The 55110-nt window shown below is 65.3% G+C and carries 57 protein-coding genes, 1 tRNA gene and 1 pseudogene (2 of these 59 cut by a window edge); 33 read left to right on the top strand and 26 right to left on the bottom strand.

Features of this window, described 5'->3' with window-relative positions:
• From BDW16_RS13835 to BDW16_RS13815, 5 genes are all read left to right on the top strand, one after another.
• Positions 1 to 53 carry the 3' end of an SDR family NAD(P)-dependent oxidoreductase gene (locus tag BDW16_RS13835; RefSeq protein WP_157926345.1) on the top strand. 670 nt of this gene lie to the left of the window's left edge, so the window shows 53 of its 723 coding nt (coding positions 671-723); its start codon lies off the left edge, out of view; the stop codon is at positions 51 to 53.
• 110 nt (positions 54 to 163) lie between these two features.
• Positions 164 to 937: an SDR family NAD(P)-dependent oxidoreductase gene (locus BDW16_RS13830; protein ID WP_198585794.1), complete on the top strand. Its 774-nt coding sequence runs from the start codon at positions 164 to 166 to the stop codon at positions 935 to 937.
• 4 nt (positions 938 to 941) lie between these two features.
• The gene (locus BDW16_RS13825) at positions 942 to 2102 is read left to right on the top strand and encodes an acyl-CoA dehydrogenase family protein (RefSeq protein ID WP_066580656.1); all 1161 of its coding nucleotides are present in this window, start codon (positions 942 to 944) and stop codon (positions 2100 to 2102) included.
• On the top strand, positions 2099 to 3088 hold the full coding sequence (locus tag BDW16_RS13820) for an acyl-CoA dehydrogenase family protein (RefSeq protein ID WP_066580654.1): 990 nt from the start codon (positions 2099 to 2101) through the stop codon (positions 3086 to 3088). Before BDW16_RS13825 ends, BDW16_RS13820 begins: the two co-directional genes overlap by 4 nt.
• A gap of 1 nt (position 3089) precedes the next feature.
• Positions 3090 to 3614 carry a nuclear transport factor 2 family protein gene (locus BDW16_RS13815; protein ID WP_066580652.1) on the top strand — a complete coding sequence of 175 codons (525 nt, stop codon included), beginning with the start codon at positions 3090 to 3092 and terminating at the stop codon, positions 3612 to 3614.
• Between the two features lie 4 nt (positions 3615 to 3618).
• Here the strand turns inward: BDW16_RS13815 and BDW16_RS13810 are convergent, their stop codons facing one another.
• Positions 3619 to 4671, bottom strand: coding sequence for a hypothetical protein (locus BDW16_RS13810; RefSeq protein ID WP_066580650.1), 1053 nt, complete (start codon positions 4669 to 4671; stop codon positions 3619 to 3621).
• 3 nt (positions 4672 to 4674) lie between these two features.
• Positions 4675 to 5283, bottom strand: a complete 609-nt coding sequence (locus BDW16_RS13805; protein WP_066580648.1) for a UGSC family (seleno)protein — start codon at positions 5281 to 5283, stop codon at positions 4675 to 4677.
• Positions 5284 to 5397: 114 nt separating this feature from the next.
• On the opposite strand from BDW16_RS13805, the gene BDW16_RS13800 reads away from it, so the two are divergent.
• The 4 genes from BDW16_RS13800 to BDW16_RS13785 all read left to right on the top strand — a co-directional run bounded on the left by BDW16_RS13800 (position 5398) and on the right by BDW16_RS13785 (position 8960).
• The gene (locus tag BDW16_RS13800; protein WP_066580646.1) at positions 5398 to 6249 is read left to right on the top strand and encodes an amidohydrolase family protein; all 852 of its coding nucleotides are present in this window, start codon (positions 5398 to 5400) and stop codon (positions 6247 to 6249) included.
• Complete coding sequence (locus tag BDW16_RS13795; RefSeq protein ID WP_066580645.1) at positions 6246 to 6794, top strand: glutathione peroxidase; 549 nt, start codon at positions 6246 to 6248, stop codon at positions 6792 to 6794. Before BDW16_RS13800 ends, BDW16_RS13795 begins: the two co-directional genes overlap by 4 nt.
• A gap of 91 nt (positions 6795 to 6885) precedes the next feature.
• Positions 6886 to 8223, top strand: coding sequence for a spinster family MFS transporter (locus BDW16_RS13790; RefSeq protein ID WP_066580643.1), 1338 nt, complete (start codon positions 6886 to 6888; stop codon positions 8221 to 8223).
• Positions 8220 to 8960 carry an SDR family NAD(P)-dependent oxidoreductase gene (locus tag BDW16_RS13785; protein WP_066580745.1) on the top strand — a complete coding sequence of 247 codons (741 nt, stop codon included), beginning with the start codon at positions 8220 to 8222 and terminating at the stop codon, positions 8958 to 8960. Before BDW16_RS13790 ends, BDW16_RS13785 begins: the two co-directional genes overlap by 4 nt.
• On the opposite strand, the gene BDW16_RS13780 is transcribed toward BDW16_RS13785, so the two are convergent.
• A complete protein-coding gene (locus BDW16_RS13780) occupies positions 8961 to 10499 on the bottom strand; it encodes an acyl-CoA synthetase (protein ID WP_174532073.1) in 1539 nt (512 codons plus the stop codon).
• 133 nt (positions 10500 to 10632) lie between these two features.
• Between BDW16_RS13780 and BDW16_RS13775 the strand changes: the two genes are divergently transcribed.
• Together BDW16_RS13775 and BDW16_RS13770 are read left to right on the top strand one after the other, a co-directional pair.
• Positions 10633 to 11448, top strand: coding sequence for a metal-dependent hydrolase (locus BDW16_RS13775; RefSeq protein WP_157926344.1), 816 nt, complete (start codon positions 10633 to 10635; stop codon positions 11446 to 11448).
• A gap of 172 nt (positions 11449 to 11620) precedes the next feature.
• The gene (locus BDW16_RS13770; RefSeq protein ID WP_066580639.1) at positions 11621 to 13936 is read left to right on the top strand and encodes a TonB-dependent receptor; all 2316 of its coding nucleotides are present in this window, start codon (positions 11621 to 11623) and stop codon (positions 13934 to 13936) included.
• Positions 13937 to 14011: 75 nt separating this feature from the next.
• Here BDW16_RS13770 and BDW16_RS13765 read toward each other — a convergent pair whose 3' ends face one another.
• A complete protein-coding gene (locus BDW16_RS13765) occupies positions 14012 to 14662 on the bottom strand; it encodes a class I adenylate-forming enzyme family protein (RefSeq protein ID WP_277868949.1) in 651 nt (216 codons plus the stop codon).
• An 85-nt stretch (positions 14663 to 14747) separates the two neighbouring features.
• On the opposite strand from BDW16_RS13765, the gene istA (BDW16_RS13760) reads away from it, so the two are divergent.
• On the top strand, positions 14748 to 16247 hold the full coding sequence (gene istA, locus BDW16_RS13760) for an IS21 family transposase (protein ID WP_066582067.1): 1500 nt from the start codon (positions 14748 to 14750) through the stop codon (positions 16245 to 16247).
• Positions 16244 to 17074, top strand: a complete 831-nt coding sequence (gene istB, locus BDW16_RS13755; RefSeq protein WP_174532086.1) for an IS21-like element helper ATPase IstB — start codon at positions 16244 to 16246, stop codon at positions 17072 to 17074. The genes istA (BDW16_RS13760) and istB (BDW16_RS13755) overlap by 4 nt, the downstream gene beginning before the upstream one ends.
• A 296-nt stretch (positions 17075 to 17370) precedes the next feature.
• On the opposite strand, the gene BDW16_RS13750 is transcribed toward istB (BDW16_RS13755), so the two are convergent.
• Complete coding sequence (locus tag BDW16_RS13750; RefSeq protein ID WP_125958883.1) at positions 17371 to 19632, bottom strand: Mov34/MPN/PAD-1 family protein; 2262 nt, start codon at positions 19630 to 19632, stop codon at positions 17371 to 17373.
• A gap of 3 nt (positions 19633 to 19635) precedes the next feature.
• Positions 19636 to 20808 carry a ComEC/Rec2 family competence protein gene (locus BDW16_RS13745; protein WP_066582058.1) on the bottom strand — a complete coding sequence of 391 codons (1173 nt, stop codon included), beginning with the start codon at positions 20806 to 20808 and terminating at the stop codon, positions 19636 to 19638.
• Positions 20809 to 21046: 238 nt separating this feature from the next.
• Between BDW16_RS13745 and BDW16_RS13740 the strand changes: the two genes are divergently transcribed.
• The 3 genes from BDW16_RS13740 to BDW16_RS13725 all read left to right on the top strand — a co-directional run bounded on the left by BDW16_RS13740 (position 21047) and on the right by BDW16_RS13725 (position 24128).
• Entirely contained in the window at positions 21047 to 21382 is a 336-nt protein-coding gene (locus tag BDW16_RS13740) for a hypothetical protein (RefSeq protein WP_066582057.1), read from the top strand.
• Positions 21379 to 21867, top strand: coding sequence for a helix-turn-helix domain-containing protein (locus BDW16_RS13735; protein ID WP_066582055.1), 489 nt, complete (start codon positions 21379 to 21381; stop codon positions 21865 to 21867). Before BDW16_RS13740 ends, BDW16_RS13735 begins: the two co-directional genes overlap by 4 nt.
• Positions 21868 to 23114: 1247 nt before the next feature.
• Positions 23115 to 24128 (top strand): hypothetical protein, encoded by a 1014-nt coding sequence (locus BDW16_RS13725; protein WP_125958882.1) that lies wholly within the window; start codon positions 23115 to 23117, stop codon positions 24126 to 24128.
• 386 nt (positions 24129 to 24514) lie between these two features.
• Here BDW16_RS13725 and BDW16_RS13720 read toward each other — a convergent pair whose 3' ends face one another.
• Together BDW16_RS13720 and BDW16_RS13715 are read right to left on the bottom strand one after the other, a co-directional pair.
• Positions 24515 to 25708 carry an IS91 family transposase gene (locus tag BDW16_RS13720; protein WP_066582090.1) on the bottom strand — a complete coding sequence of 398 codons (1194 nt, stop codon included), beginning with the start codon at positions 25706 to 25708 and terminating at the stop codon, positions 24515 to 24517.
• 6 nt (positions 25709 to 25714) lie between these two features.
• Positions 25715 to 25915: pseudogene (locus BDW16_RS13715) on the bottom strand (tyrosine-type recombinase/integrase); the annotation flags it as partial.
• 106 nt (positions 25916 to 26021) lie between these two features.
• Between BDW16_RS13715 and istA (BDW16_RS13710) the strand changes: the two are divergent.
• On the top strand, positions 26022 to 27521 hold the full coding sequence (gene istA, locus BDW16_RS13710; RefSeq protein WP_066582067.1) for an IS21 family transposase: 1500 nt from the start codon (positions 26022 to 26024) through the stop codon (positions 27519 to 27521).
• Entirely contained in the window at positions 27518 to 28348 is an 831-nt protein-coding gene (gene istB / locus BDW16_RS13705; protein ID WP_174532086.1) for an IS21-like element helper ATPase IstB, read from the top strand. Before istA (BDW16_RS13710) ends, istB (BDW16_RS13705) begins: the two co-directional genes overlap by 4 nt.
• An 83-nt stretch (positions 28349 to 28431) precedes the next feature.
• Here the strand turns inward: istB (BDW16_RS13705) and BDW16_RS13700 are convergent, their stop codons facing one another.
• Positions 28432 to 28716, bottom strand: coding sequence for a GntR family transcriptional regulator (locus tag BDW16_RS13700; RefSeq protein WP_100362767.1), 285 nt, complete (start codon positions 28714 to 28716; stop codon positions 28432 to 28434).
• A gap of 313 nt (positions 28717 to 29029) precedes the next feature.
• Here BDW16_RS13700 and BDW16_RS13695 point away from each other — a divergent pair, with 313 nt between their 5' ends.
• Positions 29030 to 29530 (top strand): helix-turn-helix domain-containing protein, encoded by a 501-nt coding sequence (locus BDW16_RS13695; protein WP_066581672.1) that lies wholly within the window; start codon positions 29030 to 29032, stop codon positions 29528 to 29530.
• Positions 29531 to 29730: 200 nt separating this feature from the next.
• On the opposite strand, the gene BDW16_RS13690 is transcribed toward BDW16_RS13695, so the two are convergent.
• From BDW16_RS13690 to ypfJ, 3 genes are all read right to left on the bottom strand, one after another.
• A tRNA-Ala gene (locus BDW16_RS13690) sits at positions 29731 to 29806 on the bottom strand.
• Between the two features lie 313 nt (positions 29807 to 30119).
• A complete protein-coding gene (locus BDW16_RS13685; protein ID WP_066581675.1) occupies positions 30120 to 30593 on the bottom strand; it encodes a GreA/GreB family elongation factor in 474 nt (157 codons plus the stop codon).
• A gap of 16 nt (positions 30594 to 30609) precedes the next feature.
• On the bottom strand, positions 30610 to 31518 hold the full coding sequence (ypfJ, locus tag BDW16_RS13680) for a KPN_02809 family neutral zinc metallopeptidase (protein WP_066581676.1): 909 nt from the start codon (positions 31516 to 31518) through the stop codon (positions 30610 to 30612).
• Between the two features lie 129 nt (positions 31519 to 31647).
• Here ypfJ and BDW16_RS13675 point away from each other — a divergent pair, with 129 nt between their 5' ends.
• Genes BDW16_RS13675 through BDW16_RS13660 form a run of 4 tightly spaced genes read left to right on the top strand, consistent with a single transcriptional unit; the run spans position 31648 to position 35596 of the window.
• Complete coding sequence (locus tag BDW16_RS13675; RefSeq protein WP_066581678.1) at positions 31648 to 32811, top strand: patatin-like phospholipase family protein; 1164 nt, start codon at positions 31648 to 31650, stop codon at positions 32809 to 32811.
• Positions 32812 to 32820: 9 nt separating this feature from the next.
• On the top strand, positions 32821 to 33606 hold the full coding sequence (locus BDW16_RS13670) for a 3-hydroxybutyrate dehydrogenase (RefSeq protein WP_066581681.1): 786 nt from the start codon (positions 32821 to 32823) through the stop codon (positions 33604 to 33606).
• A gap of 1 nt (position 33607) precedes the next feature.
• Positions 33608 to 34222 carry a DUF4893 domain-containing protein gene (locus tag BDW16_RS13665; protein WP_066581684.1) on the top strand — a complete coding sequence of 205 codons (615 nt, stop codon included), beginning with the start codon at positions 33608 to 33610 and terminating at the stop codon, positions 34220 to 34222.
• 60 nt (positions 34223 to 34282) lie between these two features.
• The gene (locus BDW16_RS13660; RefSeq protein ID WP_100362766.1) at positions 34283 to 35596 is read left to right on the top strand and encodes an amidohydrolase; all 1314 of its coding nucleotides are present in this window, start codon (positions 34283 to 34285) and stop codon (positions 35594 to 35596) included.
• Here the strand turns inward: BDW16_RS13660 and BDW16_RS13655 are convergent.
• Together BDW16_RS13655 and BDW16_RS13650 are read right to left on the bottom strand one after the other, a co-directional pair.
• Entirely contained in the window at positions 35593 to 35853 is a 261-nt protein-coding gene (locus BDW16_RS13655; RefSeq protein ID WP_066581688.1) for a hypothetical protein, read from the bottom strand. The two genes, BDW16_RS13660 and BDW16_RS13655, sit on opposite strands and share 4 nt — an antisense overlap.
• 125 nt (positions 35854 to 35978) lie before the next feature.
• Positions 35979 to 36725, bottom strand: a complete 747-nt coding sequence (locus BDW16_RS13650) for a Bax inhibitor-1/YccA family protein (protein WP_066581737.1) — start codon at positions 36723 to 36725, stop codon at positions 35979 to 35981.
• Between the two features lie 117 nt (positions 36726 to 36842).
• On the opposite strand from BDW16_RS13650, the gene thpR reads away from it, so the two are divergent.
• The gene (gene thpR, locus BDW16_RS13645) at positions 36843 to 37385 is read left to right on the top strand and encodes an RNA 2',3'-cyclic phosphodiesterase (protein ID WP_066581690.1); all 543 of its coding nucleotides are present in this window, start codon (positions 36843 to 36845) and stop codon (positions 37383 to 37385) included.
• A 35-nt stretch (positions 37386 to 37420) separates the two neighbouring features.
• On the opposite strand, the gene BDW16_RS13640 is transcribed toward thpR, so the two are convergent.
• Positions 37421 to 38020: a superoxide dismutase family protein gene (locus BDW16_RS13640; protein ID WP_066581692.1), complete on the bottom strand. Its 600-nt coding sequence runs from the start codon at positions 38018 to 38020 to the stop codon at positions 37421 to 37423.
• 71 nt (positions 38021 to 38091) lie between these two features.
• A complete protein-coding gene (locus BDW16_RS13635) occupies positions 38092 to 38988 on the bottom strand; it encodes a tyrosine recombinase XerC (protein WP_066581694.1) in 897 nt (298 codons plus the stop codon).
• A 46-nt stretch (positions 38989 to 39034) separates the two neighbouring features.
• Between BDW16_RS13635 and BDW16_RS13630 the strand changes: the two genes are divergently transcribed.
• From BDW16_RS13630 to gloB, 5 genes are read left to right on the top strand one after another with little or no spacing between them, the layout of a single operon-like run.
• Positions 39035 to 39763 (top strand): alpha/beta fold hydrolase, encoded by a 729-nt coding sequence (locus BDW16_RS13630; protein WP_066581695.1) that lies wholly within the window; start codon positions 39035 to 39037, stop codon positions 39761 to 39763.
• On the top strand, positions 39760 to 40512 hold the full coding sequence (locus tag BDW16_RS13625) for a tetratricopeptide repeat protein (RefSeq protein WP_100362765.1): 753 nt from the start codon (positions 39760 to 39762) through the stop codon (positions 40510 to 40512). The genes BDW16_RS13630 and BDW16_RS13625 overlap by 4 nt, the downstream gene beginning before the upstream one ends.
• 49 nt (positions 40513 to 40561) lie before the next feature.
• Positions 40562 to 41014, top strand: coding sequence for a VOC family protein (locus BDW16_RS13620; protein WP_066581697.1), 453 nt, complete (start codon positions 40562 to 40564; stop codon positions 41012 to 41014).
• 21 nt (positions 41015 to 41035) lie between these two features.
• Complete coding sequence (locus tag BDW16_RS13615; RefSeq protein ID WP_066581743.1) at positions 41036 to 42112, top strand: NAD(P)H-dependent flavin oxidoreductase; 1077 nt, start codon at positions 41036 to 41038, stop codon at positions 42110 to 42112.
• Entirely contained in the window at positions 42109 to 42837 is a 729-nt protein-coding gene (gloB, locus tag BDW16_RS13610; RefSeq protein ID WP_066581703.1) for a hydroxyacylglutathione hydrolase, read from the top strand. The genes BDW16_RS13615 and gloB overlap by 4 nt, the downstream gene beginning before the upstream one ends.
• Here the strand turns inward: gloB and BDW16_RS13605 are convergent.
• From BDW16_RS13605 to rsmI, 4 genes are all read right to left on the bottom strand, one after another.
• Positions 42834 to 43433, bottom strand: coding sequence for a DedA family protein (locus BDW16_RS13605; protein ID WP_066581706.1), 600 nt, complete (start codon positions 43431 to 43433; stop codon positions 42834 to 42836). The genes gloB and BDW16_RS13605 overlap by 4 nt on opposite strands.
• A gap of 35 nt (positions 43434 to 43468) precedes the next feature.
• The gene (gene gshB / locus BDW16_RS13600; protein WP_066581712.1) at positions 43469 to 44425 is read right to left on the bottom strand and encodes a glutathione synthase; all 957 of its coding nucleotides are present in this window, start codon (positions 44423 to 44425) and stop codon (positions 43469 to 43471) included.
• A 105-nt stretch (positions 44426 to 44530) separates the two neighbouring features.
• Positions 44531 to 44884 carry a YraN family protein gene (locus BDW16_RS13595; protein ID WP_066581714.1) on the bottom strand — a complete coding sequence of 118 codons (354 nt, stop codon included), beginning with the start codon at positions 44882 to 44884 and terminating at the stop codon, positions 44531 to 44533.
• The gene (gene rsmI / locus BDW16_RS13590) at positions 44881 to 45714 is read right to left on the bottom strand and encodes a 16S rRNA (cytidine(1402)-2'-O)-methyltransferase (protein WP_066581716.1); all 834 of its coding nucleotides are present in this window, start codon (positions 45712 to 45714) and stop codon (positions 44881 to 44883) included. Before rsmI ends, BDW16_RS13595 begins: the two co-directional genes overlap by 4 nt.
• A gap of 11 nt (positions 45715 to 45725) precedes the next feature.
• Between rsmI and BDW16_RS13585 the strand changes: the two genes are divergently transcribed.
• Positions 45726 to 46919, top strand: a complete 1194-nt coding sequence (locus BDW16_RS13585; protein WP_066581718.1) for a penicillin-binding protein activator — start codon at positions 45726 to 45728, stop codon at positions 46917 to 46919.
• 156 nt (positions 46920 to 47075) lie between these two features.
• Here BDW16_RS13585 and hemW read toward each other — a convergent pair whose 3' ends face one another.
• Positions 47076 to 48212, bottom strand: coding sequence for a radical SAM family heme chaperone HemW (hemW, locus tag BDW16_RS13580; protein WP_066581721.1), 1137 nt, complete (start codon positions 48210 to 48212; stop codon positions 47076 to 47078).
• Positions 48213 to 48251: 39 nt separating this feature from the next.
• Between hemW and BDW16_RS13575 the strand changes: the two genes are divergently transcribed.
• The gene (locus tag BDW16_RS13575) at positions 48252 to 48803 is read left to right on the top strand and encodes a CAP family protein (protein ID WP_241230542.1); all 552 of its coding nucleotides are present in this window, start codon (positions 48252 to 48254) and stop codon (positions 48801 to 48803) included.
• 49 nt (positions 48804 to 48852) lie between these two features.
• Here BDW16_RS13575 and BDW16_RS13570 read toward each other — a convergent pair whose 3' ends face one another.
• From BDW16_RS13570 to BDW16_RS13560, 3 genes are all read right to left on the bottom strand, one after another.
• Complete coding sequence (locus BDW16_RS13570; RefSeq protein ID WP_237241189.1) at positions 48853 to 49470, bottom strand: YdeI/OmpD-associated family protein; 618 nt, start codon at positions 49468 to 49470, stop codon at positions 48853 to 48855.
• Positions 49471 to 49619: 149 nt separating this feature from the next.
• Positions 49620 to 51767, bottom strand: coding sequence for a TonB-dependent siderophore receptor (locus BDW16_RS13565; RefSeq protein ID WP_066581726.1), 2148 nt, complete (start codon positions 51765 to 51767; stop codon positions 49620 to 49622).
• Positions 51768 to 51843: 76 nt separating this feature from the next.
• Positions 51844 to 52485 carry a TetR/AcrR family transcriptional regulator gene (locus BDW16_RS13560; RefSeq protein ID WP_066581728.1) on the bottom strand — a complete coding sequence of 214 codons (642 nt, stop codon included), beginning with the start codon at positions 52483 to 52485 and terminating at the stop codon, positions 51844 to 51846.
• Between the two features lie 93 nt (positions 52486 to 52578).
• On the opposite strand from BDW16_RS13560, the gene BDW16_RS13555 reads away from it, so the two are divergent.
• Together BDW16_RS13555 and BDW16_RS13550 are read left to right on the top strand one after the other, a co-directional pair.
• Entirely contained in the window at positions 52579 to 53079 is a 501-nt protein-coding gene (locus BDW16_RS13555; protein WP_066581729.1) for a DinB family protein, read from the top strand.
• Positions 53080 to 53090: 11 nt separating this feature from the next.
• Positions 53091 to 53486, top strand: coding sequence for a cupin domain-containing protein (locus tag BDW16_RS13550; RefSeq protein ID WP_066581731.1), 396 nt, complete (start codon positions 53091 to 53093; stop codon positions 53484 to 53486).
• Here the strand turns inward: BDW16_RS13550 and BDW16_RS13545 are convergent, their stop codons facing one another.
• Both BDW16_RS13545 and BDW16_RS13540 read right to left on the bottom strand, forming a co-directional pair.
• Complete coding sequence (locus BDW16_RS13545) at positions 53487 to 54188, bottom strand: phosphocholine cytidylyltransferase family protein (RefSeq protein ID WP_241230543.1); 702 nt, start codon at positions 54186 to 54188, stop codon at positions 53487 to 53489. It abuts the gene before it with no gap.
• Between the two features lie 99 nt (positions 54189 to 54287).
• Positions 54288 to 55110, bottom strand: partial view of an inositol-3-phosphate synthase gene (locus BDW16_RS13540; protein WP_066571625.1) — the 3' portion only. The gene runs 269 nt beyond the window's last position; 823 of the gene's 1092 nt are visible here — the last part of the coding sequence; the start codon falls outside the window, past its right edge — the gene reads right to left on this strand; it ends in the stop codon at positions 54288 to 54290.

Raw genomic sequence — 55110 nt, 5'->3', positions numbered from 1 at the left:
ATGTCACCGGTCAGATCCTGCGGGTGAATGGCGGCGCGACCATGCCAGGATAGGCATTCCTGACGCTGTTTCAGCATCCCCGTGATGCTTGCCCTGCGCTGGTTGCCCCCTGAGCGCGCCGCGTCATACCGGATCGGGAGACTTCGATTTCGGGGAATATTTCGTGATCAATCCAATGAACCTGTCAGGCCGAACCATCCTGATCACGGGAGCTGCACAGGGGATCGGGCTGGCGACCGCACAGCTTTGCGCGGCGCTCGACGCCAATGTCATCCTGCTCGATCGCAGCGAAGAACAACTCGACGCGGCGTTGGCATCGTTCGATTCGGGCAAGGCGATGAAGATCGCCGGCAGCGTCACGGATCGCGCGTTCGTGAAACAGGCTGTGGCGGAGGCCGCTGCGCGCTTCGGCGGGATCCATGGCCTGGTGAACAATGCGGGCATCACCCGCACTGCAATGATCGACAAGATGACCGCCGATGACTGGCAGGCGGTGATCGACGTCAACCTGACCGGCGCGTTCAACATGCTTCAGGCGGTCGGCATGGACATGATCGCTCGCGCCAAGAGCGGCGAGAGCGATCCCGGGGCCATCGTCAACATCTCGTCGGATGCGGGCCGCAAGGGCACGATCGGCCAGATCAACTATGGCGCGGCCAAGTCCGGCGTACTGGGCCTGACCATGTCGGCCGCACGCGAATGGGGCCGCTACGGGATCCGCACCAACTCGGTCGCCTATGGTATCGTCGAGACGGACATGACCGAGACGGTGCGCAGCGAAAAATTCCGCGATCGCTATCTCGCCAATATTCCGCTCGGCCGGTTCCTGACCAAGGAGGAGGCGGCCAATTCCATCGCCTTCCTGCTGTCTCCCGCCGCCGCCTTCATCACCGGACAGCATCTGTCGGTGAATGGCGGTTCGCACATCACGGCCTGAGCCTATGTCCGCGACCGCCCTTCATCTGGATCTGCCCGAACTCCCCGAAGCCGCCGAGACGCTGCGTGCGAAGGTCCGCGCTTTCGTCGCACGCGAACGCGCGGAAGGGCATTTGCCGCCGCCGGAAAAGATCGGCCTCGGCTTCGATATCGAAACCACCAAGCGGATCGCGGCACAGGGATGGATCGGCCTGACCTGGCCCAGGCAATATGGCGGCGGCGAGCGAACCGCGCTCGAGCGCTATGTGATGAACGAGGAGCTGCTCGCCGCCGCACTCCCTGTCGGCGCACATTGGGTAGCGGACCGGCAGAGTGGTCCGGTTCTGCTCAAGTTCGGAAACGACGCGCAGAAAGACTTCTACCTGCCCCGGATCGCTGCGGGTGACTGCTATTTCTGCATCGGGATGAGCGAGCCGGAATCGGGGTCCGACCTCGCCTCGCTCAAGGCGCGCGCGGAAAAGGTCGCGGGCGGCTGGCGCATCAACGGGCGCAAGATCTGGACCACCAATGCACACCGCGTTCACTACATGATCACGCTCGTTCGGACCTCGACGGTCGAGGGTTCGCGCCATGCCGGTCTCAGCCAGCTGATCGTCGATCTCAAGACGCCGGGCGTCACCATCAGTCCGATCATCTCGATGGCCGGCGAACATGACTTCAACGAGGTGCTGCTCGAGGACGTGTTCGTCCCGGACGACGCGTTGATCGGGCAGGAAGGCAATGGCTGGAACCAGGTCTCGGCCGAACTCGCTTATGAACGATCCGGACCCGAACGGTGGCTGTCGAGCTTCCGGCTGGTCTCCGAACTGATCGACATTCTCGGCCCGGACGCCCAGCCGGCGAGCCTTGAGGAACTCGGGCGGCTGCTCTCGCATCTCCTATCGCTGCGCCAGCTTTCAATGTCGGTAGCCAGCATGATCCAGCGCGGATTGTCACCCAATCTCGAGGCCTCGATCGTCAAGGACCTCGGTACCAAATTCGAGCAGGAGGCGGTGCGCGTCGTGCGCAACCTCGTCGCCTCCGAAGATCTGACTGCCAATGGCCGCAATGCGCGGCTGGGGCGCCTGCTGAGCCATGCGCAGGTCTATGCACCCGCCTTCACCATTCGTGGCGGTACCAACGAGATTTTGCGCGGGATCATCGCGCGTGGGATTGGCCTGAGATGAGCGAGAACCGCGCATTCTTCCGCGAAACGGTCGAACAGATCCTTGCCGACACGCTCGACCAGAGCCGGATCGAGGCGAGCGAACAGCGCACGCTACCGGCGGCGCTCTACGAAGCGCTGGAGGAGAATGGCGTCACCCGAATGCTGGTACCCGAGGGCCAGGGCGGGATCGGCGCGGATATCGGCGATTCCTTTGCGATCCTGCGCGCCATGGGTGCCGCTGCTGCACCCGGACCGATTGTCGAAACGATGCTGGGCAACAAGCTGCTGGCCGAGGCCGGACTTGACCCCGCAGACGGGTTGATCGCGCTTGCCTTTGCCGACGATGGCGCGGCCATGCTGCATGCGGTGCCCTGGGGCGGCGGCGTCGATCATGTACTGGCGGTCACCCCGTCCGGCATTTCGCTGAGCGCCTCGGCCAATTGGGACATCGAACCTGCGCTCGATGCGGCGGACGAGCCGCGCGACACGCTGAGAGGCTCACTCGGCGCGATCGTCGCGCTCGACACGTCCGCCGCGTTGCGCACCGCCGCCATTCTGCGCGCGGGGCAGATGTTGGGCGCGATCGAATGGACGCTGGCACGCAGCATCGATTACGCGGGCGAGCGCAAGCAGTTCGGCCGTGAAATCTCGAAATTCCAGGTGATCCAGCAGATGCTGGCCGAGCTCGCCGCGCATATGCTCGCATCCGCCGGTATTGCCGAAGCAGCGGCGGACGCGGCCAGCGAAACGCTCATCGCTGCCGCTCGCTCGCGGCTGGGCGATGCCGCCGACGCCGCGATCGGCATCGGCCATCAGGTTCATGGCGCGATGGGGTTCAGCAAGGAATATGCGCTCAACCACCGCACGCGCCGGCTGATGGCCTGGCGGGACGATTTCGGCAGCGTCCAGTTCTGGCGCCGCCGCCTTGCCGGCGGGTTCGTGACCTGCAGCCGCGAGGAATTCTGGCCGGCGATCGCCGATGCCGGCAACCGGCGCGCAGCCTAGAATGCGCGACTGGTCGCCCCAACGCATCGTCGACCGGTTGCAGATCGAGGAGCAGCTCTATCTCTATTGCCGCGCGATCGACCGGATCGACATGGCTCTGCTCGCGAGCGTGTTCCACCCAGACGCGATCATCGACAAGGGCGATGGTGCGGTGCCGGTGGCGGATTTCATCGCAACGGTCGCAGCGCGCCACCCCGGCGTCCCCCGTGCGTCGCATATGGTGGCCAATCACCTGATCGAGTTCACCGCGGCCGACACCGCATTCGTCGAAAGCTGGTGCCTCGCCGTCGAGCAGCATAGGGGCACCCCGGCGGTCGATCGCATCTACCGTGTCCGCTATGGCGACAGCTTCGCTCGGGGCGACGGCGGCTGGCGGATCGCGCATCGCAGCTTCGTTGTCGATCATGTGCTGAACGCGCCGGTCGACCCCGCGCTGATCCTCGACATGGGCGGCCGCCATGAGGGACGGCGCGACCTCGACGATGTGATCGAACGGCTGCGGCGGAGCCCGCCGGCGCAGCCCTGACCGGTCAATCCAGTTCGATCGCCCTGGTCACCGATCTGGTCAGGCCAAAGCTCGGCATGGCCATGCTGTGCTTGCCGACGCCGCCTGCCACATAGAGGAGATAATCCTCCGGGCGCGACACCAGCGGCACGAACGGATCACTCGCCGAGTCACGGTTGAAGGGCGCCATGGCATCGTAATTGTCACGGGTGATCCCGACCAGTCTGGACAGCCTGTTGCCCGCGTTCGCGAACAGATAGTCCTGAACCTCGCGCAGACCGATGCCGTCGCGCGCGATCGTGTCGGCATGTTCGGGGCCGATGCAGATCGCGACCTCGCCATGCCCGAGATAGCTGTTGTTATGGCCCAGCGTCGAGAGCGTGCTGACGAAGGTCTTGAGGATGCCCGCTCCATCCTCGCTGGTATGATTATTGATCTCATGGGGCGCTTCGGAACCGTGAACGGTGACGGTGCTTACTGCGGGGTCGAACCCTCGGCGGACGTGCAGCGGCTCCCAGGGCGATGCCATCTCGTTTTCGCCCATGCAGAAGGAGAATTTGGCGGGCGTGCCATGCGTTGCGCGGTCGCCATTTCCCGGTGATCCTCCGGCGATATTGATGAGGATCAGGCGGATCGCCCGTCCGATGGTCGCATTGGCACGCCAGCCCGGCCCCATGCAGTTATAGCCCGAGTTGATGCGCAGCCGCTCGACCGCGGGACCATTGACGACCAGCATCGGCGTGACGGGATGGGTGGTGGCGTTGATGCCATAGAGATTGAATTCGTCCTCCAGCATCGCCTCGCACGCGGCAATCAGCACGGGCAGATATTTGGGACGGCAACCTGCCATGACTGCGTTGACCGCGATCTTCTCGATCGTCGCCTTGCCGTAACCCGGCCCCATCGCGCCAAGCGACTGGCCAGCATCGCGGCGTGTCCCGGCCAGCATCCGCGACACCCGCGCTTCGGTCGGCGGGATCACGGGCAGCCCGTCGGTCACGCCCAGCTGATAGAGCGCCTCGTTCGCCGCCTCGAAATCGAGATCGTCGGCCAGGTCGAGAAATCGGTCGTCGGTCATGGATCAGATCTCGCAGAACATGTTGCTACGCGCGAAATTGTTGCGCTCGCCGATATAGCGGTCGGTGTAGTCGCTCTCGAGCTGCGCCGCGCTGCCGGTCAGGACCCGCACCACCTGTTCGATCATCCCGTGCGCACGTTCGACAACGATTTCTGCTGCGACGTCGCCCATCGGGTGGGGCACCATCACGATCGGAAGTCCGGGCAGGCCCAGTGCGATCGCCTCCTGCTGCCCGAGCACCACGAACGCGTCGCTGTTGACGGTCGCGGTCGGCACGCCGCGCTTCTCCAGCGTCACGCCGTCATGGATGCACCAGGACGTGCACGAGCCGCAGTCGCCATAAGCGTTGATCACCGCGTCGCACGCCGCCAGTGCGTCCAGCATCGCCGCGGGAGCGCCGGGCGACGAGCTGATCTTGCGGTAGGAATGCACCTCCGCGACGCCATAGTCGCGCTGCAGGATCTCGCCTGCCGCCTTGAGCAGCAGCGCCGCGTTCTTCTTGGTGTTGTCGAGCAGGCCGATCCTCTTGCCGTTCAGCGTATCGAGCCGCGGGGCGATGGGATGGCGCTCGACGCTGTTCGTGCCGAGGGGGCTGAGCAGGCGGCCGGTCATGCACTCTCTCCTTCGCCGGCGACGATTCTCCGTCCATCTTCCTGGATCAAGCAACCGGGCGTTTGATCACACAGGTGATGGGCCGGATCGCTGCTGCGATGCTATCGTCGGCACATGATCGTCGATGCGCAGATCCATGTCTGGGGAGCGGATTGCCCCGAGCGTCCATGGCCCCGCGCCGGCACCGGTGGCCGGACCGCCCGGGCTCAGCGCGACGATCCGATGACCGCGGCCGAAGCGCTGTCGGCGATGGACGCAGCATGCGTCACCCGCGCGATCCTTGTCCCGCCTTCCTGGGAAGGGGAACGCAACGACCTCGTCCTTGCCGCCGCCTCGGCGCACCCGGACCGCTTCGCGGTGATGGGGCGCCTGCCGCCCGATCTGCGTTCGCTGGCCCGGTGGCGGCATCAGCCCGGCATGTTGGGCGCCCGGATCATCCTGGGTACCGAGACTGTCGATCACTGGCTTTGGACCGAAGCGCAGGCGCAGAATGTCCCGCTCATGATCGCCCCTGCCGGCAAGGTGCCGCTGCTCGCCCGTATCGCGCGCGAATATCCCGCGCTGCGGCTGATCATCGATCATATGGGTGCGCGGGTTCACAAGACTGGCGCAACGGCGTTCGCGCAGGTTGAGGAGGTGATCGCGATGGCCGCGCTGCCCAATGTCGCTATCAAGGCAACCTGCCTGCCCGGCTACAGCGCGGCGGGCCATCCCTGGCCCGACGTCACCCCCTATCTGCGGCGGCTGTTCGACGCCTTTGGCGCCGAACGGACCTTCTGGGGATCGGACCTCAGCCGCCTGCCCTGCCCCTATCCGATGCTGGTGCGCTTCTTCCACGAGGAGCTGCCCTGGCTCAAAGGACAAGCGCGCGATCAGGTCATGGGCGGCGCAATCCTGCGCTGGCTGGATTGGAAGCAGCACTGGTCACATCCGCCAGCAAACGGCAAAGGAACTGCATCGCCATGACGAAGCTTCAGGACATTCCGGTAAGAATGATCGACGGCCGCGAGACGCGGCTCTCCGAACATGCCGGCAAGGCGCTGCTGATCGTCAACACTGCCTCCAAATGCGGCCTGACCCCGCAATATGAAGGGCTCGAGGCGCTGTACCGCACCTATCGCGACCGGGGGTTCGAAGTGCTGGGGTTTCCATCCAACGATTTCCGCGGGCAGGAGCCGGGAACGGATGCCGAGATCGCCGACTTCTGCCAGTCCGCCTATGCCGTGGATTTCCCGATGTTCGCCAAGATGGTCGTGGCGGGCCCGGACAAGCACCCGCTCTATGCTGCGCTGATCGAGGCGCAGCCTGCCGCCGTCAGCACCAGCGGCGGCGCGATGCGTGCCAGGCTGGAGAGCCACGGCATCGCGGTGAACCCGCCACCCGAAGTGCAATGGAATTTCGAGAAGTTCGTGCTGGCTCCGAACGGCAGCGTCACCGCGCGGTTCGCGCCCGATACGCTGCCCGCCGACCCGGCGATCCTCGCAGCGATCGAAGAACAGCTTCCGCGCTGATCGAGCATAGATGTGCGCAATCGGCGCGAAGGCGTGACCGGCGCCTGGGCTTGACCCATCATGCCCGAAAACAAGGAAATGAGGCCAGGGGATGAGGACAGTCGACACGGTTGCTGCGGAAGCCGACGTCCAATCGGCGGTTTCGCCGCGCATCGCCTGGTTCAGCGTGACGATCCTGCTGCTCGTCGCGATCATGTCGTATCTCGACCGGCAGATCATCTCGCTCATGGTCGAACCGATCAAGGCCAGCCTCGGCGTCAGCGATTTCGAGATCGGACTGCTCCAGGGCGTGGCGTTCGGCCTGTTCTATGCCGTGTTCGGCTTGCCGATCGGATGGCTCGTCGATCGCTATTCACGGCGCAAGATCATCTATTTCGGCATGACCCTGTGGTCGCTGGCGGCGGGTGCTTGCGGGCTCGCCTCCACCTACACCCATCTGCTTCTGGCTCGTTTCGGCGTGGGTGTCGGGGAGGCGTCGCTGTCGCCCGCTGCCTATTCGATGATCGCCGACCTGTTTCCGCCAAGACGCCTGGCCCTGGCGCTGGGCGTATTCGCGACGGGATCGTCGATCGGCGGCGCGCTCGCCTATATGGCAGGGGGCGCACTGATCGCGAAGTTCGAGGCGATGGGTGCCATGGCATTGCCGGGTGTCGGCGTGCTGGAGCCGTGGCAGCTGGTCTTCCTCGTCACCGGGCTGCCCGGCGTCGGCATCGCCGCCCTGATGTTCCTCGTTCCCGAGCCGGTTCGCCGGCACCGCCAGCTCGACCTTGACGCTCCCGATCGGGGCGTGATGCACTTCCTCCTCGCCAACCGCCGCTATTTCATCTGTCATTTCCTCGGCTTCGGGCTGGTCGCGGTCATGGCCTACGGCACTGCGGCCTGGGCACCGGCGATGCTGATGCGCCGCTACGGCCTCGGTGTTGCGGAGGTCGGCATCATTCTCGGCACCGTCGGCGCGCTCAGCGGCATTCCCGGTTTCATCTTCGGTGGCTGGTTCGTCGATCGCTGGTTCGCGCGCGGCCAGCGCGACGCGCATCTGCGATACTTCGTCTATGCCTGCCTGATCGGCGTCGCGATGGCGATCATCGCCTTCCAGCTTGCCGATGGCATCCTCTGGCTGTTCATCCCGGCCTATGCGCTGCTCCATTTTCTCCAGCCGTTCACCGGCCCGGCCGTCGCGCACCTCCAGATCGTGACACCCAATGAATATCGCGGGCGTATTTCCGCGCTGTTCGTGCTGGTGTTCAACCTGATGGGCATGTGCCTTGGACCGCCCTCGGTCGCGTTCATCACCACCTTCGTGCTTCACGATCCGATGCAGGTCCATTGGTCGCTGACGATCATGTATGTGGTTGTAGGTCTGTGTGCGGCCGCCCTGTTCCGGCTGGCGCTGGCACCTGCGCGGCGGGCGGCGGAGGCCGTGGCATGAAGCTGGCCGGGCGACGGATCCTGATCACCGGCGCGGCCTCCGGCATCGGTCGCGCGACGGCCGAGTTATTCGCTCGCGAAGGCGCGGCGCTGGCGCTGCTGGATCGCAGCGACGACCTCTTGCGATCGGCGGCCCAGGCAAGCGGTGGAACGGCAGTGCTCGCCGATCTGGCGGACGAAGCTCAATTGCTCGCGGCCGTAGCGAAGGCGGCGCAGGCGATGGGCGGGATCGACGGCATCGTGAATGGCGCGGGCATCGCCGGATCGCAGCCGCTCGACGCGCTTGACCGCGAAAGCTGGGACCGGTTCGTCGCGATCAACCTGACCGCGCCCTATCTGATCTGTCGCGCGGCCTTGCCCCATTTGCAGGTCACCGGGAACGCGACGATCGTCAACATCGCCTCGGGGCAGGCGCTGTTGCCCAACGCGCCGGGCATCGCCGCCTATGCTGCGACCAAGGCGGGGCTTGTCGCCTTCACCAAGGCACTGGGCGCGGAGCTCGCACCCAGGATCCGCGCCAATGTCGTCGCCCCGGGTATCGTCGATACGCCGATGGTCCAGGGCGTGCTCGGTGGCTATGCGCGCCCGGACGACGCGCCATTCGTCCAGCAATATGCCATGAAGCGGGTCGCACGGCCCTCTGAGCTCGCCGAGGCGATCCTGTTCCTGAGCAGCGAAGCCTCCTCCTATGTCACCGGCACGGTGCTGGCAGTCGATGGCGGCCGCACCTTTCACTGATCAGATGCGGATCTTCGCGTCGTTCCAGTAGCGCGCGCGCAAGTCGCGCTTGAGCAGCTTGCCGTTGGGCATGCGCGGCAGCGCCTCGACAAAATCGACGCTGCGTGGACATTTGTATTTGGCCAGCTTCGACTGGCAGTGCGCCACCAGTTCGGCGGCCAGTTCAGCCGATGCGGACTGTCCGGCCGCCAGCTGCACCACGGCCTTCACCTCTTCGCCATATTCGGGGTGCGGCACGCCGATCACCGCGACATCCTCGATCGCCGGATGGACGGCGAGCACATTCTCCGCCTCTTGCGGGTAGATGTTCACCCCGCCGGCGATGATCATGTTGGTCTTGCGGTCGGTGAGGTAGAGATAGCCCTCCTCGTCCAGATATCCCATGTCGCCGATCGTGGTCCAACCGTTGCGGTCATGCGCTTCGGCGGTCTTGGCCGGATCATTGTGATATTCGAACACCGTCCAGTCCGACGCGAAATAGATCACGCCCACCTCGCCGGCCGGCAGCACCGCGCCATCCTCCCCGACGATCCGGACATCGGGCGAGCGCCCCACCGAACCGGGATGTGCCAGCCATTCCTGCGGCGTGATCGCGGTCAGACCATTGCCTTCGGTCGCGGCGTAGAATTCGTAGAGCACCGGTCCCCACCAGTCGATCATGGCCCGCTTGGTATCCTGCGGACAGGGCGCCGCGGTGTGGACCGCATGCGTGATGCTGCTGATGTCATAGCGATCGCGATCCGGCACCTTGAGCATGCGGATCATCATCGTCGGCACCAGCCAGGCCTTGTTCACCCGGTATTTCCCGATCGCCTCGAGCGCCTCGAGCGGATCGAAGTCGCGCATCAGCACGACCGTTCCGCCCGACCGGTGGGTCGACATCGCGAAATTGAGCGGCCCGGCATGGTACAAGGGCGAGGGGTTGAGGCAGATCGTCTCCGCGTCCCAGGCATAGAGGCCGCGAAGCATCTGGTCGCCCGCGCCAAGCTGGCCGAACGCCGCGCCCGTGATGCGGCGCTTGATTCCCTTGGGTCGCCCGGATGTGCCGGACGAATAGATCATCGAGGAACCTTCGAGCGACGCATAGTCTGCCGCCGCCGGCGGGTCACCGTTTTCGGGTGCAAATCCGGAGGGGCCGCCGCGATCGCACAACCAGATCGCCACATCGGCGCAGGTCTCGGCCACCCCAGCCAGCACGTCGCGCCTTGCCTCGCTCGACAGGATCGCGCGTGCACCGCAGTCCTGCACGATATAGCCGACCTCGTCGGCGGTCAGATGCCAGTTGACCGGTGTATAGTAGAGGCCGGCGCGCTGCGCGGCCCAGGCCGCGACCATGAAGTCCGCGCGATTTTCCATCAGGATCGCGACATGGTCCTCGGCCTTGATGCCTTCTGCCGCAAGCTGGCCGGCCAGTGCATCCGAACGCGCTTCGAGTTCGGCATAGGTCAGCAGCGTGCCCGCGCCAGCCATGATCACCGCAGGCCGGTCGGGCGTTTCCCTCGCATGGTGCGCGAGATGCGGCAGCGTCGCTTTGCTCATGAATTCCTCTCCGGCTTTGCGCCACCCTTTGCCGCATCTCGTACCGGAACAAGAGGCAAGGCCGCTCCATCACCCATATGCTGAATGACGCGACAATATGGGCGCGCGGGCAAGGCTGGCCTATCCCGCCACCATGACCCCACGATATCCCAAGATGGAATTCGGCTCGGTCGATCCGCACTGGTCGCGCAACAGCGAGCTGGCGCAGCATTACAATGCGGCGTCGATCGTACCCTCGCATATCGAGCCCTATCTGGTCCGGGTCATGCTCAAGGCGCGGCCCCGCGTGGCAAGCCACGACCCGCAACTCTCCCGCGATATCGAGGTCTTCAACAAGCAGGAAGTCGAGCATTGCAAGCGCCACAACGCTTTCAACAAGATGCTGCGCGAAAAGGGTTATCCCGGCCTGATCGACTTTGAGAAGCGGCTCGCCGCAGAATATCGGGACTGGCTCGAGAACCGGTCCCTGCGCTTCAACCTCGCATATTCGGAAGGGTTTGAGGCGATCGGATCGAGCAATGCGGAAACCTTTTTTCAGGTCCTTCCGCTGCTCGAGCGCAGCGCCGACCCGGCTGCACTCGAGCTCTGGAAATGGCATCTGGCCGAAGAGTTCGAGCACCGCCACGTCTGTTTCGACGTCTATCACACGCTTTACGGGCGCGGCCCGTTAGCATGGCTCTATCGCTGCTGGGGCTATCTCTACGCCTATCGCCACCTGACCCGCTTCATGGACGGCGTGGCCGATTATCTGATCGCGATCGACCGGGAAAGCATGTCGGAGGCGCAGCGGGAGAAGTCTAAGATCAGGGTCGCGGGGCACCGCAAGATGACCCGCAAGCGCGACCTGAAACAGATGCTCACCGTGCTGTCGCCCTTCTACAACCCGTCTCGCAAACGGCCTTCGGCGGCGATGACCGCCTATCTCGCATCGCTCGCCCCGCCGGGCTGAACCAGCGACCGCAGCATATCCGTGATCGTTCGGTTCCGGGAAGGAATTGACGTTTCGTCACATTGAACCGCGCGGCAGGATGCCGGCACGTCCGGCGGGTTCGATAACCGGCTCAGCCGGACGGGCAACAAGACAAAACAAAAAAGCAAAACATCATGGGGAGAAACCTCGAATGACCCGCTTCACACGAATCCTGTTGGCACCGCTCGTCATGGGCATCGCCGCGGGCACGGCACCGGCATTTGCCCAAACCAGCGCGCCTGACGCCCAAGTCGATCCGCAGCTCGAGCGTGGCACGCAGGAAATCGTCGTTACCGCGCGACGTCGCGAAGAACGGCTGCAGGACGTGCCGCTCGCGGTGACCGCGCTCACCTCGGACTCGCTGGTCGAAGCGAACATCGTCACGGTCGCGGATCTGCCCCAGAAGGTACCGGGCCTCACGATCCAGCCCTCGGCATTCGGCTCAAACGTGCTGCAGGTCGCGATCCGCGGCCAGCGCCAGTTCGATCCCTATATTACCAAGGATCCGGCGGTGGCGGTATATTTTGCCGATGTCGTGCAGAACCGTCCGCAGGGACTGAACTCCGCCTTTTTCGACGTAGCATCGGTTCAGGTGCTAAAGGGGCCGCAGGGTACGCTGTTCGGCCGCAACACCACCGGCGGCGCGATGCTGATCACGCCACAGGCGCCGACCGACCAGTTCGAGGGCTATGTCGTCGGCGGCTACGGCAACTATAATGCCTGGCGGCTCGAAGGCGCAGTGAACGTCCCGCTGGCAGACTGGGCCAAGCTGCGCGTCGCGGGATCGCTCCAGCGTCGCGACGGGTTCACCAACAATGTCACCACCGGCCAGAAGCTCGATGACGAGCACAAGGACAATTGGCGGGTGTCGCTGACCCTGTCGCCGGCGGATGGCATCGAGAACCGGACAGTTGTCAGCGGGTTTCGCGCCGACGAAAACGGCATCGGCTACAAGCTGCTCGGCCGGCTTCCGGGGATCGGGTTCGGCTCCGCCCCCAACGTGGTCGCCGAACTCAACCGGGTGAATGCGCTGCCGTTTCACAGCACGACCAGCGACCTTGTCCTCAAGACGAAGATCAAGACCTTTTCGGTCTCCAACGTGACCGAGATCGACATCGCCCAGGGGGTCACGCTCAAAAACATCGCAGGCTATCGCTTCGTAAGTTCCAGCATCCCGTTCGATCTCGACGGGTCCAGCCTGACATTCACCGATGCGGCCGGGAGCGTCATTCCCTATTTCCCGTCCCGCGAAGACATGACGGTGCGGCAATATAGCGACGAGCTTCAGTTGCTCGGCACGATCTTTGGCGGCAGCCTCGACTATATCCTGGGCGGCTTCTATTTCCTCGAGCGCGGCAGCGACCGCCAGCAGACCGGCGGTCAGGGCGGGGTCTCCGCCGGCGGCATCTATCAGGGCGACCGCGTCACCTTCGCCGACCCGGTCCGCAATCAAAGCTATTCGGCCTTTGCCCAGTTCACCTGGCGCCCGTCTTTCGCGCCCGGGCTTTCATTCACCGCAGGCGGACGCCAGACCCATGATCTTCGCCAGCTCACCACGCGCAACATCGTCAGCAATGGCAGTTGCCGCCTGGTCGATGGCGCGGGCGTGCCGCTGAACCCGTGCCTCACCTCCTATTCGAAGAGCTATGACAAGTTCACCTATTCGCTCACCGCGGACTATAAGATCGCGCGCGGTGTGCTGGTCTATCTCGCCCATCGCACCGGCTACCGCACGGGCGGCTTCAACATTTCCGCAACGACGCCGGCCCAGTTCACGCCGTTCCTGCCCGAGGACGTGACCGACTATGAAATCGGCATGAAAACCGATTTCCGCATGGGTACCGGCAGGGGACGGCTGAACATCGCCGCCTATACCCAGGACTATCGCAACATCCAGCGCAACCAGGGGTCGCTCATCAACGGGGTCTTCACCCAGACGATCGTCAATGCGGCGGAAGCGACGATCAAGGGCTTCGAGGTCGAGCTGCAGCTTCAACCGGTCGATCTCATCGATTTCGGCGTCAACATCGCCCATGTCGATGCAGCCTATCGCCGCTGGATCGCCAATGGCGTCGATCTTTCCGGCTCGCAATTTGCCGGAACGCCCGAATGGACGATCGGCGCGAATTTCGGGCTGCGCATACCGCTTGGCAATGCCGGAGAGCTCGCGCCGCGGGTCGATCTCTACCATCAGACAAAGACCAACATGTCCGACAATAACTGGGTCACGGCGCAACAGCGCGTGTCGCCGACGTCGATCATGCGTGACTATACGCTGGTGAATGCGCGGGTCGACCTGCGCGACATCGGCGGTAGCCGCATCAGCGCCAGCCTGTGGGCCAAGAATCTGCTGAACGCCGAATATGTCGCGAGCGGCACCGAACTGGCCAATACGGGCCTTGGCTACACTGCAGGGTTTGTCGGTGCGCCACGCACCTATGGCTTCGAGGTGCGGTTCGAGTTCTGAAGGGACAGGCGTCGAACAGAAAAGGGGAGCCGGTTCCGACCGGCTCCCCTTTTCATTGCCGATGGCAGGCGGGGTTCAGGCCGGCTCGGTTTCAGCGAACAAGCGCCGGATCGCGCCCAGATCGGCCTTGAGCGAGGTCGTGCGCGGCAACTGGTCAAGGATGAGAATGCGGGCCGGCACATGGTGCACGACCAGCATCTTCTTGGCGTAGTCGCGCAGCGCTTCCTCGCCGACGCGCGGTGCGCCGTCGCGCAGCTCGACCGCTGCGACAGGAACCTCGCCCAGCCGTGCGTCGGGCAGGCCGACAACGGCCGCGTCAAGGACCGAAGGGTGCTCCTGCAACGCCGAAACGATCTTTTCAGGCAGCACCTTGAACCCGCCCCGGACGATCGCACCGTCGCCGCGCCCGCGGTGAAAGACGAAGCCGTCCATATCGATCGTCACCAGGTCGGTGGTGCGGATCCAGCCGTCCTTCACCACCGGCACGATCGCTTCGAGATATCCGACCTCGCCGGCAGCCACGGGTTCGCCCGTCTCGGGGTCGGTGACACGCAGTTCGATGCCGGGAAGCGCCTTTCCAATCGCGCCGCGCTTGCTGTCGCGATAGGCTTCATAGAGCGCCGGGGTCCAGCTGATGATCGTCCCGCAAAACTCGGTCGCGCCATAAGCCCAGATGACCTTGACGTCATAGGCCGCTTCGAACTGTGCAGGGCGGTGACAAACCAGGCCACTGGAGCGCCGGTGATTTGCTGAGCGCGGCGGTGTAAAAGCCGGCCATTGGATAAGGTTGCTCCTTTTGGAGCGGCCAGGGATGTTTGCCGTGGAGGTCTACGCAGCGGTTCGTCGTTTTGTGTTCGTGGAAGGGAACAGCCAACGGGAAGCGGCGAAAGTGTTCGGCCTGAGCCGTGAAACGATTTCGAAGATGTGCCGGTTTTCGCTGCCGCCGGGCTACACGCGCACGAAGCCCGTGGCGAAGCCGAAGCTGGGATCGTTGTTGCCGGTGATCGACCGGATCCTGGCGGAAGACCGGACGGCGCCGATGAAGCAGCGGCACACGGCCAAGCGGATTTTCGAGCGCCTGCGCGACGAGCATGGCTACGGTGGCGGCTACACGGTGGTGAAGGATTATGTCCGGCAATGCCGGGCGCGCGGCCGCGAGACGTTCGTACCGCTGGCGCATCCACCGGGCCACGCGCAGGTGGATTTTGGCGAGGCGGTGGGCGTGATCGGCGGCGTCCGGCAGAAGGTGCATTTCTTCTGCATGGACCTGCCACAATCGGACGCCTGCTTCGTGAAGGCCTATCCGGCGGAGACGACCGAGGCGTTTCTCGACGGGCACGTGTCGGCGTTCGCTTTCTTCGGCGCTGTGCCGCGCTCGATCCTGTACGATAATACCACGATCGCGGTCGCGAAGATTTGCGGCGACGGTAAGCGCGAGCGCACCCGTGCGTTTACCGGTCTGGTCAGCCATTACCTGTTCACGGATCGCTTCGGTCGCCCCGGCAAGGGCAACGACAAGGGGAAAGTCGAAGGGCTGGTGAAGCACGCCCGAACGCACTTCATGGTGCCGATCCCGCACGCGGCGAGCTACGATGCCTTCAATGCCGAACTGGAACGCCGCTGCCGCGCCCGGCAGGAAGAGCGGGCTGGGCGGCACAGCCAGACGATCGGCGAACGGCTCGTGGCCGATCTCGCGGCAATGTGTCCTGTGCCGGTCGGGACGTTCGAGCCGTGTGAAACCAGGGCTGCGCGCGTCTCCTCGACCGCGCTGGTGCGCTACCGGACCAACGACTACTCGGTTCCGACCCGCTACGGCTTCCAGGACGTGGTGGTGAAGGGCTTCGTCGATCAGGTCGTCATCTTGTGCGGCGGCGAGGAGATCGCCCGCCATCCGCGCTGCTATGGCGAAGCCATGTTCGTGGCGAACCCACTGCATTACCTGGCGCTGATCGAGAGCAAGCCTGGAGCCCTTGACCAGGCCGCCGCACTTCAGGGCTGGGATCTGCCCGAGGTGTTCCAGCATCTGCGCCATCTTCTGGAGGCGCGGATGGGCAACAAGGGCAAGCGCGAGTTCATCCAGGTGCTGCGCCTTCTGGAAGCGCTCCCGATGGAGGTGGTCACCTTCGCGGTGAACGAGGCGATCCATATCGGTGCGATCGGCTTCGATGCGATCAAGCAGATCGCGCTTGCGCGCATCGAGCGTCGGCCTGCCCGGCTCGATCTAACCGCCTATCCGCACCTGCCCAGGATGGAGGTGAAGACGACGCGCGCCGCCGACTACGCCGCTCTCCTGCCGGAGCTGGCGGCATGAGCCGGGCGGCGGACGACAAGATGCCGCCCGGTACGACGGCGGGCACGCCGCAGGTTCTGCTGGCGCATCACCTCAAGCAGCTCAAGCTGCCCACGGTCCTGCGCGAGTATGAGAAGCTGGCCCGGGAATGTGCGCGCGATGGCGTTGATCACACCCGCTACCTGCTGCGTCTCATCGAACTGGAGCTGATCGACCGGGAGCGCCGCACGGTCGAGCGCCGGATCCGTGCTGCCCGGTTCCCGGCGGTGAAGAGCCTCGATACCTTCGACTTCACGGCCATCCCCAGCCTCAACAAGATGCTCGTGCTGGAACTGGCACGCTGCGAGTACATCTTGCGCCGGGAAAACATCATCGCGCTTGGCAACAGTGGCACGGGCAAAACGCACGCCGCGCTCGCCCTGGGACTGGCCGCCTGCCAGAAGGGCTTCACGGTCGCGTTCACCACCGCCGCAGCGCTGGTGAACCAGTTGCTGGAAGCCCGCGACGAAAAGCGGCTGCTCAAGATGCAACGCGAGCTTGCCGCCGTGAAGCTGCTGATCGTCGATGAACTGGGCTACGTTCCGCTCTCCCCCACGGGCGCGGAACTGTTGTTCGAGACCTTCTCACAGCGTTACGAGCGCGGATCGACCATCGTCACCTCCAACCTGCCGTTCGAGGACTGGACGCAGGTCCTCGGGTCCGAGCGGCTCACCGGAGCGCTGCTCGACAGGCTCACTCACCACGTCAGCATCCTGACCATGAACGGCGACAGCTACCGCCTGAAGCAATCCGCCCACCGTCGCCGCGCTGCCAGGGCGGAGCAAAACCAGGCCACCCCCGCCGACTGACCCGCCGCAAAACGGCAAATATGCAAAGGGCCCCGATCGGGGCCCTTTGCATATAGTCCGCGTTCATCCTCAATGGCCTGCTTTTACTCCGCCATGCTGGCCTGAAATCCGACCGCCGTTGACACGAGCCTGGCAACGCCATTGCTTCCAGCTTATTCACCAGTTCGGCAGCCGTGGACGACAGGACCTTCCGAGGCTCGAGTGCGATCCAAGCAAAAGCCGCAATGTGGGCGATCATAGTAGCCCGGATTAACCAAGCATTCTGTTCCTTCAAGGTTTTGCCTTCGGACATCGGATCAAGCGCCTCGAGCAATTAGCGCGTGAAAGCGCTTGGGAGTGACAATTAACAGAACCGAAGGCGGGGCACGCCCCAGGGCCAGTTCTGCCGCAGTATCCCAGTCTGTCTTAGACGGGCCCTGATCGGCCAGGTGGCTATGCCAGGTGCCCACATCGAACAGAGTCTGCCCACTTTTGAGATGGCGCTCTTCGATGCTGCGGTGAAGCCCTTGGGTTCCAAGAACGAACATGCCGGCTGACCGGGTACTGTCTGCCGGTGCGTCCAGCAGATCCACAACCGTAACAGTTTTCAGGCGTTCGCTGCTCAATCCGATCATCAGGCCGCCCGTCTCAACGCCTGGGTATCGACGCGCTTCATCTCTAATCTGTTTTGCGACGCGAGCGGAGATACGAAGTTCCCAGCCGCCACTGCCGCCGATCGACACGGTTTCGAACGGTGGTACCGTTTGCCGCGTCCACCGCATTGAGGAGCTCTCGGCATCAGAGGTTCCAAGCACGATCGTCCCGTCGGGAGCCGCCTCATCGGTGGCGCGGTTAATCTCTTTTGCGATGCCCGCGGTCATCATCGAAAGCTGCGCATCGTCTATGGTCATGGTGAGCGAACCGCATCCCTGACCGATCTGCACTTCGGCCAGACCCGACCCGGGATCGAACAAAAGCGCCGCGACTTCCGGATTCTCAAGCGTGGCGTACAATTCCGCCATGAGATCGCCGTGGTTGGGGTTGTGATCCTTGCCGTCGGCAAGCAGATAGCCAACGCGCCCTCTGCCAAAGAGAGCGGCTTCGAAAAGTCTGATCCGATCCCGGGGTTTCATCGCGTGGATCAGCGCCTCGCGCACTGAGAGTGACGCCGTTGCGTTGATCACGGCCTTTGTGCCAGCAGGGATTATGCTCGCGCGCCGCGCTGGGTCCCGAAGGCCGAATGCGATGTCGCCTGTAAAAGTGCTGGGCGCTTGCTGAAGGGCTCGTAGCTCGTTGGCCAAGGCTTCCGATTTGTCAGAGCCGATATGCTCTCCACCCATCGCATGGCGTGCCATGTTATGTGGGCGCAGCCAACTTGCATCGCTTATGGCCGAGACAGATTGGCCAGCGCGCGCAGCATGCATCGCGAGTTTCGAGCCGACACTGCCGGCGCCGAGTACCGCAACGCTCGGGCGTTCAGGGACTCCCGACAGGGTGCGAAGAAGGCCAGGGGTCAACGTCTGATAGTGAATGGCAGGCGCCACTGGCTCGCTATCACCCTCGGGGAATAGGGATGTCCGTCCCGGGAAGGGGCGTATCTCGACAACATACGGCAGCAACTCGATCGCCGAGGTTGAGCCAGTGAGCGTAAATGGCCGACGAACGCACAAGACCACGCCAACCGGTATCGGGGCCGGCAGATGAAAGCCGGCGAAACAGCGCTCAAGGTTGGCGAGAAAGAGCTCTAGGCCGCGTTCGCATCCAAAGTCCTTCGCGCGGCGGCGAAGGTCGCCCAGCGTCGTGACATCTTCCGGAAGATAGCGGTCGCTAATCTGATCGCCGCCTCTGGCCGGCTTGTCGGGGGCTATGATGCCGACCACGGTCGAGCCTTTTGTGACGTCACGGACCTCAGGCGACACCAGAAAGAGGGTATTGTCGGTACGGCTTAGCGGAACGGCAGACCCATCGCTGGTTATCCATGTGGTCGCGCCGGCGTTCAGGGCCGACGCATGACCACCCCGGCGGACAAACTCAGCCTTCCACGTTCGGAACCCTCCAGATTTCGGCGCTGCGGTTCGCGCGGTCTCTGCGTCAAGCATCAGCACATCGGACAAGCCGCGACGCATCATCGGCTCCCAGCCTTGGCGAGGATCAATCAGATGATCGATGGCTGCCTTTCGAAGCCACACAGCCGCTTGCTCGACCAAGTGGAAGATGCCGTACTCGACGAGTCCAAACTGCAGGAAAAACTCATCTTGGTCGCCCTCGACCAGGCAGGGCCGGGGTGGCGCTTCGGGGGCAGTGGGCAGAAGGTGCGCGAAGGTTCGAGGAAAGTCGTCCCGCAGATGCACGCGCGGAGAGCGCCAGGGATACCCCGCCGGGATGATGAAGGTTACGGGCTCAACGACACGAACGCCCGTGCTGCTAACGCCGTCGTCCTTCGCGTCCAGCGGCATTTCAACGCGAATATCGAGACGAACACCAGCCTCAGGCAATACGGCCCCGTCAACGCACTCCGGGTGACTCATTGCCACCCGGAGGATGTGTTTGGCGGCCATGTCGTCAGTATCGTTGCTCACCGCCTAGCTGCCATGCGGTCGTGCTTGCGCCGCCGTTGCGCCGATACCCAGCGCGGTCGCCGCGGCCTTGGCAGCATTCTTCACGACCTTGATAATCCCGCTCGAGACGATGTCGTACTTGAGAGGCTGGCTCTCATCGTCCCAGACATCGGTCACGCAAACGAAGCGGTCCTTCTTGTCATCAACGATTGAGATGTATTCGCGCTTTGCGCGATCGCTAGGAGGGTCAGCGTCTTCCGGGTCGATATGCTCGCAGCTTGCGACGATGACGGCGCCCTTGCGGGTCTGAGAAAGGGCGTTGCGAGCGCCTTCGCAAACTTCCGCCTCTTCACCGTAGGTCGAGTAGCTGTAGTAGCTGAGGCTGTGCCAAGAGCAGTGATGGGGCGCCTGCAGAACGTCGTACGTCAGCCAGTCCGCGTTATACGCGCCATGCTTGTCCCAGAGACGTTCCCAGATGGCGACCTCCGCATCTCCGCCGGTGAGGAAGCGGCACTTATCCGCATATCCCGCGCCGCGAATTGAGAAACGAAGGATTACGGATGAACGGTTCTTCGCCAGAAGCGCGTCCAAATCCTCGTCGTCGCCCTGCGGAAGCGGCGCGAGCAGACGGGCCTCGAACGCGCCCGCGGCGACCCGATTGAGCGCGTTGACCACGCCCTCAGCCTTGATCACGATCCCGAGAATATCGTCGGTCTTGCCGTCGATGTCCTCACCCATGATCTGAATGCGATTTCCTTCGATGCCAGGCGAACGCGTTTCGCGATAGAGGGCGACCCGGCGGCGCGCCTCCTTGGCCCACGCCTTCGCATCGGGGCAGAGGACGTGGCGCGACGAAGCCCGGCGGAAGACAATCGGCGACGACCAGATCTCGCGGATCAAGATCTTGTCGTCCTCCTCGTCCCACTCATCAGGAGGGCCAAGGTGAAAATGGCGCTCGAGTCCGCCGATATGATCCTTGTCCGGATGGCTCAGCAAGAAGCCGTCGACAAAAAGCCGGCCCTTTTCGTCGCGGGTCAACCTCGCGCGCAGCATCGCCATCACATCGGGCGTATCGTCCTCCGGATCATCGGCCGCCTTCCGAACATGCAGGTCGATAAGCAGCTTCTGCTCATTGTCGAGTTCCAACAGCGTCATATCGCCGTTGCAGACCGGAAAAAAGGTAAGCGATGCGGTCATTTGAGTCCCTTTCATTCTTTTCAGACCCGGCCGCATCCCCTCCATTGCGATCGTGTTAACTTTACCGATAGATTAAGTTCTGGAAAAAATCAACGTGTGGGCGCGCCCAAAAAAGGTGCTAGACGAAGTCCAACTTAATGAATAACTTAAGCTCTGAGGTGGAACCTTGGATCCAGCCGGTCGGACAGCTAGCGAGCATTTGGCGATGCGCTTCGAAGGCGCTCGGCGACGAATCGCTATGCGCGAGTCAGACTGGCAGGCTCTTCAGACGCAAATTTCTCTTGCGGTGTTTCTCAGATTGCGGGCCGCGTTTCGGCGTTTTTGTGAAGGATGCGATAATCTCCCGACCCAGGTGTTTTGCCGGGTGGATGGCGATCCTCATGGCCGACTTGAGCAGTTCATCGCCGATGGCGTCCAAGTGATCGGACGACGCGGCACCGACGAGACCCTTCAGACTTTCTTCACTACCGAGGTGCGGATCGCTGCACGTCTGCCGCTGGTTGAGCCAGCTGCGCCGGCGCAGGCGATGTTACCGCTTGTTACCGTATTGCAGCAGAAAGGAACGGAGCGATGACCAAAATGACGCAGGGGAGCGCCGCTACATGCGATGCTGAGACCTTCGCCGTGGAAGCCGCGGAGGCCGATTTCACGCTGGCGGTGCAGTGCGAGATTCAGAGGCTGCTGAATGACAAGGGTTTACGCGCACGCGACTTGGCGAGGCGCCTTAACGTGACCGAGGCACGCGTCAGTCAGATGTTTGGTGATCAGGCCAAAAACCTCACCATCAAGACAATAGCGCGAATATATTATCACCTCGGCGAGACGGCTCACATCACATCCTTGCGCGAGTTTGAATCCCTCACCTCGGCGCATGTCGAACACGGTGACGATCGTTGGACTGTGAGCGGGCTTGTGCACGATGTCGAGGTCCCATCCAATATCACGATCGACGGCCCACATGGCGAAGGCGCGAGCGTTGCTGGGCGCTTCCTAGACAGTTGGGTGCGCGCCGAAAGCGCAGAGGAGATCAAGCCTCGTCGTTTCGCTACTGTCCGCTAGGAGCTACTGACTTGGCTCAAGATCCACACAAGATGGACGCGCAAACCTACAACAGCATTGTCGCAAGGGCGAACCTGCGAAGCATTAGGCTTACAACAAATCGGTTTGATATGAAGCCAGAGGCGCTCGATCTAGATCCCGATGCCTGGCGAAATAATATCAGCGCGACTATGGTTCAAAGCTATCTAGAGCCAGAATCCGGGTCGCTGTACGGAATCCTATCATATGAGGTCGTATGCCGTCAGGGCCGGAAGCGCATCTTGTCGGTTAGCGCTACCTATTTCGTGAGCTATAAGATTCAGGGCGAATGCGACCAGGCCGCGGGCGAGCTTTTTGTGGAACGGGTCGGGAAGGTAGCAGCGTATCCGTATTTCCGGACGTTGGTTGCGTCTCTAACCTCTCAAGCCGGTCTAATGATGCGGCCGCTGCCGGTACTGAGTTTCGCACCTCGCTCGGTAGATTCGGCAGCAAACCTCGAACAGTCTAGACTGGTGATTGGAACGTTGGAGGCGCGGGCATTGCCCTCGGAGCAAGCAAGCTAAGCGCTACCCAATAAATGGGCCACGCATTGATGGGCATCGTCGCTCTGAAAGGCCGCGCATCCTCCGGGAACGTTCAACCAAGACAGGCGGGTCCCATGCAAATCGTCCGTGTGCCGACCGTCGCGGCCTCAGCGACTGCGGCGTGTCGCCCACCAACGGCAGCTCCAGTGCGCCAGTCGACTGAAAGCCGCCAGACCGAAAGCGGCCCATGAATTGCCGGTCGGCTCTCGCCAAGGTCGGTCAGGCGGTTAGGCGTCCTCATTGTCGCCGTTCGCGCCCGCCATCATCCGTCGCCGAAGCCGCAATTCGATGATTCGGCTGAAGCATTGAGAAATGGCAACCGCTAGGGAAGTTCTCCTAATTTCCAGCCCAACGGGTCGCGGCGATCGGATCGCCGATCAGTTATGAGGAATCGTTCACCCGTACCCCAACCGGCCAACCGGCCCGCCCGGTGATTACGGCAGCCTATCGATCATCGTCGAGCCAAGGGCATCGGGATGCGCCGCGACAGCGGCCGCGATGGCTGGTTTCTGAAGGACTGGCCATGGAGGCGGCTGACGGCACGACGCTCGGTCCGGGCTCGATCGGCACGCCGTTTCGGCAGCCGCGAGTTCCGCGCGCGCTTGCGCGTTTCGCTATTGTGCTCGCGAAGGCAGTGTGGGAGCGATGGCTTCGGGCGGGAATTCCGCGAGAGCGTTTCGGTGCATGGCGAGCGGTTCAGGTAGCTGGAGGGGCTGCCATGCTCGTCGAGGCACGTGCGTTGGGTTCTCGCGCCAGAAAGAGGGGGCGGCGAACATGCCAGCGGATCGTTCGGAGCGTGCCGTTTGGGTCTGGCTGATCGAAGCCTTCTCGATCGGGACTGCCGCCAGCTTTCTCGCCGCTTCGGCGTTGCTGTGGCTCGTCTTCTCGACCTGGAACCTCGATTTCTTCAGCCTGGCGACGCCGGGCGACGTGCTGATGAGCGGCCTGTCTGCGGCGCTCCGGCTCCTGCCCTTCGCGTTGCTGGCATGGGCCTATTGGCGCTACGAGGTTCTGGGCACGCGACGAAACCTCCTCATCCTCGCCATAGCCCTGCTCGCCTTGTATCTGGCGCGGGAGTTCGTCCGACAGCGCTACATCGACACGTATATCGGTGCCGAAAAGAGCGCGTTCTTCGAATGGTATTTCACCCTGCACATGTCGCTGCCGGGGACTTGGGTGGTGCTTGCTGCGGCAGCGGCCATTGCTGCCGGTACGGTCGTCAGGCTCGCGCGCGGAAGCAGCCAGCGCGCTCGCAAATGGATTGCCTTCGGGCTTGCGGCATGCGCTGTGGTCACCATCGGTGGGCTGGTGGGGCAACTGAAGAGAACCGGCTTCGAACCTGCGGGCATCAGCGTCCGGCATCATCAGGACGATTGCGTTTTCAGCTTCATCCTGTGGATCGGCGAGCGCTTCACGGTCTTCCGATGCACGCCTGACGAGATCAGGGTCGTCCGGTCGGAGGGGCTGTCGCTGTCGGCGCGCGGCCCCCGCCCGCAACGCGGCTGGGCTTACCAGAAGACCGAACGCGACTATCGCCGGGAGTATCGGCAGGAGCGTAGGGAAGCGCTTCGCGAGCGGCGGATCCGCGAATGGCGGCTGGACGAGGAGCGCAAGCAAAACGCCCTTGGAAACGAGCAATTTTTCATCGCCGACCCCGAAGGTGTGGGCAATCAGGCGGTCGTCTCGCCGAGCAAGTGACGCCCGGTATTGTCATGCGTGCGCATCGAGATTGCCGGGGCGGCAGCTTTTGCAGGCTCGCTTCCTCAAAGCGGACGGACCGCTAGCGTTTAGAGTTTCGGACGCCGTGAGGCGTCGGAAAGTCGGCGGTGCCCGAACCCGCGGGCCTCTGGCGTTGGTCTATGTGGTTTTGGGTTTTGGCCTGCTCTGGGCGGCGGCGGGTGTTGCCGGCAGGCGGACGGATCGGAGAGCGGACCGGCTGCTTTTCGGGCGATGAGGCGGGCGCTTGGAAGCGGACCGTCCGACTTTTGCAGCGATGCGTCCGCTTTTGCGCGGGCTCGAGGCAACACCCGTCATTCTCCGCGACAGGCATGCCGCGGGGGTAACCGGCGATCGGCCGTGCCGGGTCACGACGGCGGGCTCCCGGATACGACGGCCAAGGATGGCGGTGCGCGAGGCTGATATCGGCGTTCGAAGAGCTCGATGATGACCATGCGCCCGCCGCAGCATGGGCATGGCGGCCTGACGTTCGGCTGTTCCTCAGGCATGTCTTCGACGGCAGGTGGCGCGACCGCAAGAAGTTGGCGAGCGCGTTCGAGGCTGGTCCGTCGGGTGCCGCTGGCGAGCAGGCCATAGTGGCGGATGCGATGGAACCCGCGCGGCAGGGCATGCAGCAGAAAGCGGCGGATGAACTCGTCGGTAGCCAGCGTCATGACTTGCTGACGGTCAGCACTGTCGCGGCGATAATCCTTGTAGCGGAACGTGACGCCGTCCTCGTCGAACCGGAGCAGACGGCTGTTCGAGATGGCGACCCGGTGCGTGTAGCGCGACAGATAGGCAAGCACCGCCTGCGGGTCCGCGAACGGCGGCTTGGCATACACGACCCAGCGCTTCTTGCGGACTGGTGACAGGTGCCTCAGGAACGCCCGTCGGTCGGCAAGATGCGCCAGGTTGCCGAAGAAGCCGAGCTGACGAGCATCATGAAGCGCGAGCAGGCGGGTCAGGAACAGGCGGCGGAACAGCGCGCCGAGTACGCGCACGGGCAAGAGGAACGCCGGTCGCGCGGAGATCCAGCTTGCCCCGTCGAGCGAGATGCCGCCGCCCGGGACGATCATGTGGATGTGCGGGTGATGAGTGAGCGCCGAACCCCAGGTGTGGAGTACGGCGGTAATGCCGATGCGCGCGCCCAGATGCCTGGGGTCGGCGGCGATGATCTGCATCGTCTCCGCCGCCGTGCGGAACAGCAGATCGTAGACCAGCGCCTTGTTCTGGAACGCGATGACGCCGATCTCAGCGGGAAGCGTGAACACGACATGGAAGTAGCCGACCGGCAGCAGGTCGGCCTCGCGCTCGGCGAGCCAGGTACGTGCGGCGACGCCCTGGCACTTGGGGCAGTGCCGGTTGCGACAGCTGTTATAGGCGATGCGCCAATGGCCGCAGTCGGTACAGGCCTCGACATGCCCGCCCATCGCCGCGGTGCGACATTGCTCGATCGCCGACATGATCTTGAGCTGGTGCAGGCTCAGATGCCCGGCATGCGCCGAGCGGTAAACAGGTCCAGCAGCGCGGAAGATGTCGGCGACCTCGATGGAGGCGCGCATCCCGCCTCAGCCGTCGGATGCGCCTTTGTCGGGTGAGGCCAGCGCCAACCGGTCGAGTGGACTGACGACCGCGCGCATCGTCCTGGTCGCGACCTGGGTGTAGAAGGCCGTTGTGTTGAGCTTGGCATGGCCGAGCAGCGCCTGGATGACGCGGATATCGACGCCGTCCTCGAGCAGATGCGTCGCAAAGCTGTGTCGCAGGGTGTGTGCAGGGCGGTGACAAACCAGGCCACTGGAGCGCCGGTGATTTGCTGAGCGCGGCGGTGTAAAAGCCGGCCATTGGATAAGGTTGCTCCTTTTGGAGCGGCCAGGGATGTTTGCCGTGGAGGTCTACGCAGCGGTTCGTCGTTTTGTGTTCGTGGAAGGGAACAGCCAACGGGAAGCGGCGAAAGTGTTCGGCCTGAGCCGTGAAACGATTTCGAAGATGTGCCGGTTTTCGCTGCCGCCGGGCTACACGCGCACGAAGCCCGTGGCGAAGCCGAAGCTGGGATCGTTGTTGCCGGTGATCGACCGGATCCTGGCGGAAGACCGGACGGCGCCGATGAAGCAGCGGCACACGGCCAAGCGGATTTTCGAGCGCCTGCGCGACGAGCATGGCTACGGTGGCGGCTACACGGTGGTGAAGGATTATGTCCGGCAATGCCGGGCGCGCGGCCGCGAGACGTTCGTACCGCTGGCGCATCCACCGGGCCACGCGCAGGTGGATTTTGGCGAGGCGGTGGGCGTGATCGGCGGCGTCCGGCAGAAGGTGCATTTCTTCTGCATGGACCTGCCACAATCGGACGCCTGCTTCGTGAAGGCCTATCCGGCGGAGACGACCGAGGCGTTTCTCGACGGGCACGTGTCGGCGTTCGCTTTCTTCGGCGCTGTGCCGCGCTCGATCCTGTACGATAATACCACGATCGCGGTCGCGAAGATTTGCGGCGACGGTAAGCGCGAGCGCACCCGTGCGTTTACCGGTCTGGTCAGCCATTACCTGTTCACGGATCGCTTCGGTCGCCCCGGCAAGGGCAACGACAAGGGGAAAGTCGAAGGGCTGGTGAAGCACGCCCGAACGCACTTCATGGTGCCGATCCCGCACGCGGCGAGCTACGATGCCTTCAATGCCGAACTGGAACGCCGCTGCCGCGCCCGGCAGGAAGAGCGGGCTGGGCGGCACAGCCAGACGATCGGCGAACGGCTCGTGGCCGATCTCGCGGCAATGTGTCCTGTGCCGGTCGGGACGTTCGAGCCGTGTGAAACCAGGGCTGCGCGCGTCTCCTCGACCGCGCTGGTGCGCTACCGGACCAACGACTACTCGGTTCCGACCCGCTACGGCTTCCAGGACGTGGTGGTGAAGGGCTTCGTCGATCAGGTCGTCATCTTGTGCGGCGGCGAGGAGATCGCCCGCCATCCGCGCTGCTATGGCGAAGCCATGTTCGTGGCGAACCCACTGCATTACCTGGCGCTGATCGAGAGCAAGCCTGGAGCCCTTGACCAGGCCGCCGCACTTCAGGGCTGGGATCTGCCCGAGGTGTTCCAGCATCTGCGCCATCTTCTGGAGGCGCGGATGGGCAACAAGGGCAAGCGCGAGTTCATCCAGGTGCTGCGCCTTCTGGAAGCGCTCCCGATGGAGGTGGTCACCTTCGCGGTGAACGAGGCGATCCATATCGGTGCGATCGGCTTCGATGCGATCAAGCAGATCGCGCTTGCGCGCATCGAGCGTCGGCCTGCCCGGCTCGATCTAACCGCCTATCCGCACCTGCCCAGGATGGAGGTGAAGACGACGCGCGCCGCCGACTACGCCGCTCTCCTGCCGGAGCTGGCGGCATGAGCCGGGCGGCGGACGACAAGATGCCGCCCGGTACGACGGCGGGCACGCCGCAGGTTCTGCTGGCGCATCACCTCAAGCAGCTCAAGCTGCCCACGGTCCTGCGCGAGTATGAGAAGCTGGCCCGGGAATGTGCGCGCGATGGCGTTGATCACACCCGCTACCTGCTGCGTCTCATCGAACTGGAGCTGATCGACCGGGAGCGCCGCACGGTCGAGCGCCGGATCCGTGCTGCCCGGTTCCCGGCGGTGAAGAGCCTCGATACCTTCGACTTCACGGCCATCCCCAGCCTCAACAAGATGCTCGTGCTGGAACTGGCACGCTGCGAGTACATCTTGCGCCGGGAAAACATCATCGCGCTTGGCAACAGTGGCACGGGCAAAACGCACGCCGCGCTCGCCCTGGGACTGGCCGCCTGCCAGAAGGGCTTCACGGTCGCGTTCACCACCGCCGCAGCGCTGGTGAACCAGTTGCTGGAAGCCCGCGACGAAAAGCGGCTGCTCAAGATGCAACGCGAGCTTGCCGCCGTGAAGCTGCTGATCGTCGATGAACTGGGCTACGTTCCGCTCTCCCCCACGGGCGCGGAACTGTTGTTCGAGACCTTCTCACAGCGTTACGAGCGCGGATCGACCATCGTCACCTCCAACCTGCCGTTCGAGGACTGGACGCAGGTCCTCGGGTCCGAGCGGCTCACCGGAGCGCTGCTCGACAGGCTCACTCACCACGTCAGCATCCTGACCATGAACGGCGACAGCTACCGCCTGAAGCAATCCGCCCACCGTCGCCGCGCTGCCAGGGCGGAGCAAAACCAGGCCACCCCCGCCGACTGACCCGCCGCAAAACGGCAAATATGCAAAGGGCCCCGATCGGGGCCCTTTGCATATAGTCCGCGTTCATCCTCAATGGCCTGCTTTTACTCCGCCATGCTGGCCTGAAATCCGACCGCCGTTGACACGTAGAGCCCGGCGACCTCGATCGACGATAGCAGCGGCACAAAATAGCCGAGCCGTTCGCGGTCCTCGACGAGGGTCTCTCCGGCGAGCTTGGCGAGCGCCTCGCGCACGGGAGTAGCACTTACTCCGTGTAAGGACGCCCATTCATTGACCAGCAGCTGTGTGCCCGGCGCGAGCTTCGCGCTACGCAGCTGTGATTTCGTCGAAGTATATACGCGCGAAAAGGATGCCTGGCGTTTGCTCATGATACGGCTCAACTCCCTACCCGATCATGGCCAAGGAGGGGCTAGGCCCGAGTCGAATCAGCTTCCAACCAGAATTTGAGTGTTGCTTGACCGCGTATCGCCGAAAATCGGCCGAATGTGCGCAGACACCGCCAGTTTCCGCGCGAACGACGCCCAAGAATCGTGCCCGAAATGAGAACCTTCCGCAAAAAGCGGGTGCATCCACCTGAATCAGGATTCTACTGTGGGTTGTTGCAGGTCCGCGCGGTTTCGCAGCCGCGACGGCGGGCACAAGGTACGCTGGGACTGTTACAGGTTCGTTTGAGGGTTAGGCGTGAAGAACGAGCAGGACGAGATCAACGCCGCGCTACTTGCAACCGCGCTGCGGAACATCCGTCTGGCACGGCGGATGCGGACGAGCGAGCTGGCGCGCGAGCTCGGGATGCCACTGCGCACCTACGAACACTTGGAGGCAGGGCGAGGCAAGATAACCTACGACAAGGTCGTCCGGTTCGCGGAAGCCACCAATAGCGACCCAGTTGCGATTCTGCTGTCGCTGCCGCTGAAGTCGCATGAATTTGCCGTCCGTTGCGCTGACAACAAGCTCGCGACGATCCTCACGATCGCCTTGGGTGAGCTGAATGACGAGCTTGGCGACGATATCGAATTCTTGGAGCCGGGCACGTTGATCGGTGCATTCACGCGTGTGGTGAAGGACTTGAACAGCCATGTCGCGAACCGCGATCTCTTCGCCGAAACCTGGCTCAGGGAGAACAGTTCAAAGGTGGATGGCGCACGACATTCCAGCAAGCCTCGCTGGCGCCTCAAATCCTGAAAGTTGGATTTTCAACGGCTGATTGGCCGTTGGCTAGGACCGAATTCCGCATTGCGCAGAGGCCGCTTTAGCGGCTTGGGCGAGATCACCAGCTGATTCCCTGCTCCGCAAAGAGCCCAACGATTTTGTAGGGCACAGTGTGGGGAGGCAATATCCTTGCTAGGTTTTTCCGTGGAAAATCAGCGCCTTACACGGCGGACTGGTGGAGCTGAGGGGAATCGAACCCCTGACCTCTGCAGTGCGATTGCAGCGCTCTCCCATCTGAGCTACAGCCCCGCTCCACCCCGGCATTGCCGGAAGGCGGTCGCTCTAGCTTCACTCCCGCATCGATGCAACGGCCCTTGTGCGCTTTTTGCCGCGTACGTTCCGGCCTGCGAGCAGCCCCGCAAACTCCCCGGGCGCGGCGTGCGGCGTTTTAGCATGAAGGCTGCCGAACATTGCAGCGAGGCGCTATACCGGGATGCATCCGCCACGACATCGTCGAGTCGATGTGCCTCCGTGCCATGGCCCGAGGTGCAGACCCCCTCTCCCAGATCGTCGAGCGAGGCGAGCACGCCGGTCGGGCCGTCCGGCCTGCAGCCGGGCGTACCTAGCCGCCGCCCGGGATCGCCTGGGTCGCGATCACCGCGATCGCCTCGGCACGGCCGTTGAAATCGACATGCTCGCCCGGCTCCGCGCCCAGCATCGCGGCCGCAAGCGGTGCCTGAAAGGCGATGCGATCGGCTGCCGGATCGGCCTCATCGGCGCCGACGATGTCGATCTGGCGTTCGCGGCCATTGAGGCGGAAGCGCACCCGCGATCCGATCGCGACCATGTCATCGCCCGGCACCGGCGCCAGCTCGGCAGTGGTCTGGCGCGTATGCCAGTAGCGCAGGTCGCGGCGCAGCGTCTCGCGCGCCTCGTCCTCGGCCTCAGCCGCGATTGCCGCCTCCAGCTCAGCAACGCGCGCGTCGATCAGCGCCAGGCCGCGCGCAGTCACCAGATTGGGGCCGGCGGGGATCGGCAGCTCGAAGCGCGGCTCTTTATGCTCTTCGTCGCTCTCGCGACGGAACGCGACACTCATGTCGATCGGGACCGCATCAGATCGCGCCGCTGAACGTATCGCATTGCTGCAGCCAGTTGGCATCGGTGCTCGCCAGCCCGCGCCGCAGCCACTCCATGCGCTGCGCGGAGGTGCCATGGGTGAAGCTTTCCGGCACGACCGTCCCCTGCGCCTGGCGCTGAAGCGTATCGTCGCCGATGGCATTGGCGGCGCGCATCCCCTCTTCGATATCGCCCGCCTCCAGCCGGTCCTTGTTCCGCGCGGCCCACACGCCGGCATAGCAATCAGCCTGAAGCTCGACCCGCACCGACATGGCGTTGCCCTGCGCGCGGTTCATCCGTGCCTGCGCGGCCCGGACCCTCTCCATCGTCCCGGTGATGTTCTGGATGTGATGCCCCACCTCGTGCGCGATCACATAGTTCTGGGCGAAATCGCCCGCCGCGCCGAAGCGGGTCGCGAGCTCACGGAAGAAGCTGGTGTCGAGATACACGCCCTGATCCGCCGGGCAGTAGAACGGCCCCGCTGCTGAGGAGGCATTGCCGCAGCCCGACTGCACGCCGCGCTGATAGAAGCTCAGCACCGGTGGCTGATAGCGCGCGCCCTCCGCCGCGAAGAGCGGGGCCCAGGTCTGTTCGGTGCTGCGCATCACCCGGCACGCCTGCAACTCCTCTGGCGTGTCGCATGGCTTGTTCTGGCCCGCTTGCTGCTGCTGACCACCACCACCCGGCGCAACGCCGCCGGTGAGCAGACCGCCCCCGCCGCCGACCGCCATGAACAGCGCTACGCCGATACCGATCAGCGCGATGGTGCCGCAGCCGAGCCTGCTGCCCAGCAGCATCGGCAGCAGCCCGAGCAGGATATTGCCGCCGCCGCCAAAGCCGCCTCCGCCACCACCCTGTCCCAGGTCGCGGACATTTTCGCTGGGATCGAGATCGTCGAGCCGCATTGCGGGCACCCCTGTTGTTTCCTGCACACGACAATGCCCCAGCTTGCCGCACGTTGCACGCCGATTTGCAAACGCGCGATTGCACATTCCCGCATTGCCCTTCGCGCTGCAGCGCGGCATGACCCGTATATGGCCGATGCCGAACCGCAACAGAGCAGATCGGGCCGTCGATCGAAAGGCGAGCGCCCTCTCCCGCTGCCCGATTGCGTGGCGCTGGTGCTGCAGGGCGGCGGCGCGCTGGGCAGCTATCAGGCGGGGGTGATCGAGGAACTGGCCGAGGCCGAGATCGAGATCGACTGGGTCGCCGGCATCTCGATCGGTGCAGTCAATGCCGCGATCGTCGCGGGCAACCCGCCCGAGCGCCGGGTCGAACGGCTCGCTGCCTTCTGGGAAAAGGTGACGAGCGCGCTGCCGAGCTTCCCGATCTTTCCACAGGACGAGATTCGCGAGGCGGTGCACGAATGGTCCGCAGCGATGGTGCTGGCGCAGGGCGTGCCCGGCTTCTTCCGCCCGCATTGGATCCCGCCGATCTTCTCGCCGCCAGGAAGCTGCGACGCGCTGAGCTTCTATGACAGCGGGCCATTGAAGGAGACGCTCGATTCCCTGATCGACTGGGATCTGCTCAACAGCGGCACGGTGCGGCTGTCGGTCGGTGCGGTGGAAATCGAGAGCGGCAATTTCCGCTATTTCGACACGACGCAGGAGCGGATCGACGCACGCCACATCATGGCATCGGGCGCGCTGCCGCCCGGGCTGCCGCCGGTCGAGATCGACGGCAAATATTATTGGGACGGCGGGCTCGTCTCCAACACGCCGCTCACCCATGTGCTCGATCACCAGACCTGCCCGATGCTGGTGTTCCAGGTCGATCTCTTCTCGTCCGCCGCGACGATGCCGCGCACGATCACCGACGTGATGGCACGCGAGAAGGAGATCCGCTTCTCGAGCCGCACGCGCCAGGTCTCGGCCGAACGGATGCGATTGCGCCAGGAGCGCGAGGCGATCCGCAAGGTGCTCGCGAAGCTCCCGCCCGAGCTGCACAACGACCCCGACGTCGCCGCGCTTCGCGCGGTGGCGGACGAGAAACCGGTGAGCCTCGTCCACCTCATCTACCGTGCCAATGCCTGGGAGGGCGGCAGCCGCGACTTCGAATTCTCAGCCCGGTCGATGCGCGAGCATTGGGACTCGGGGCGGCTCTCGGTACGGGAGACGATGGCCAATGCGCGTCTCGTCGCCAGCAACATCATTGACGGACACACCGCCGCGTTCGATCTCACGCCCAAGCGAAGCTAGGAGTACCCCATGTTCCTTTCCGGCAAATCCGCCATCGTCACCGGCTCAACCTCGGGCATCGGCCTTGCCATCGCCAAGGCGCTCGCTGCCGAGGGGGCGAGCGTGATGATCAATGGCTTTGGCGACGCCGCCGCGATCGAGACCGAACGCGCGGGGCTCGAGGCGCTGAGCGGCGGGAAGGCGCTGTACGACGGCGCCGACATGTCCAAGCCCGATGCGATCTATGCGATGGTCGAGCGCTGCCATGCCGAGCTCGGCGGGCCCGACATCATCGTCAACAATGCCGGCATCCAGCATGTCGCGGCGATCGAGGACTTCCCGCCCGAGAAATGGGACGCGATCATCGCGATCAACCTGTCCAGTGCGTGGCACATGATGCGCGCCGCGGTGCCGCATATGAAAGCGGCGAAATGGGGCCGGATCATCAATACCGCGTCCGCGCACAGCTTGGTCGCGAGCCCTAACAAATCGGCCTATGTCGCCGCCAAGCACGGCATCGCGGGCCTGACCAAGACGATCGCGCTGGAAACCGCGACCGATGGTGTGACGGTCAACTGCATCTCGCCCGGCTATGTCTGGACGCCCCTGGTCGAGAACCAGATCCCCGACACGATGAAGGCGCGGAACATGACGCGCGAGCAGGTGATGAACGACGTGCTCCTCGCCGCGCAGCCGACCAAACAGTTCGTTCAACCGGAACAGATCGCCGCGCTGCTGGTGTTCCTGTGCCGCGACGAGGCGAGCGCAATCACCGGCGCGAACTATACGATGGACGGCGGCTGGACGGCGGCCTGAGATGCGTGTCGCCGCCGCAGCCCTGATCGCCCTCTCCCTCGCCGCCTGCACGAAGGACGGCAACCTCCAGCTCGTCAAGGAAGCGCCCGAGACGCGCTGGCGGATGATCACGACCGATCAGGACCGCGAACGGCTGCGCAACTGGCGCAAGGCCTGGGTCGCGGCGCTGCCCGAGGCACGCAAGGCTGACGCCGCCGCAATCGCCCAACAGGGTCCGCTGTTCGACCCGGACCGGGCGCTGGACCGCGCGATGCCGCCCGCGGGCGACTATAAATGCCGCGCCTTCAAGCTGGGCGGGCAGCGGCCGGAGATGCGCGCCTTCGCCGCCTTACCGTGGTTCAGCTGCCGTATCGGAAAGGGCGATCTGCCAAGCTTCGCCAAGCTCGACGGCGTGCAGCGACCGATGGGCACGATCTACGCCGAGAACGACACGCGCGTGATCTTTCTCGGCGCGCTCGAGCTCGGCGACGAGACCATCCCGCTCACCTATGGGCAGGACCGGAAGCGGGATATGGCGGGCTATATCGAGCGGGTCGGCGCCGAGCGCTGGCGCCTGGTACTGCCCTGGCCGGCGTTCGAATCGCAGATCGACGTGATCGAGCTGGTCCCCGGCTGAGCGGCGGACCAGCAGCGATTGGACATTGCGCCGTCGTCGCGGCCGCTTAGGGTGCGTCGCATGAAGCACCTCCTCATCGCCGCGGCGAGCAGCCTCGCCTTCGCCCTTCCCGCCGCCGCCGATCCGATCCGGGATGCCACCGCGAAGGAGCTGCCGTCGCTGATGGCGCTCTACAAGGAGCTGCACGCCGCGCCCGAGCTCAGCCAGCACGAGGTGCAGACCGCCGCACGGATGGCCGCCGAGGCGCGCAAGGCCGGTTTCACGGTGACCGAGAAGGTCGGCGGAACCGGAGTGGTCGCGGTCATGAAGAATGGCGCGGGGCCGACGATCTTGATCCGTGCCGATATGGACGGGCTGCCGGTGACCGAGGAAACCGGCCTGCCCTTCGCATCCAAGGTGCGGGGCAAAACCCCCGAGGGCGTCGAGACCGGCATCATGCATGCCTGCGCACACGACACCCACATGACCGCCTGGGTCGGTACGTTGCGCAACCTTGCCGCGATGAAGGGCAAGTGGAAGGGCACGCTGGTGATGGTCGCCCAGCCCGCGGAGGAGAACAGCGCGGGCGCGATCGCGATGCTCAACGACGGGCTCTACGCGCGCTTCGGCAAGCCGAGCCACGCCATTGCCTTTCACAATAGCGCGGCGCTGCCCGCGGGCACAATCGGCATCCGCTCCGGCCCCACTTTCGCCAGCGTCGATTCGGTCGATATCGTGGTGAAGGGCGTGGGCGGGCACGGCGCCTATCCCGCAACGACCAAGGATCCGATCGTGCTCGGCGCGCGGATCGTCTCGGCACTGCAGACGATCGTCGCCCGCGAAGTCGATCCGCTCGATTCCGCCGTGATCACCGTTGGCAGCTTCCAGGGTGGAACGAGGCACAACATCATTCCCGAGCAGGCGCTGCTCCTGCTTACCGTCCGCGCCTATACGCCTGAGGTACGCAAGCAGTTGCTCGACGGGATCGCGCGTATTGCCAAGGGTGAAGCGATCGCTGCGGGCGTGCCCGAAGAGCGGATGCCGGTCGTCACGATCCGCGAGAACTTCACGCCGCCGACGGTCAGCACCGATCCCTTCGCAACCCATCTCAAGACGCTGTTTACCGCACGCTTCGGCAAGGACCGCGTCACCGATATCGCCCCGACCATGGCGGGCGAGGATTTCGGGCGCTACCACATCGCCGATCCGTCGATCCAGAGCGCGATCTACTGGGTCGGTGGGGTGCCGCAGGACAAATGGGATGCCGCAAAGGCGTCGGGCGGCAAGGGTCTTCCCTCGCTCCACAGTTCCAAATGGGCCCCCGATGCGGAGAAGGTGATCGGCACCGCGGCAGAAGCGATGACCGCCGCGGCGCTCGACCTCCTCCAGCCCTAGTCGGTCTCCGCCTTCTGGCGGCGTTCGTCGGCGAGCTTGCGTTCCTTGTCCGCGTCATAGCCTGACGAGGGCGACGGCTCGTGCGAATGGATCGGCTGCGTCGTCGCGGGGGGATCCGACGCGTCCATCGATTCGTCGAGCGCACGATCGAGCCGCGCCTGCTTGCTTTCCGGGTTCTTCTTCAGCCGTTCTTCGATCGATGCGTCAGTGCCGGCGTCACCGGGTTTCACGGGCTTCCGGTCGGCGTCGTCGTTCATGATCCAACTCCTATGTGTCGGTTTCAAGAACGCGCGGCCGGAAGCGGGAGTTCCTGCGCGTGGCCACAACGAAAAGGGCCCGGCCATTGCTGGCCGGGCCCTTGTCTTCGTTCCGTCCGGATCGATCAGTCGCGCGAGCTGCCGATGATGCTGAGCAGGAACTGGAACATGTTGATGAAGTCGAGATAGAGCGACAGCGCGCTCATGATCACGACCTTGCCCACCATGTCAGTGCCCGCGACATAGGCGTACATGCTCTTGATACGCTGCGTGTCATAGGCGGTGAGGCCGGCGAAGATCAGCACGCCCGCGAAGCTGATGATCAGCGACAACGTGCTCGACTGGGTGAAGATGTTGATGATGCTCGCCACGATCAGGCCGATCAGGCCGACGATCAGGAAGCTGCCGAGACCCGACAGATCCCGCTTCGTGGTGTAGCCATAGAGGCTCAGACCCGCGAAGCCCGCGGCCGTCGCGAAGAAGGCCTGGGCGACCGAAGCGCCGGTGTAGCGCAGCAGCAGCGTCGAGAGCGACAGGCCCATCAGGACCGCGAAGCCCCAGAACAGCGCCTGCAGCGTGCCGGTGGACATCTTGTTCTGGCCGAAGCTCATCGCGAACACGATGGCGAGCGGCGAGAGGATGATCAGCCAGGCGAGCGGGCCGCCATTGGCGAACACCGAATAGGCCATCGAGGTTTCGCCGCCCCATGCGAAGAGCAGGGCGACGACGCCGCTGAGCAGCACGCCCGACGCCATATAGTTGTAGACCGAAAGCATGTAGGACCGCAGCCCCGCATCGTACGCAGCATCCCGCGTACCTGCGGCCGTCGCGTACGGCGCGGCGGTCGTATGGGGGTCAGACCAATTAGCCATCTCAAACTCCTTTGCCCGGCGCATCTCGCCGGATGTGACCGAATATCATGGTTTGGCGCCCTGTTTTCAAGGAAAACCGGCATCGCGCGCCCTGATGGAAAAGGTTAAGACGTCCCTATGCATCGTCTGTTCGTCGCGCTGCGCCCTCCAAACGCCATCCGCGGGCGCCTGCTCGGCGCGATGGGTGGCGTACCCGGCGCTCGCTGGCAGGACGATGCCCAGCTTCATCTGACGCTGCGCTATATCGGCGAAGTCGAGCCGCACGCAGCCGAGGATGTCGCGCTGGTCCTGGGATCAGTCCGCCACGCACCGGTCGAACTGCGCCTCGACGGATGCGGCGTGTTCGACGACAGCCGCGGGAGACCCAACGCGATCTGGGCCGGCGTTTCGCCGCGCGAGCCGCTGGCCGCGCTTCACCGCAAGGTCGATGCTGCGATCGTGCGCGCGGGGCTGGAGCCGGAGCGCCGCGCCTATCTGCCCCACATCACGCTGGCGAGGATGTCGGGATCGGCCGGGCCGGTCGATCGCTGGCTGGCCGAGCATGCCGCGCTGGCCAGCGAGCCCTTCGCGATCGACGCGATGGTCCTGTTCGAAAGCCGCCTCGGCCATGGCGGCGCGAGCTACGAGCCGGTCGCGCGTTATCCGCTGACCGGCTCATAGACTGTTCCGCTAACGCGGACGGCACCGCTCCGAGATCAACCCGCCGCGAAGACACCGCAGGCGACACGATCGCCGCTGTTGCCCGAGGGATCGGTCTTCTGATCGTCCGGCCCAGCATGGACCACGAAGGCCGAGCCGTCGGTGTCGAGAAGCTGCGCAAGCGTGCCCGACTTGAGCACGAAAGTGAGGGTGCCGGTGCCATCGTCGGCAACCGTCAGGTTCGGCATGTCGCCGGCATGCGCGCCGTCCGGCGCTTCGAGGCCGTGCTTGGTATTGCCCGGGTTCCAGTGCCCCCCCGCGCTGGCAAAGGCGGGGCCTTCGCACTTGCCGGTCATATGGACGTGCACGCCGTGCTGGCCGGGGCTGATACCGGTGACCGAAACGGAGACGCTGAGCCCTTCGGGCGTCACGCTGGCGATGGCACTCCCCGCAGGTGTGCCGTCGGCTTTCCTGAGCGCCGCGGTGGCGGTCTCCGCCACTTCGGCGCCATTGTCGAGCGGGAGCGCCTCGCTCTCATTCTCGATCGGCATCGCGGTGTTGACGGGCTCGCCGGTGTTCGCGGGCGGCGTCGTCACGCTGCCGCACGCGGTGGTCGCTAACGCCAGCGCGGCAACCGCGCAGCCATATCGGATCATTCGAGCTCTCCTGTTACAAACCGAACAAATGCAATGGCCGGAACGCCGTGAGGTTCCCGGCCATATGATCTTCACGCCCGCGGATGGGCGTTGCGATAGACGTCGAGCAAATGCGCCGCATCGACCGCAGTGTAGATCTGCGTCGAACTGAGACTCGCATGGCCGAGCAGCTCCTGCAAGGCACGAAGATCGGCGCCGCGCCCGAGAAGATGGGTCGCAAAGCTGTGGCGCAGCGCGTGCGGCGTTGTACGTGGCGGCAGTCCCAGCCTTGTCCGCGCCGCCCGAACCGAGCGGCGAATGATCGCGGGAGAGAGGTGGCCGCCACGCGCGCCGCGGAACAGCGCCTCGCCCGGCGCGGTGCCATAGGGAGAGCGGCGGACATAATCCTCCACTGCGTCGCGCACCTGCGGGAGCAGCGGCACGATCCGGGTCTTGCCGCGCTTGCCGGTCACCCGCATCGTCTCGCCGAGCGGGAGTACCGCACCTGTCAGCCCCATCGCCTCGCCGATGCGCAGCCCAGCGCCATAGAGGAGGAGGAGCACCGCCAGATCGCGCGCCGCGATCCAGGGTTCACGCGCGTCGTCGGCGACGTCCTCGGCCAGCGCCAGCGCCTCGTCCGGCGAGACCGGACGCGGAATGCCCTTCTTGACCCGCGGCCCGCGCAGCCGCGGGATATCGGCCCCATCCGCATCGCCGGCGAATATGAGGAAGGCGCGCACAGCCGACAGTTCGCGTGCTGCCGAGGCGTTGGTCAGTCCACCGCTACGCCGATGCGCCAGATAGGCCCGCAAGTCCGCCGCGCTTGCGCGGCGCAGTCCTTCGCGCGTCACCGCTTCACCCCAGTGCCCGCCCAGGAATGCAACGAGCCGAACCGCAGTCGCCCCATAGGCGCGAACCGTGTGGGCCGAACGCCGCCGGTCACGCGCGAGATGCGCGGCGAACAACAGGGGCAGCGGGGGTTCGTCCATGGCGGCGACCCTATCCCGCGGGAGTCCGCCAGTCTATGCACGGGCGATGCAGACCATCGAACGCAACGGCAACGCCCTCGCCTACATCCACGCCCCGGGCAACGGCCCGACGATCGTCTTCCTTCCCGGTTACGCCTCCGACATGAGCGGGAGCAAGGCGGTGGCGATCGACACCTGGGCGCGCGAGACCGGCCGCGCCTGCCTGCGCTTCGACTATGCCGGGTGCGGCGAAAGCGGCGGCGCATTCGCGGATCAGACGCTGGAAAGCTGGCGCGACGACGCGCTGGCGGTGATCGATGCAGCCACCGCCGGGCCGCTCGTTCTGGTCGGATCGTCGATGGGCGGGTGGATCATGCTGCTCACGGCGCTCGCCCGGCCGGAACGGGTCGTCGCAATGGTGGGGATCGCGGCCGCGCCCGACTTCACGGACTGGGGGTTCACGCCCGAGCAGAAGGCGGTGATCCAGGCCGAAGGGTGTCTGAGGGAGCCGTCGATCTATTCGCCCGAACCGACCGTCACCACCCGCCGCTTCTGGGAATCGGGGGAGGCCAACCGGTTGCTCGGTGCGCCGATCGATATCGCGGTCCCGGCACGGCTGATCCACGGCCAGCGCGATCCCGACGTGCCGTGGGAGCACAGCCTGACGCTCGCTGGCCTGCTGCGTTCAGACGATGTGCAGACGATCCTCGTCAAGGACGGCGACCACCGCTTGTCGCGCCCGCAGGACATTGCCCTGATCCTGAAGGTGATTGAGGACCTGTCCGCCGCATCATGATGCTCTTCCTGCTTGCCCAGATCGCCACGCCGCCCACGCCCGTCACCGGCCCGCCCGCGCCGGCACAGCAGCGCTGGGAGGATTGCGTCGAGCTGGCGGTCGGCGATCCCGCCCGCGGCGTCGCCGAGGCCGATCGCTGGAAGATCGCCGGTGGCGGTTTCCTCGCCAATCAGTGCCTCGGCATGGCCTATGCCGCGCAGCGCCGCTGGACCAGCGCCAGCGCCGCGTTCGAGACCGCCGCGCGCGAGGCGGAGGTGGCACGCGACGTTCGTGCCTCCAACTATTGGGCGCAGGCCGGCAATGCCTGGCTCGCCGCCGCCAATCCGGCCAAGGCGCGCGCGGCGCTCGATGCAGCGCTGGCGACCGGGAACCTGACCGGGCTGGAGCTGGGCGAAGCACATCTCGATCGTGCTCGGGCGCTGGTCGCATCGGGCAGTATCGGCGACGCGCGCGCCGATCTCGATCAGGCGGTGGCAAAGGCGCCGGGCGATCCGATGGCGTGGCTGCTGTCGGCCACGCTGGCGAGGCGGACCGGCGACCTTCCCCTTGCGCAACGACACATCAAGGAAGCGCTGTCGCGCGCCGGCGACGACGCATCCGTCCAGCTCGAAGCAGGCAACATCGCCGCGCTGTCCGGGGATGAAGCGGCGGCACGGGCTGCGTGGGAAAGGGCGATGCAGCTCGGACCGGAGACGGAGCCGGGCAATGCGGCGCGCACGGCGCTCAAACAATTCGACGCGCCGCAATAGACTCTCGCGGCACGCAACCTATCTGGGGACCAAATCGAAAGAGGGTCCCATGAAATATCTCCACACGATGATCCGCGTCGCCGATCCCGACGCCACCGTCCGCTTCTTCGAGCTCCTCGGCCTCAAGGAGATGCGTCGCGTCAACAGCGAGCCGGGCCGGTTCACGCTGATCTTCCTCGCCGCGCCGGACGATATCGAAGCGAACGGCGACCATGCGCAGGCCGAGGTGGAGCTGACCTACAACTGGCCGGCCGAGGACGGCAGTCCGCCTGAAGAATATACCGGCGGCCGCAATTTCGGACATCTCGCCTATCGCGTCGGCAATATTTACGAGACCTGCCAGCGGCTGATGGACGCGGGCATCACGATAAACCGCCCCCCGCGTGATGGTCATATGGCATTCGTGCGCACGCCCGACGGCATTTCGGTCGAGCTGCTGCAGGATGGTCATCTCGAGCCCGCCGAACCCTGGGCATCGATGCCCAACACCGGCAGTTGGTGAGCTGACATGGCCGGAGGGATCATGACGGGCCGGCCCGTTCAGAAATTCCTCCGGCTGACCGGCGCCCGCGTGCCGATCGTCCAGGCACCGATGGCGGGCGCGGGCGGGGTCGCGTTGGCCGCAGCGGCGATCCGCGGTGGCGCTGTGGGATCGCTTCCCTGCGCAATGCTGACGCCCGAGCAGGTGTGTGACCAGGTGGCCGAGGTACGCGCGCAAGCAACAGGACCGCTCAACCTCAACTTCTTCTGTCACACGCTCGGTGAAGCGCCGGACGAGACCGCGTGGCGGGACGTGTTGGCTCCCTTCTACGAGATGGAACGGGTCAGGCCGCCAGAAGCGCCGCCGCCGTTGCGCGCGCCGTTCGACGATGCGATGTGCCACGTCGTCGAGGAACTCCGGCCCGAGCTTGTGAGCTTCCATTTCGGTCTGCCGGACGACGCGCTGCTGGAACGGGTCCAGCGCACCGGCGCCGTGACCGTAGGTAACGCAACCACCGTCGCGGAAGGCCAGTGGCTCGCCGGACGGATCGACATGATCATCGCGCAAGGCTTCGAAGCGGGCGGGCATGCCGGCCATTTCCTGAACGGCTACCGGCCCGAAGGGACGATGGCGCTGAGCCGTGCCGTGGTCGTGGAAACCAATCTCACGCTCGAACCGGTGATCGCCGCAGGCGGGATCGGCGATGCCGAGGGCATTGCCGCGGCGCTGATGCTGGGTGCTGCGGCGGTCCAGCTCGGCTCCGCCTATCTTCATACCGCCGAAGCGACGATCTCGGCCGCGCATCGTGCGGCGCTGGGCGGGGAGACCGTGGTGACTAACCTGTTCTCGGGCGGCATTGCCCGCGGGATACGCAACAAGCTGATCGAAGCGATCGGCCCCGTGCATCCCGCCGCGCCACGATTTCCCTATGCCTCGGCCGCGCTGGCTGAACTGCGCAAGGCCGCCGAAGCCAACGGTCGGGGCGACTATTCGCCGATGTGGGCGGGGCAGGCCGCAGCGTTGGGTCGCGCCCTGAACAACCAGCCGCCGGAAGGCGCCCAGGCACTCACCGAACGGCTGGCACGCGAACTATTCGAACTGCTAGGAGAGATGCCGTGATCGAGGTCGTTCGAATCCCCGCGCTCAGCGACAACTATATCTGGCTCGCGCATGACGATGCCTCGGGTCAGACCATCGTCGTCGATCCGGCGCAGGCCGAGCCGGTGCTGGCGGCGGCGGCGGCGCGCGGCTGGACGATCGATGCAATCTGGAACACCCACTGGCACCCTGATCACACCGGCGGCAATGCCGCGATCAAGGACGCCACCGGTTGCACCGTGATCGCGCCCTCCGCCGAAGCGGCGAAGATCCCGACCGCCGACCGGCTCGTCGCGGAGGGCGATGTGGTGAAGCTCGGCGATCATGCTGCGAGCGTATTGGAAGTGCCGGCGCATACCGCCGGGCACATCGCCTACTATCTGCCCGACGAATCCGTCGTCTTTGTCGGCGACACGCTGTTCGCGATGGGCTGCGGACGGTTGTTCGAGGGGACGGCGGAGCAGATGTTCGCGAACATGCAGCGTCTCGCGGCGCTGCCTGGCGACACCACCGTCTATTGCGCGCACGAGTACACCCAGTCGAATGGCCGCTACGCGCTGGTCGCCGAGCCGGACAACGAGGCGCTGGCGGAGCGGATGGCGCAGGTGGATATGATGCGGGCGCAGGGGCTCCCGACCGTCCCCACCACCATTGAGCTCGAGCGCGCGACCAACCCCTTCATGCGCGCGGAGAGCGCCGAGCAGCTCGCCAAGCGGCGTGCCGCCAAGGACAGTTTCAAAGGCTAGGGACGCTCTTTCCACGTCACGACACGCCAGAGATAGTAGATCAGCGCGACCACCGAGGTGCCGATCGCGACCGGGCCGACATAGTCCTGAAGCTGTTCGAACTGCGATCCCAGCAGCAAACCCGCATGAGCCAGTACCGCATTCCAGATCGCGCTGCCGGCAAAGGTCGCGATCAGGAAGCGTGGCAGCCCCATCTTCGCCATCCCGGCGGGCAGCGAGATCATCGTGCGAAAGGTGGGCAGGAAGCGGAAGACGAACACCACCCACAGGCCATGCCCGCGGAAGAAGCGGTTCAGCCCCTCGACATCCTCCCAGCGCAGGGTCAGCCAGCGGCCATGGCGATCGACGAAGGGCTTCAATCGATCGACCCCGATCCAGCGTCCGACGCCGTACCAGAACATGTTGCCCAGCGTGGTGCCGAGCGTGCCCCAGATCAGCAGCGGGACCATCGCCATGTCGCCGCGCGCGACCGCCATACCGCCGAAGCCCATGATCACCTCAGACGGGATCGGCGGGAACACGTTCTCGATCGTCATCAGGATGAAGATCCCGATGTAGCCGCCCCAGGCGATCAGATTGAGGATGAACTCGGTCATGAACGGCAATCAACCCGTGAGGCGGTCAAACGGGTTCAAGCGCGTTCGGCGACTCGCGCCTCGATCGCGTCCCAGATCATCCCGGCGGTATCGGTGCCGTTGAACGTGTCGATCGCAACGATGCCGGTGGGTGAGGTCACATTGATCTCGGTCAGCCACTCCCCGCCGATCACGTCGATGCCGACGAAGATCAGCCCGCGCTTCTTGAGCTCCGGCCCGAGCGCGGCGCAGATCTCCTGCTCCTTCTGCGTCAGTTCGGTCTTCGCCGCCTTGCCGCCGACCGCGAGGTTGGAGCGGATCTCGCCCTCCCCCGGCACACGGTTGACCGCGCCCGCCACCTCGCCATCGACCAGCACGATGCGCTTGTCGCCCTTCGCCACATCGGGGAGGAAGGCCTGGATCATGTGCGGTTCGCGATAGGCGGTGTTGAACACCTCGATCAGCGAGGAGAGGTTGGCGCCGTCGGCATCGATCTTGAAGATCGCCTTGCCGCCATTGCCGTGCAGCGGCTTGACCACGATCGCGCCGTGTTTCGCCAGGAACGCCTTGGCCTCGTCGAGGCTGCGGGTGACCAGGGTCGGCGGCATGAAGCGCGCGTAATCGAGCACCCAGACCTTTTCGGGCGCATTGCGCACGCTGGCCGGATCGTTGACCACCAGAGTCTTGTCGGCGATCCGTTCGAGCAGGTGGGTCGCGGTGATGTAGCCCAGGTCGAAGGGCGGGTCCTGACGCATCAGGACAACGTCGGCTTCTTCGCCAAGGTCGAGCTTGACCGGATCGCCGAAGCTGAAGTGATTGCCCGCGACGCGCTGCACGGTCACCGGATGCGCGGTGGTCCAGACGCGGCCATCGGCATAGTTCAGCGCCTCGGGAGAATAGTGGAACAGCCGGTGCCCGCGTGCCTGCGCCGAGAGCATCAGCGCGAAGGTCGAATCGCCCGCGATGTTGATCGCATCGAGCGGGTCCATCTGGACGGCGACGGTGAGCGGCATCGAATATCCTTCGTCACCCCAGCGAAAGCTGGGGTCTGGTGCGGTGAGAGACCCCAGCTTTCGCTGGGGTGACGGATGGGGAAGTAGGGACGTCGATGCGACTTGTCACCCGATCCAGGCATTCTCGATGTAGCGCGGGCGCACGCCGGGGGCGAGCAGGAGGACGTCGACTCGGATATCCTCGCCGTTGGTGGCGTAGCGCGGCATCAGATATTCGGCGGCGGCCGCGACGCGGGCGAGACGGCGCTCGTCGATCGCGAAATCGAGCTCGGCCTGCGTCTTGCGCGCCTTGACCTCGACAAAGGCGATGAGCTTGCCGCGCTTCGCCACCAGATCGACCTCTCCTGCAGGCGTGCGCACGCGGCGGTCGAGGATGCGCCAGCCACGCAGCCGCAGATACCAGGCCGCGCGCGTCTCGCCCTCGCGCCCCGCACGTTCGGCGGCGCGGCGATCTCTCACCCTTTGAGCTCCATCGCCCGCGCGTAGAGCGCCTTGCGATCGAGGCCGAAGCGCTTGGCGATCTCGCCCGCCGCCTTCGAGACCGGGAGTCTTGTCAGCGCCTCGGCCAGCGCGGCGTCGGCATCCTCGGCGCTGGCGGGCGGCGCTTCGCCGGGTGGGGCGACGACGATGACGATCTCGCCCTTGGGCGGGGCGTCGGCATAGCGGGCGGCGAGTTCGGTGAGGCTGCCGGTGACGCATTCCTCGAACTTCTTGGTGATCTCCCGCGCCACCGCCGCCTCGCGGTCGCCCAACCCTTCGGCGAGCGCCGACAGCGCGGCGGAGAGGCGCGGGCCCGATTCGTAGAAGACCAGGGTGGCGCGGATCGCCGCCACCTCGACGATCGTCTCGGCGCGGGCCTGCTGCTTGGAGGGAAGGAAACCCATGAACAGGAAGCGATCGGTGGGCAGCCCGGCCAGCGTCAGCGCGGCGATTCCGGCGCAGGGGCCGGGAATGGTGGTGACCGCATGGCCGGCGGCACGGGCATCGCGCACCAGCTTGAAGCCCGGATCGGAGATCAGCGGGGTGCCGGCGTCCGAGACCAAGGCGACCGCTTCGGAGGCCATCCGCGCGACCAGCCCGGGGCGGACCGCCTCGGCATTATGGTCGTGATAGGGGGTCATCGGCCGCTTCGCCCCGAGATGGCGGAACAGGCCCGCCGTCACACGCGAGTCTTCGACTGCAACAATATCGGCGTTCAGGAGTATTTCAGCCGCACGCGGGGAAAGGTCGCCGAGATTGCCGATCGGCGTCGCGACGATGTAGAGGCCGGGGGCAAGAACGAGTGTCATTGGGGAGCGTCATGGCAGAGGCAGTAGTGAAACCGCAACGGGGCATCGCCTCGCTGCTCCGGGGACTCGTCATCGTCGGGGCATTGGCGGTCTCCGCCTGCGTCCGTCCGTCGGGGCCGCCCCCTGCCCCCACTCGCCCCGAACCGGCCCCTGTCCGCCCTGCGCCCGGCCCGGTCCGTCCCGGCCTGCCCGAAGAGGATACCGCGCGGCATCGCGTCGCGCTGCTGGTGCCGCTGTCGGGCGGCAATGCCGGCGTCGGGCGCAGCCTGGCCAACGCGACCCAGCTCGCGATCCTCGACCTCAAGGCCGAGGATGTCCGCATCACCAGCTACGACACCGCGACCGGAGCCGCCGCCGCCGCGCAGCGCGCCATCGCCGATGGCAACAAGCTGATCCTCGGCCCGCTGCTCGCCGAGGACGCCCGCGCCGTCGCGCCGATCGCGCGCGGCGCCGGGGTACCGGTGCTGAGCTTCTCCAACGACACCAGCGTCGCGGGCAACGGCACCTATCTGATGGGCTATGCCCCCGCCCAGTCGATCGAACGCGTCGTCGATCATGCCCGCCGCAGCGGCGTCACTGAATTCGCCGGCCTGATGCCGACCGGCCTCTATGGCGAACGCGCCTCGACCGCGTTCCTTCGCGCCGTCGAAGGCGCGGGCGGCAAGGTCACCGCGCTCGAGACCTATACCCGCGGCGCCCCGGCGATGAACGCGGCGATCGCCAAGCTCGCCCGGTCGCCCTTCCAGGCGGTGCTGATCGCCGACGGCGCGACCGGCGCGGTCACTGCGGTGCCCGGCATCCGCCGCGCCAGCCCCGGCGCACGCATCCTCGGCACCGAGCTGTGGAACAGCGATTCGGGGATCGGCGGGATCACCGCGCTGAACGGCGCCTGGTTCGCCAGCGTCTCCGACACCTATTACCGCACCTATGCCGCCAAGTACCGCGCACGGTTCGGCGCGGCGCCCTACCGCCTGTCGACGCTGGCCTATGATTCGGTGCTGCTGACCGCGCGTATCGCCCGCGACTGGCGGCCCGGCGACCGTTTCCCGACCGCGCGGCTGAGCGATCCGGGCGGGTTCGGCGGGATCGACGGCGCCTTCCGCTTCGGCCGCGACGGCATCGCCGAGCGCGCGCTGGAAGTGCAGGAGATCCGCGGCGGCACCACCGTCACCGTCTCCCCCGCGCCGCAGAGCTTCGGGCGCTAAGTTGACATCGGGGACGGCGGCGCGTGACGTTGTTCCACTTTGCCGACCTGTCAAAGAACCGTGCCGGAGCGCGGTTCATCGATGGCAGCAAATGAAATCCAACATTGCAAGCGCGGTTGAATTCACCCGCGCTTGCAATGGTTTAGGGGCAGGAATCTAGTCGCGGACGATCTCGCGGAGCAGGGCTTCGAGGACCGGCATGCCGGCGTCGGTCACGGCGAGGCGATTGCCCGAGAGCAAGACATAGCGGCCGAAGTTGCGGTCTGCGACTTTCGCCATGTCGAGCATCCCTTCCGGAATGTCCGCAAGGTCGATCCCCTCCGTGGTGCGCAGCCCCATGACGAGTCGCTCCATCGCCACCTCCCGGTCCGAAAGCGGCGTTTCTTCCTGCAAGCCCGAACCGTTGCGGCCGACCGCGGCGATCCAGTTTTCGGGCTTCTTGTGGCGAAGCGTGGCGAGGCCGCCGCGGCGGCCATGCGCGCCGGGGCCGATCCCGGCATAGTCGGTGTAGCGCCAGTAAGCGAGATTGTGGCGGCTCTCCGCCCCCGGGCGGGCGTGGTTCGACACCTCGTAGCGCGGCAGGCCGGCGGCGGTGGTGAGCGACTGGGTGACCTCCCACAGATCGGCAGCATCATCCTCACCGGGGATGGTCAGCTTACCTTTCGCGGCAAGCGTGGCGAAGCGCGTGCCCGGTTCGATCGTCAGCTGATAGAGTGAGAGATGCTCGGTGCCGAAGGTCAGCGCGCGTGCGAGTTCGGCTTCCCACGAAGCGACGCTCTGGCCGGGGCGGGCATAGATGAGATCGAAGCTCACCCGGCCGAAATGACGCTGCGCCGTGGCGAGCGCGGCCAGCCCCTCCTCGACGCCGTGCGCGCGGCCGAGAAAGTCGAGCGCCATATCGTCGAGCGCCTGAAGCCCGAGCGAGACGCGGTTGACCCCGGCGGCGGCGAGATCGGCGAAGCGCGCCGCTTCGACCGAGGAGGGATTGGCCTCCAGCGTGATCTCGACATCGCCGACGGGCGCCCAGGCGGCGGTGGCGGCGTCGATCACCGCCGCGACCGTCGCGGGCGGCATCAGCGAGGGCGTGCCGCCGCCGAAGAAGATCGAGCCGAGCCGGCGGCCGGGCAGCACTGCCGCCTCATGCGCGAGATCGGCGAGCAGCGCCTTGCGCCACGCATCCTGGTCCACCACGTCGCGGACATGGCTGTTGAAATCGCAGTACGGGCATTTGGAGACGCAGAACGGCCAGTGGACGTAGAGGGCCAGGGGCGGCTGCGGTCGGGAAGCGTTCATTTGCGGCGCGCTATGCGCCCGAACGGAGGTTTGCGAAAGATGCTGCTGCCGTTGCTGTTGCTCGCGGGATGCTCGGCCGCACCGCAGGACGCCCCCGACCGCGTCATCGAGCCGCGCCGGTTCGAGGAGAATGCGCCGCGCGGGCACGACCGGCTGCGCGAGACGATGTTGGACCTGCACAATGACGCGCGCGCCGATGTGCGGATGCCGCCGCTGAGCTGGGATCCGGCACTGGCGAAGGCTGCTGAGAGCTATGCCAAGGAACTCGCCCGCCGCAGCGTGTTCGAACATTCGAAGCAGCCGCGCGGCCCGGCGGCGCAAGGCGAGAATCTGTGGACGGGCACCCGCGGCGCCTATCGCTACGAGGAGATGGCGCAGCACTGGATCGACGAGCGGCGCGACTTCGTGAACGGGCCCGTGCCCAATGTCAGCCGCACGGGCAAATTCGGCGATACCGGCCATTACAGCCAGATCGTGTGGAACGGCACGACCCGCGTCGGCTGCGCGCTCGCGAGCAACCGGCGCGACGATTATCTGGTGTGCCGCTATTCCCCTGCCGGAAATGTGTGGGGGCGCAAGGCGCTGCCCTAGCCTTGTGCAGAGCGCACCCGCCCGTTCGAGCAAGACGGGCCGAGCCGCGCTATTTCTGATATTTCCAGAAGCGGCCCTTGCCTTGCGCGATCCATTCCATGGCCTCGGCGATGCGCTTGTCGCGCGTGGCGTCGGTCTTGGCGTCGGCGATCCACGCCAGATACTCCTTGCGGAATGAGGGCGGCTTGCCCTCGAACACAGCCTTCGCCGCCGGATCGGCGTCAAGCCGTTCGCGGAATGCGTCGGGCATGGCGAGATCGGCAGCGGGCTTTGGCGCCCGCTCGGGCAGCTTCACCCCATCCTCGTTGAGGCGCATTGCCTCGCGGATGAAGCCGGCAAGCTCGGCCGCATCGGGCAGGTCGTCGAGCGAGACGATCGCACCGAGATAGCGCTTGTTCGCCTTGAGCGCCGGATTCGCCCGAAGCCGGGGATCGCGCATGATCGCCTGTTTGAGGAAGGTGAAGGCGCAGTGCCGGGGATAGGCGGCCATCACGCACATCATCTCGCCATGATAGTCGAAATGCGGGATGCCCCATTTGATCGCTTCCACCACATCCGGGCATTCGGCGTGCATCGCATCGCGCAGGTGGCGCAGGATCGGCTGCGCGAACGGCGGCGCTGCCGCGATATAGGCATCGACCTTCGGGTCGCGATTGGCATGAGTCACAGCTTGTCCTTTCCGCAATGCATTCCCGATCACGACGAACATACCGCGCGAGAATCGACAGTCCGCGCGAATTTTTCCGCGAACAGTGATGCGGATTCTGTCGTCCGTGCGGGTCCGCAGGGCGCTCGGGGCGCGAATCCTCTGCCGCCTTAGAACCGCCGACTCAGCCTGATGGTGAAGCTGCGCGGTTCCCCCGGCGTGGTGCGGGTGAGCGAGCCGGTGGGGAAATAGCGTTCGTCGAACAGGTTGCGGACATTGGCCTGAAGCGACCAGTCGCCCAGGCGGTAGTAGAGCGCGGCATCGATCAGCGTATAGGCACCGAGCAGGAAGGGCGCGGTCGCCCCCGGCACCGTCGAGGCGGTGCTGGCCATGCGGTTGCTCTCATGATGCAGCCCGAGCCCCGCGCCGAGATTGGCGAGCGGGCCGGTCTGGATCGTGTAGCGGCCCCAGAGATTGACGATGTCGCGCGGGATCGAGCCGAGGCGCGACCCGACGCGCAGCCGGTTGTCGGCGGTGACCACGGCGTTGAGATGGGTATAGGCGCCGGTCAGCTCGACGCCCGGTGCCGGGCGCCACGCGCCCTCGACCTCGAGCCCGCGGGTGCGCTGCTCGCCCGTGATCACATAGACGTTGGGCAGGACGGCATCGGCGGTGGCGACATTGGTTCGGGTCAGTTCGAACAGCGTCAGCATGCCGGTCAGGCTGCCGTCGGCGCGCGCGAATTTGAGGCCGCCTTCGTAATTGACGCCGTTCTCGGGCGGCAGCGGCGTGCCGTCGGCCGAACGGTAGCTGCCCTGCGGGTTGAAGGATTTGGCATAGTTCACATAGGCCGAGACCCAGTCCGCGAGCCTGAGCGTCGCGCCCGCGCGCGGGCTGAACGCGGTGTCGCGCACCGCCTGCCCCTGAACGCCGTTGCTGGTGGTGCGGCTGATCGCGAGATCCCAGCGGCCGCCCAGCGTGATCGCGAGGGCGTCGCCAAGCTTGATATGATCCTGGACATAGATGCCGCGCTGGCGGGTGACGGCGGCATAAGTGGTCGCAGGCACCGCCGGGTTGTGGCCTGAGACGGTGCCGTAGACCGGGTCGAACAGATCGAGCTCATAGGGGCGGCTGGTGTCGTAGAGATTGACGTCGCTGGCCTGGCGCCGGCCATAATCGACCCCGAGCATCAGATAATGGTCGAGCGGCCCGGTATCGAAGCGCGCGCTGGCATTGGTGTCGACGCGGAAATAGGTGCCGTGCTGGTCATAAGGGCCGTAAAAGGCGCGGGTCACGCGGCGGCGATCGGCCGAGATGCCGGTGATGAACAGCCAATTGTCCCAGCTGTTGTGGAAATCCTGGTAGCGCAGCGACTGGTGGACGGCGATCGCGTCGCCGAACTTGTGATCGAACACATAGCCCAGGCTCCAATAGTCATTGTCCTGCACCGCCGGATAGACGCCGTCGTTGATCGAGAGCTTGCGCCGCACCTCGCCATTGGGATTGGGCAGCGCCGTGCCATAGGCCGTGGTCGGCGACCACGGGTTGATATGATCGTCGAGATAGCGGGCGAGCAGGGTCAGCGTGGTCTGCGGCGCCGGCTTCCACGTCAGCGCGGGGGCGATCAGGAGTCGACGCTGACCCGAATAGTCGACGAAGAAATCCTGGTCGCGATAGACCGCGGCAAGGCGAGCGAGCAACGTGCCCGAGGTGTTCAGCGGCGCGTTGGCGTCGAGCGTCACTTCCTTGAAGGCGTAGGCGCCGCCCGCCACGCCGATATCGAGAAAGGCATCGGCCTGCGGGCGCTTGCTGACCAGATTGACGATGCCCGAGATCGGCCCCTGCCCGAACAGGCCCGAGGCGGGGCCCTTCACCACCTCGACCCGTTCGAGGATGCTCATCTCCGACGTGCCATAGCCGGTGTCGTCGAGCAGCCCGTCGAGATAGGTGGCGTTGGTCGCGTTGAAGCCGCGGATGTTGAACCCGTCGAAGAAGCCGTAATTGTTGCTGCGCGAGACGCCCGCGACGTTGAACAGCACGTCGCCGACGCGGCGCAGCCCCTGCACCTCGATCAGTTCGGCAGCGACCGACGAGATCGCCTGGCTGCTTTCGAGCAGCGGGATATCGGCCTTGGCAGCGACCGGGGCCTCTTCGAGATGACCGGTGATGGTGACCGTGTCGGCGGACTGGGCCGACTGCGCGTCCTCTGCGGCGGTGGCGCTGCCGCGCGTCCGGGACGGAGTCTCATCGGCCAGCGCCGCGCCTCCGCTCATGAACATGGAAGCCAGTGTCGCCGAAGCCAGCCAGATCGTTTTCATGTGTTTCCCGCCCTGTTGATCGGGGCGCGGATAGTTATTTTGCGACTGACTCGCAATATCGATTCTATTGGGGGCGCTAAACGCTTTCCTGCGTGCGACGCATGGGCCGCAGATAGCCGACCACCAGCCGCGTGACTTCATCGACCAAGGCCACGGGATCGATCGCGTCGGGGAAATGCAGCACCGCCTCGTGCGTCAGCGTCTCCACCGTGGTCACGCAGATGAAGGTCGCGGTGTCGAGGTCGCGCACCTCGATCTCGCCCCGGCGCTGGTCGAGATAGGCGCGGACCACGGCAAACACCTCGCGGTTGATCGCCTCGATCTCGTCGGGCTGGCCCATGCGCGGGATCTGCTCGTCGAAGATGCGGTGCAGATCGGGATCGACGCGATGCGCAGCGACCATCGCGCCGATCAGCTCGCGCATCGCCGATTCGAGATCGAGCGTGGCGACCGCCTCCATCGAACTGCGCAGCAGATCGAGCATCTGGCGGTTGTGCCGTGCGATCAGCGCCGCGACGATCGATTCCTTGTTGGGGAAATATTGATAGAGCGAGCCGACGCTGACCCCCGCGACGGCGGCGATGCGGTTGGTGCTGGCGCGCTCATACCCCTCGCGCACCAGAATACGAGCAGTCGCATCGAGCAGCGCCTCGACCGTCGCCTGCGAGCGCTGCTGCGACGCGGTTTTCCGCGGGTTCATCTGGATCGTGCGGGCCATGGTCGGCGGTTTCCGGCAATGCGAGTAGACAATGTGAGCGATAGCTCGCAAATTTTACCCATGCAATCCAGCGCCTGACGAAGGAGCCTTCCGATGCCCGCTTACCCCTATGACACGCTGATGCGGTACAAACGCTGGGCGACCCATGGCCTCACCGCGACGATCGCGTCCAATCTCGAGCGGATCGATCCGTTCGACCGGATGCTGATCGTCCGGCTGCTCGACCATATCCAGACGGTGGACGAGATTTTCGGCGACAATCTGGAGTGCCGGCCGCATGGCCGCCGCGCGCCGCGGTCGTCCGAGCTGCCCGAGTTCGAGACGCTGGCGCGCAAGGCGATCGTCACCGCCGAATGGTATGTCTCCTATGCCGACCTGCTGACCCATGCGCAGCGCGACGAGACGATCGACTTCACCTTCTCCAACGGATCGCCGGGACGGATGACGCGCGGCGACATGCTGTTGCACGTCGCGACGCATGGCACCTATCATCGCGGCAATATCGGCATCCTGCTCCAGAAGAACGGGGTCGAGCCCAATGCGGACCGGCTGACCGATTTCCTGATGAGCGAACGCACGCTGGAACCGGCCTGAAAGGACACGACATGCCCCGGCTCGAAACGCACCCGATCCACCTCGGCCTTGGCGCCACCGCCGTCACCGAACCGGTGCTGACCGGTCCGGAATGGTACGAGGCCTATGGCGCGCGCCATGAAGCCGATGGTGCGGAAGGGCGTGTGGTGATGCAGCACCGCTTCAGCGAAAGCTGGGGGATGTGGGAGGTGCATCCGCTGGGCGCGGAGGTGGTGCTGTGCGTGGATGGACGGGTGACGCTGATCCAGCAGGATGAAACCGGCGGCGAGACGCGGGTGACGCTGGAAGCGGGCGACTATGCGATCAACCCGCCCGGGGTGTGGCATACCGCCGATATCGTGCCGGGCGAGCATGCGAACTGCGTGTTCATCACCGCGGGCGCAGGGACCGACCACCGGCCGCGATAGCTAGGCCTTCCACGCCTCAGCCCTGGCGAGCGCGGGGGCGTCGTCGACGTCGAGCCAGTCGAGGTCGCTGCAATCCACGACCTGGGCGCGCCCTTGCGCGGCGAGGATCCGCATCCCCTCGGTCAGCGAGGGCGCGTCGAGCATGTGGAGCGCGTCGAACAGCGGCTGGCCGATCGCGAACACGCCGGTGTCGTAGCAGTCGTGCGGCTCCAGCCCCTTGCCGATCGCCACGATCGCGTCGCCATCGGTCTGGACGCAGGTGACGTCCTCGGGATCGACCCAGGGATGGCCCAGCCGCCGGTCGATGCCGAGCCGCGCGCCGCGACCCGCCCCGGCATCGGCCAGGCGGCGGTAGAGCGCCGGATCGACGAGATGGTCGCACATCGCCAGCAGGGTTTGCTCGTCGCGCTTGAGCAGCGGTTCGGCCGCAAGCAGCGAGCTGCCATTGGGTTTGCGATAATCCTCGACCCGCACCATCTCGACGAAGATCGGCCACGGACCCGCGCGCAGATAGGCCTCGACCTCGTCTGCGCCATAGCCGAGCACGACGATCGCGCGCGACACCCCCGCCGCCGCCAGCCCGTGGATCGCGTGCGCGACGAGCGGACGGCCGGCAACCGGGCAGAGCGGCTTGAACGGTGCGGCGGGACGAAGGCGGCTGCCCTCCCCCGCGGCGAGCAGGATCGCGGTTTCGATCATCATTTTCGGGTCCGCGGTGCCGGCCCGCTCCCCCACCCGGCCACCCGGTCAGGATATGCCATGGGTGGTCGGGTGGGGGAGCGGGCCGGCACCGTTCAGAGGTCAAGCAGCGGCGATGAACTTCTCGACTTCGAGCTGGGCGATGTCGTCGGTCATCTGCGTGCGCGGATGCTTGCAGAAATAGGCCGAGGCCGCGTCGATCGGGCCGGCGAGGCCGCGGTCCTTGGCGAGCTTGGCACAGCGGATCATGTCGATCGCGACACCGGCCGAGTTCGGGCTGTCCTCGACCGACAGGCGCAGCTCGAGGTTCATCGGCACGCCGCCGAACATCGCGCCTTCCATGCGCAGGAAGCAGACCTTGTTGTCGTTCTGCCACGGCACATAGTCCGACGGGCCGATATGGACATTCTCGTCCTCGAGCCGCTCGGCCGCGACCGACTGGACCGCCTCGGTCTTCGACACCTTCTTGGAGGCGAGGCGGCGGTGGTTCGACATGTTGAGGAAGTCGGTGTTGCCGCCGGTGTTGAGCTGATATGTCCGCTCGAGCTTGACGCCGCGCTTGGCGAACAGGTCGGTCAGCACGCGGTGGACGATCGTCGCGCCGAGCTGCGCCTTGATGTCGTCGCCGATGATCGGCACGCCCGCATCGACGAAACGCTGCGCCCATTCGGGGTTGCTGGCGATGAAGACGGGGATGTTGTTGACGAAGGCGACGCCGGCCTCGAGGGCGCATTCGGCATAGAATTCGCTGGCTTCCTGCGACCCGACGGGCAGGTAGTTCATCAGCACGTCGACCTTGGCGGCGCGCAGCGCGGCGATGACCTCGTCCTTGGTCGCCTCACGCTCCTGGGCGACGACGAAGGTGCGGTCGTCGGCATAATCCTCCATATGATCGGCGACGCCGTCGAGGATTCGGCCCATCTGG

The sequence above is a fragment of the Sphingomonas koreensis genome (assembly GCF_002797435.1).
Classification (GTDB): Bacteria; Pseudomonadota; Alphaproteobacteria; order Sphingomonadales; family Sphingomonadaceae; genus Sphingomonas; species Sphingomonas koreensis.
Note: the sequence above shows the minus strand (reverse complement) of the source record. Positions and strands in the feature narration are given on the sequence as shown.

Coding starts and splice junctions, on each gene's coding strand:
- BDW16_RS13825 (WP_066580656.1), top strand. CDS start 942: ATGTCCGCGACCGCCCTTCATCTGGATCTGCCCGAACTCCCCGAAGCC.
- BDW16_RS13820 (WP_066580654.1), top strand. CDS start 2,099: ATGAGCGAGAACCGCGCATTCTTCCGCGAAACGGTCGAACAGATCCTT.
- BDW16_RS13815 (WP_066580652.1), top strand. CDS start 3,090: ATGCGCGACTGGTCGCCCCAACGCATCGTCGACCGGTTGCAGATCGAG.
- BDW16_RS13810 (WP_066580650.1), bottom strand. CDS start 4,671: ATGACCGACGACCGATTTCTCGACCTGGCCGACGATCTCGATTTCGAG.
- BDW16_RS13805 (WP_066580648.1), bottom strand. CDS start 5,283: ATGACCGGCCGCCTGCTCAGCCCCCTCGGCACGAACAGCGTCGAGCGC.
- BDW16_RS13800 (WP_066580646.1), top strand. CDS start 5,398: ATGATCGTCGATGCGCAGATCCATGTCTGGGGAGCGGATTGCCCCGAG.
- BDW16_RS13795 (WP_066580645.1), top strand. CDS start 6,246: ATGACGAAGCTTCAGGACATTCCGGTAAGAATGATCGACGGCCGCGAG.
- BDW16_RS13790 (WP_066580643.1), top strand. CDS start 6,886: ATGAGGACAGTCGACACGGTTGCTGCGGAAGCCGACGTCCAATCGGCG.
- BDW16_RS13785 (WP_066580745.1), top strand. CDS start 8,220: ATGAAGCTGGCCGGGCGACGGATCCTGATCACCGGCGCGGCCTCCGGC.
- BDW16_RS13780 (WP_174532073.1), bottom strand. CDS start 10,499: ATGAGCAAAGCGACGCTGCCGCATCTCGCGCACCATGCGAGGGAAACG.
- BDW16_RS13775 (WP_157926344.1), top strand. CDS start 10,633: ATGACCCCACGATATCCCAAGATGGAATTCGGCTCGGTCGATCCGCAC.
- BDW16_RS13770 (WP_066580639.1), top strand. CDS start 11,621: ATGACCCGCTTCACACGAATCCTGTTGGCACCGCTCGTCATGGGCATC.
- istA (WP_066582067.1), top strand. CDS start 14,748: ATGTTTGCCGTGGAGGTCTACGCAGCGGTTCGTCGTTTTGTGTTCGTG.
- istB (WP_174532086.1), top strand. CDS start 16,244: ATGAGCCGGGCGGCGGACGACAAGATGCCGCCCGGTACGACGGCGGGC.
- BDW16_RS13745 (WP_066582058.1), bottom strand. CDS start 20,808: ATGACCGCATCGCTTACCTTTTTTCCGGTCTGCAACGGCGATATGACG.
- BDW16_RS13740 (WP_066582057.1), top strand. CDS start 21,047: ATGCGCGAGTCAGACTGGCAGGCTCTTCAGACGCAAATTTCTCTTGCG.
- BDW16_RS13735 (WP_066582055.1), top strand. CDS start 21,379: ATGACCAAAATGACGCAGGGGAGCGCCGCTACATGCGATGCTGAGACC.
- BDW16_RS13725 (WP_125958882.1), top strand. CDS start 23,115: ATGGCGAGCGGTTCAGGTAGCTGGAGGGGCTGCCATGCTCGTCGAGGC.
- BDW16_RS13720 (WP_066582090.1), bottom strand. CDS start 25,708: ATGCGCGCCTCCATCGAGGTCGCCGACATCTTCCGCGCTGCTGGACCT.
- istA (WP_066582067.1), top strand. CDS start 26,022: ATGTTTGCCGTGGAGGTCTACGCAGCGGTTCGTCGTTTTGTGTTCGTG.
- istB (WP_174532086.1), top strand. CDS start 27,518: ATGAGCCGGGCGGCGGACGACAAGATGCCGCCCGGTACGACGGCGGGC.
- BDW16_RS13700 (WP_100362767.1), bottom strand. CDS start 28,716: ATGAGCAAACGCCAGGCATCCTTTTCGCGCGTATATACTTCGACGAAA.
- BDW16_RS13685 (WP_066581675.1), bottom strand. CDS start 30,593: ATGAGTGTCGCGTTCCGTCGCGAGAGCGACGAAGAGCATAAAGAGCCG.
- ypfJ (WP_066581676.1), bottom strand. CDS start 31,518: ATGCGGCTCGACGATCTCGATCCCAGCGAAAATGTCCGCGACCTGGGA.
- BDW16_RS13675 (WP_066581678.1), top strand. CDS start 31,648: ATGGCCGATGCCGAACCGCAACAGAGCAGATCGGGCCGTCGATCGAAA.
- BDW16_RS13670 (WP_066581681.1), top strand. CDS start 32,821: ATGTTCCTTTCCGGCAAATCCGCCATCGTCACCGGCTCAACCTCGGGC.
- BDW16_RS13665 (WP_066581684.1), top strand. CDS start 33,608: ATGCGTGTCGCCGCCGCAGCCCTGATCGCCCTCTCCCTCGCCGCCTGC.
- BDW16_RS13660 (WP_100362766.1), top strand. CDS start 34,283: ATGAAGCACCTCCTCATCGCCGCGGCGAGCAGCCTCGCCTTCGCCCTT.
- BDW16_RS13655 (WP_066581688.1), bottom strand. CDS start 35,853: ATGAACGACGACGCCGACCGGAAGCCCGTGAAACCCGGTGACGCCGGC.
- BDW16_RS13650 (WP_066581737.1), bottom strand. CDS start 36,725: ATGGCTAATTGGTCTGACCCCCATACGACCGCCGCGCCGTACGCGACG.
- thpR (WP_066581690.1), top strand. CDS start 36,843: ATGCATCGTCTGTTCGTCGCGCTGCGCCCTCCAAACGCCATCCGCGGG.
- BDW16_RS13640 (WP_066581692.1), bottom strand. CDS start 38,020: ATGATCCGATATGGCTGCGCGGTTGCCGCGCTGGCGTTAGCGACCACC.
- BDW16_RS13635 (WP_066581694.1), bottom strand. CDS start 38,988: ATGGACGAACCCCCGCTGCCCCTGTTGTTCGCCGCGCATCTCGCGCGT.
- BDW16_RS13630 (WP_066581695.1), top strand. CDS start 39,035: ATGCAGACCATCGAACGCAACGGCAACGCCCTCGCCTACATCCACGCC.
- BDW16_RS13625 (WP_100362765.1), top strand. CDS start 39,760: ATGATGCTCTTCCTGCTTGCCCAGATCGCCACGCCGCCCACGCCCGTC.
- BDW16_RS13620 (WP_066581697.1), top strand. CDS start 40,562: ATGAAATATCTCCACACGATGATCCGCGTCGCCGATCCCGACGCCACC.
- BDW16_RS13615 (WP_066581743.1), top strand. CDS start 41,036: ATGACGGGCCGGCCCGTTCAGAAATTCCTCCGGCTGACCGGCGCCCGC.
- BDW16_RS13605 (WP_066581706.1), bottom strand. CDS start 43,433: ATGACCGAGTTCATCCTCAATCTGATCGCCTGGGGCGGCTACATCGGG.
- gshB (WP_066581712.1), bottom strand. CDS start 44,425: ATGCCGCTCACCGTCGCCGTCCAGATGGACCCGCTCGATGCGATCAAC.
- rsmI (WP_066581716.1), bottom strand. CDS start 45,714: ATGACACTCGTTCTTGCCCCCGGCCTCTACATCGTCGCGACGCCGATC.
- BDW16_RS13585 (WP_066581718.1), top strand. CDS start 45,726: ATGGCAGAGGCAGTAGTGAAACCGCAACGGGGCATCGCCTCGCTGCTC.
- hemW (WP_066581721.1), bottom strand. CDS start 48,212: ATGAACGCTTCCCGACCGCAGCCGCCCCTGGCCCTCTACGTCCACTGG.
- BDW16_RS13575 (WP_241230542.1), top strand. CDS start 48,252: ATGCTGCTGCCGTTGCTGTTGCTCGCGGGATGCTCGGCCGCACCGCAG.
- BDW16_RS13565 (WP_066581726.1), bottom strand. CDS start 51,767: ATGAAAACGATCTGGCTGGCTTCGGCGACACTGGCTTCCATGTTCATG.
- BDW16_RS13560 (WP_066581728.1), bottom strand. CDS start 52,485: ATGGCCCGCACGATCCAGATGAACCCGCGGAAAACCGCGTCGCAGCAG.
- BDW16_RS13555 (WP_066581729.1), top strand. CDS start 52,579: ATGCCCGCTTACCCCTATGACACGCTGATGCGGTACAAACGCTGGGCG.
- BDW16_RS13550 (WP_066581731.1), top strand. CDS start 53,091: ATGCCCCGGCTCGAAACGCACCCGATCCACCTCGGCCTTGGCGCCACC.
- BDW16_RS13545 (WP_241230543.1), bottom strand. CDS start 54,188: ATGATGATCGAAACCGCGATCCTGCTCGCCGCGGGGGAGGGCAGCCGC.